The organism is Acinetobacter sp. CAU_H_60 (genome assembly GCF_058599385.1).
In genome coordinates, this window is sequence record NZ_CM178653.1 from 922,042 (window position 1) to 979,712 (window position 57,671).

Sequence of the window (57,671 nt, forward strand, 5' to 3'; positions counted from 1 at the left end):
AAACCTACCTAAAGATAATTCTTTAGGTAGGCTGTGCTCATTATCTAACGCGCTGTAATGTTACAGGACCTTCACCTTGTGGATGCAATATCAGAGTTTCAGCCGATACATTGATGTTTGCAATGGTCTTGCTGCCATCGGAACTGTCTTGTAATCCGCCACATTCATTGGTATCGAATAAAACTTCAGTGGTTGTGAGTGTATTACCTGAAAGAGTAAATTTGCCATATTCAATTCCAGGCCAGCCACAATCATCTCCGCCTTCAGTGTCCAGGAAGAAATAATAGTTTGTGTCAAAGAAGGCAAATAAATGGGTGTCACTAAATCTCCAAGCACCTACCAGACCATTAGCAGACTGTTTGACGCGGCTTAAACGGTATTCGGTATTGATCCCAGGTTCTGTCAGAATTAAGGTCGTTCCATCATAGTTTAAGGTATAAGGTTTGCCTTCTGCAGGATGTGAGAGTCCCCATTCACCATTACTGTCTTGAATAATGCGCGGTGAAATCACGCTTGTAGTTGCGTTCCAGTTTAACTCTCCAGTTTCAATGCCAGGTGTTCCATCACCGTCAGCAGCTTCTGCTTGACCTAAGGCATAACGGCCATCTTCTAAAATATGGATCAGTACAGCGCTGTTTGCATTACGGCCAATTTCCCAAGTACCGGCGATGTCTTTATAGAAAGTTGACTGGAAGTTCTCTGCAGCTTTTTCAGGTGTAATCAATTTTTCTGTGGTAACTACGCCTGTTGATACTATGTCTGTAGCAAAAGCTGTAGGGGCCTTAGAAAAATCTAAACTCTTATTAAGAAGGGCATTAGCAGTTTCGGTACTGATGCTAATCCCATTGTCATGATTACTATCTGTATCTAAAGACTGTAAAAGCACCATCAGGTTGGTACGTGCATATTCAGTTTGTGCTAAATCTAAAGGCGTAACACGTTCTTTAGCTTCAATTTCTTGACCCAGTTGTATGTCACCAATCAGGAATTTAACCTTTTCTCCATCATTAAATTTAAATTCGCCTTTTTCATTAGTAACCCCTTCAGCACCACTGCTGGTGATATATGTTACCCCTGAGATAATTCCATCTGTCAGTACACCAGTTTCGGTCCCGACCGGAGCGGTAGGTGGAACAGGTGATGAACCCTCTGTACGATCATTATCTGAACCGCCACATGCTGTAAGTAACCCCGCTAAGGCAAGACAAATTAAAGTCTTTTTCATGAAAATCTTCCTGGAATTTATTATGTCATCGAAGTATAGAAAGAAAGCTAAAATCGACATATCCTAAAATTAGGATGGAAAAATATATAAATCAGTAAAATAAATTGAACTCACTATTTGTTTAAAAGAGTGAGCTTGCAATAGGAAGTGAAAGAAGAAATATTCAAATAACAATAAATTGAAAATTCTTCCCAAAGTTTAAAAATACAAATATATATTAATTGGTGATTTATTGATCAGGATGCACTATCTATATTCTGCTGCATTGTTAGACTGTGGCGAAATTTTGACAATGATTGTGATGTAGCTGTGTTTGAAAATTTAGCTGAGAAAACTTTAAATTTAATGGGCTGGAAAACCGATGACCAATGGCCTGAAGACCTTGATCAATGTGTGATGATTGCAGCACCACATACCAGTAACTGGGACGCGCTATATGCACGTTTGGCCTTAAAGGCATTAAAAGTGAATGTGCGTCTGACCATTAAAGACAGCTATATGAAATTTCCATTTGGGCCTTTTGTACGTGCAATGGGTGGAATTGGTATTGACCGTCGTCCCAAACAACCGGGTGAGCCTCGTCCAAGCATGGTTCAGGTTATGACAGATCTATTTAAACAGCATCCTAAACTGGTGATGCTGGTTACACCAGAAGGTACACGCGCCCGTCAGGAACAATGGAAAACTGGTTTTTATCATGTGGCGATCAATGCGGGTGTGCCGATTGCGCTGGCTTATATGGATTATGCGAAAAAAGAAGCGGGTGTAGGTAAAATCATTTATCCAACAGGAAATTATGAACAGGATATGGCTGAGATCATGGCGTTCTATGCCAATATTGAACCTAAATTTCCTGAAAAATTCAGTATTGATCAACGCTATTTTTAATTTCAGGAAAAATAAAAGCAGAGGGATGGACTCTGCTTTTCTGTACGATATATAAATACCGAATTTAATTTTGATTCTCTTCAGATAAAATTCCCCCCAGATTCTGGCAGGCATCTTTATAAAGATTGTATTGCTGTTCTACCACTTCATATAAAGGCAGGTCAAAAAGCTCTTCACCTTGATGATATTGCTCAATATAAGACTCGACCTTGGTTTTGCTGCTGTACAGCATGTGTTGATAATAATCCGTCATACTACTGTGTGGCATTTGCGCTGTATCAATCTTGGCACAATTGAAGTTTTGCAGAAGCTGTTCTGACTTTTTAAGATCATTGGACATACAACCTGCCAGTAACATGCTACTGAGCAATGCCGTTAGGAGTTTCATAGAAAAAGATGAACTTTGATGGGGAGCGCACTATTGTAGAAGTAAATGCGCTATGCAAAAGTAGTTTTATTCAACAACTGGTCAAAAAATAGAAGAATGAAATTTAGAATCTCATTCTTCCTTTGCGATCTTTAACCTTTAACCAGTCCGCCATCGACAATCAGGTTTTGACCTGTCACTGCACGTGAATAAGGTGACAGGAACATTAAAATAGCGGATGCAAATTCTTCAGGCGTAATCACGCGGCGCAGAGGAGTGGATTGAGCAATCAGGTCAAAGACAAAGTCAGGTGTTGCTTTACTTGCATCTGTGGTTTGCAGTAATCCGCCTGAAAGCATGTTCACATTAATCCCATACTGACCCAGGTCTTGCGCAGTAGTTCGGGTAAAGGCCAATAGAGCCGCTTTCGCAGTCGTATAATCATGATAAGGAACGACGGGGTTTTGAACCAGGTTAGTCCCAATATTCACGATACGACCAAAATGTGCCTGTTTCATATCTTCTAATGCAGCTTGTGTTGTATTTAAACAGGCCTGAACTGCTCCACTAAACTGACGGGACATGCTTTCCCAGGTCAGATCTTCAACTTTAGGTCGCTCATCACCATTAAACTCAAATTGCACCAGCGCATTATTAATAACGGAATGGATGGCTTCTCCAAAATGGGCCTTGCTGGCAGCGAATAAAGCTTGTACCTGATCAGCTTGTGTTACATCTGCCTGATAGGCAAAGACCTGATCAGGATACTGATTTTGCAAAGCTTCAGCTTGGGTTTTGCTGCTATGGTAATTCACCACTACACGTGCACCTTCCTGAATCAGAAGCTGGGTAATGGCTAGTCCCAATCCACGGGCACCACCAGTCACAAGTACAATTTGATCACGAATTTGCATCGCTTATATCCGCCTAGAGAATCATCCGGGCTAACATAACAGCAATAGGGCTGAAAGCAAAGTGATGTAAGGCTCTAGAGCTGCTCTATCGCGCAAATGAGTCAATGCCTTCCTTGATCAGGAGAAAGCAGCCCGAGCTGAAGAGCAAGCCTAAGACAATCTGTTTAAAACGTAATTCTGAAATTCGATGAAACAGACGTGCGCCTAAAATAGCGGGAATACTTACAGCTAGAATGAGTACCGCCATATAGGGAAGGTGAGTCTGATTTAAGGTGCCTTGCAGTAAATAGGCGGCTAAGGTAAACACCTGTATGGCAAAATTAAAATGACGCAATATGTAGCGCTGCTGTTCTTTCGGCAGCTGTTTCAGCATTAACCAGGCAGAGGGTACAGAACCACAGAATCCCCCTAAACCTCCTAAAATGCCACCAGCCAAACCAATCCCTGCATCCGCAGTTTTACCTGAATGCTGAATCAATTTAATCTGTGGATTAAGCAACATCAGTGGACACCAGATCACGAGAAATATACCCAGCAAAATACGAAAAGTACCCGCTTCAACGATATTCAGTAACCAGGTGCCGAGTGGGACACCGATCAGACCAGCAATTAAATAAGGTAGATATAAGGTTCGGTGCAGATGAGGAAGTCTAGGTTCATTGGATAATGAAATGAGGTGACTCCACACCGAGGCAAAAACCACTAAGGGCGCAGCAAGTTGAGGGCTTAATCCCCATACCCAGAATGACATGGCAATTAATGCAAAAGCAAAACCGGTAAGTCCCTGTACAAATCCTGCGATAATTGCACCAAGAATAAAGAGTAGCCAGGTCATAAAAATCAGGGCATTGGAAAAGTCTGTAGTATTCAAAATATAGCCAGAAAAACCAAGCAAATCCTTAGCTGTATTTATGCGAATCTAAGTGTAAATATGCATAAATGGTTTTTTATTAAATCCGAGACAAATCCTTTAATTAAGTATGGAAAATGAACAAAATCATACAAGAGTGCAACAATGGCTCCGCGTACTCTTCATGAAATCACTTGATACTAATTGAGTGCGGTATAGAGGTGATGAACATGAAAAAAATGATATTACTGTCATCTGTATTGGCAGTAGCGCTAACAGGCTGTGTGGTTGATCCTTGGGATGAAGGTTATCGCGGTCATCATGATCGTAATGGACATTATGATCGGGATCGTGGTGATAAGGATTGGAAAAAACATAAAGATCATCGTGACTGGAAACGTGACAGAGGTGATCGGGACTGGCGTCGTAATCGTTAACTATTACCTTCCATTTATAAAAAAGGATTTCTTTAAGGAATCCTTTTTTATTTGAGTGTTTAATATAAGTAGGTTTTAAGCCGCTTTTTTCTGATACAGCCCTGCGCGTACTGTACCGGCTTTGGTATTTTTAACTAAACGCCATGAACTTGGCAGCTTCAATGTGCTGAGTTCACGATCGGCTTCTACATAGATAAAACCATCTTCTTTGATCAGTGGATCAGCCTGAGCAGCCAGAGTTTCCCATAGATCCAGAGTATAAGGCGGGTCTAGAAAGACCAGATCAAACTGCTGTTTCAGGCTGGTTAATGCTTGTTGTGCTGTCGCAATTTTAAGTTGCGCACGTGCTTTGGTGACTTTGAGTAATTCCAGATTTTGGGTGAGGAATTGCGCCTGAGTACGATCAGGTTCAATCATCACCACTGAAGCTGCACCACGTGATAATGCTTCAAAAGATAAAGCGCCCGAACCGGTACACAGATCCAAGACACAGGCATTCTGGACATCCCACATCAGCCAGTTAAATAAAGTTTCACGCACACGGTCAGGTGTGGGGCGTAATCCTTCGATACTGGCAAAAGCCAATTGACGGCGTTTCCAGTCACCACCAATAATTCTAAGTTGATTTTTCATGAATTATTCCTGATCGTCATTGGCTGAAGGGGTAGAGTGAGAAGTTGCAGGTTGTGGATTATTTGGCTGTGCGTGGGTCGCCTGACTGCCTTCTTGTGTTGGGGTCGCATTCGGATCAGCACTTAACAGATTCGGTCCACTTGGCAATTCACCCGGTTTAATACCTGCTGTCATGAGACCGCCACTAATTTGATGGCCGGCAGGGTGAATTGGATTTTTATCGCGAGACAGTAACCAGTAATCAAATAACGGTTTAGCCAGTTGTGCAGCAGAACCACCATGTCGACCATTTTCCCAGACAACGACTACTGCAATTTCAGGGGCTTCAGCAGGTGCAAAACCCACAAATAGACCATGATCCAGCTGGCGTTCAGTCAGCAGGGCTTCATTATAGCGCTTACCTTGGGCAATACTTTTCACCTGTGCCGTACCGGTTTTACCTGCGATTTGATACATCGGTGTGCGGATTCCACGACCTGTACCTGACTGAACCACATCAATCATGGCATCACGCATTTTGATCCAGTCATCTGGTTGACCATTAAAGTCGATTTTACCATTGGTGGCATTATGTACGGTGAAAGGTTTGGCACCTTTGCTTTCACGCAGTACGTGAGGCGTAACATGTGAGCCTTGATTTGCTGTAATAGCAGTTGCCATGGCGAGCTGTAATGGTGTGGCGGTAAATGCACCCTGACCAATACTCACCGAAATGGTTTCACCACGTGACCATTTGGATTTACGGGTACGCATTTTCCATTCAGGACTTGGGTAAAGACCTGAACTTTCACTTGGTAAATCCACACCGGTTTTTTCGCCAAAGCCGAACTGGCGCATCCAGCTATTCATTCTTTCAATGCCCATCCGATAGGACATGACATAGAAATAGGTGTCGCAGGACACCACTTGAGCTTTATGCAGATTCACAGCACCATGACCAGTTTTCTTATGGTCACGGAAGCGGTGGCTATCGCCCGGTAAGGTAAAGTACCCCGGGTCAGAAATCGCTGTACTCCAGTCGACCAGTCCATAATGCAGACCGCCCATACCAAACATCGGTTTGATCGTTGAACCTGGAGGATAAGCCCCTTGAACAGCACGGTTATAAAGTGGTTGATCTAAACTGTCACGAAGGCCTGAATAGTCTTTACTGCTAATCCCGGTCACAAATAAATTAGGGTTAAAACTTGGACTGGAAACCAGTGCCAAAATTTCACCTGTACGTGGGTCAATCGCGACAATGGCACCACGGCGACCCGCCAGTTGCTCTGTGGCAATGGTTTGTAGACCATAATCCAATGACAAATACAGATCATTACCACGTACCGGCTCTTTACGGCCTAAGTGGCGCAGGACATTACCGAAAGCATCAGCTTCTACCGACTCATTACCCGGCACACCATGTAAGAGATCTTCATAGTATTTTTCTACCCCGATTTTCCCGATCAGGTTAGACCCGGCATAGAGATCCTTATCAATTTCTTTGAGTTCTTTGTCATTAATACGGCCGACATAACCAATCACATGTGCGAAGAGTTCACCATGCGGATAGTAACGCGTCATCTGAGTTTCAATATTGACGCCCGGAAATAGATATTTTACTTCACTAAAACGGGCAATATCATTTTCATTCAGATTCAGCTTGATCGATACCCGTTCAGTTTTACGTGCTGTCTTGATTCGGGCCTGAAAACGTTCAATATCTTCTTCGGTTAATTCTAAAATCGGCGCAAGACGCTTCAGCGTATCATCAATATCTTGAACATCGGCGCGGCTTAAGGTAGCTGTAAAAACCGGGTAATTATCGGCAAGTAAAATACCGTTACGATCATAAATATAGCCGCGTGCGGGCGCTAAGGGCTGCAGGCGAATACGGTTCTGGTCAGAAGCCGTAGAGAAGGTTTCAAAATTAAAAATTTGCAAATAGGCATAGCGGCTGACCAGCAGCAGCATAAAGAAAATCACAATACCGACAGAGATCCAGACCCGACTGCTATAGATGCGCTTTTCTTGTTGTGCATTTTTTAAAGGAAAGTGCTGCTTCATACGCGATCGACTTAAGACCAGAGGGAAAGGAATCAAAGTGGAGTATTCTAGCGCAACTGTACGGGATTTGATAATGAAAAACTGGCTGTAGCAATTCCTGTGTTTAAACTTTGACTTTGCAGACATGAAAATTGTAAAGTGCTGTATACAAGAGTTTTAATAATTCTGATAAAGTCAAAATTAAATAAAAATAGGACTCTACCAAAAACTATAATTAAGGAAGATGGTGAAGGAATGAACAAAGTTTACCCTTTGTTGGCATTTGCATTCTTTGCAAATGGGGTATATGCACATGATCAAGTGAATAATACGGCAAACAGAACTGAGGATCGTGAGCCTAAAGCTTTTAATGTTGGGGTCGGATTTACCCAGAAACTTATCCATCTAAACACTGAATGGGTGAATCCTTATGGGATTGCTTATGTGAAAGGTGGTGCTTTTCTCAACGATGATCGTACAGTTGGAGCACAAGTCGGCTTTCGTTATCCAGCTCACCTCACCGGCAAGGACAAAAATGGTTATTATGTAGGGGCTTATGCCGGTCATATCGATAGCAAACAGGTGGATGGCAAATACGAAAGCCGTTTAGGTGGGGGTATTGATCTGGCGTATGTTTTGCTTAGTTCAGAACGGATCAGCAGTTTTAGTATCGGTATTGGGGCGGGGGAGAAATTACAGGACAGTAATGGTCGCGTTGTAGCCGAAACTGAACCCAGACTACAATTCTCCTATACTTTAAGTATCGGTTTATAGACAAAATATTCAACTTTATTAATACCTGTATTCTGTGAACAAAAAATTAAATATGGAATTTATGCATGCTTGAGTACGTCAATGAATTGTGGCAAGCCTTCTTGAATCGCCCAGATTTTTGGGCAGTGCTCAGCATTATCCCGGTGACCGCATTCGTAACATGGGCTCACGTGTGGATGGCGCTAAAAATGGTGTTTTATCCAATTAATTTTTGGGGTTTTCATGTCGGGCCTGTTCCTGTTGGCTGGCAAGGTATTGTGCCGCGTAAAGCTGGAAGAATCTCTGGAATTATCACGGATAATACCTTGTCTAAACTCGGGTCTATCCAAGAGTTCTTGCAGGCAATGGACCCGGATGATATGGCACGTATTATCGGGGAACAGGTCGGTTTTGAACTAGAACATCTGATTGATGAAGTCATGATGGACCGAAATGCAGTTCTGTGGGAAAACTTGCCTTATTCAATCAAGCGCCGTATTTATGCACAAGCCCATAAACAGCTGCCACAGGTATTAAAAGAATTAGTGACTGAACTGACCATGAACGTCGAGTCACTGGTCGATATGCGCGACATGGTGGTCAGTCAAATGGAAGGTGATCGCCGTTTAATGGTGCGCATGTTCTTGAAAGTCGGGCAGAAAGAAATCAACTTTATCTGGCATATCAGTGCCCTGATCGGGATGTTCTTTGGCCTGTTCCAGATGGTGGTCTGGTTTGTGGTGCCATGGCACTGGACCGTACCGTTCTGGGCGGCTATCTGGGGCTTCCTGACTAACTGGATTGCGATCTGGATGGTGTTTAATCCGGTAGAACCGCACTATATCAAATACCCGCAATTCTTTAAGCGTACAGTCGATCATAGATTCCCTTGGATCAGGCCGGTGATTCCTCGAATTGGCACCTATAACATACAAGGCGCATTTATGAAACGTCAGGAGGAAGTCTCTGACGTATTTGCCAGTGTAGTCACAGAAGATCTGATTACGCTAAAATCGATCATGACAGAAATGATGTATGGTGGTAAAAAAGATAAAACCCGCCGTATTGTCAAACGTCATATTAACGAAATTATGGAAACACCGCTGGTTCGGACCTCTTTACAGTTGTCTTTAGGACCAAAAGAGTATGCAAAACTCAAGACAGACTTGATCGATCGCTCGATTGAAATTACGATGGTGCCTGTAAGCGACCCTGCGTTTAATGCGAGCCGTGCACAGAAGATCTACCAAATGTTTAGAGACCGCATACGTGATTTGACGCCTAACGAGTTTCAGAATCTATTACGTCCTGCTTTTCAGGAAGATGAATGGATTTTGATTGTCCTGGGGGGAGTTACCGGTTTTGTTGCGGGTTTAATCCATTTGTTTGTGGCTTTCTTATAATTAGATGCCAAAGAGCAGCACACGTTTTGGTCGTGTGAAGCTGGGTATCTTATACATAGTTAAAAAATGAGGATGTTTATATATGCGCATTATCTTACTCGGACCACCTGGAGCAGGTAAAGGTACACAAGCTCAGTTGATCTGTAAGCGCTACAATATCCCACAAATTTCAACCGGTGATATGCTCCGTGCTGCAATTCGTGAAGGAACTGAATTAGGTCTACAAGCTAAAAGCGTCATGGACAATGGCGGTTTGGTTTCTGATGAATTGATCATTGGTCTGGTCAAAGAGCGTATTGCACAACCTGACTGTGCAAATGGCTGCATCTTTGATGGTTTCCCACGTACGATTCCTCAAGCTGAAGCGCTGGAAAAAGAAGGCATTGCAATTGATCATGTAATTGAAATTGATGTGCCGGATGAAGAAATCGTTCAACGTCTATCTGGTCGTCGTCAACACCCGGCGTCTGGTCGCGTTTATCACATCGTTTACAACCCGCCAAAAGTGGAAGGTAAAGATGATGAAACTGGTGAAGATCTGGTACAACGTCCAGATGACCAGGAAGAAACTATTCGTCGCCGTTTAGGTTCATACCACACTGAAACTGAACAGCTGGTTGGCTTCTATCAAGGCCGTGCAGCTTCAGGCGAAAATGCACCGACTTATGACAAGTTAAACGGTCTACGTCCAATCGAAGAAGTTCAAAAAGATCTTTTCGCGATTCTGGATCAAGCAAAATAATCGGTTTCCGATCATTTTGACTTTCAAAGAGCCCTAAGTCATATTAGGGCTCTTTTTATTGTATTGTTCAAAAGGATCTGCTGTGAAATTTGCTGTATTAGGATTGATGATTGTATTTCTAGCAGTACTGTTTGCACTGTTCTATGTCAGCTTCAAGATGCTGAAAAAAGTACGTCAGGAAGAACGTGCTGAAAATGCGGGTAAGGTGCCTGTGCGTCAGCTGCATCCTAAATTACAGGCAGAGCTTGAGCAAAAGCGCAAGCAAGAACAGGCTGGGCAAAATAAAAAATAAAAACTTTTTGAGTACTTAAATTAAAAAGCTGAACCTAGCGTTCAGCTTCAATATTTTTCACCGGAATTGCGCGACCTGCGCCAAATTCAAAACGGTCGGGCCAGTTACAGACATCGGCGACCACACATTCATGACACTTTGGTTTACGTGCGATGCAGCAATAGCGGCCATGTAAAATCAGCCAGTGATGTGAATCAATAATAAATTCTTTTGGAATCACTTTGACCAGACGATGCTCGACCTCAAGCACGTTTTTACCTACTGCCAAACCGGTACGATTACCGACACGGAAAATATGCGTATCCACAGCCATGGTTGGCTGGCCAAAGGCAGTATTCAGCACCACATTCGCTGTTTTGCGTCCTACACCGGGTAAGGCTTCCAGATCTGCACGATTGTCCGGTACCACGCTGTTATGCTTCTTGATGAGCATTTCACAGGCTTTAATGACGTTTACAGCTTTGGAATTATACAGGCCAATCGTTTTAATATATTCCTTCAGCCCATCCACACCAAGTGCATAAATCGCTTCCGGTGTATTGGCGACCGGAAACAGTTTATCGGTGGCTTTATTCACGCTTACATCCGTAGCTTGGGCAGACAGGGTCACTGCAACCAGTAATTCAAATGGGCTGGAATAGTTCAGTTCAGTTTTCGGATTCGGACGCTGTTCACGCAGGCGCTCAAAGAAAGTCTGAATCTGTTTTTTAGTCATGTTTTTTACAGGCTTAGCTGTTACTGTTGTCATGATCTTATCCCTGTAAAGCCTGTAATTGCTGCGTCAGTTCTTCAAGTTGCAGACGTTTGCGTGCATCCTCACGAACAGAAAGCTGTTTTTCTAACTTTTTGATTTGTGTGCGTAATTTGGCAAGCTCAATCGTGGTTTTGGCATCAAGTGTAACCACTTCATCGGTTGGTTTTTTCACGATTTCAATGACAGGAACCTGATCGACCTGAGCAGAGAACTGGGCAAATAGGGCAGTATTAATCTCGGCACGAACGACAGGTCCCTTACGGTCGATGCGACGTTTTTCTTCGCGTTGAATATGCGCATAGTAACGTTTACGCAAATCATCCTGTTCAGCAATACGCTGAGCTTCAGTTGGTAAAGGCTGAAGATCTTCAACCAGATCAATACAGTCTACCGGGCAAGGCGGAATGCAGAGTTCACAGCCGGTACACAGGTCAGTGAGCACAGTATGCATCAATTTGCCTGAGCCAATAATCGCATCGACCGGACAGGCACTGATGCATTTGGTACAACCAATACATTCATCTTCACGAATGATGGCTTTCATGCGCTGAGGACGACCATCCGTCTGAATGGGCCAGACACTTTCTTCAGCGGGCAGTTTAGAACGATTTAACAATGCTGCCAGAGCATCAGCGACGGGCTGTCCACCCGGTACACATTTATTGGCATCTTCGCCCTCAGCAATGGACTGAGCATAGGGCAAGCAGCCATCACGATGACCACATAAACCGCACTGGGTTTGGGGCAATAAAGCATCAATAGACTGGACTAGAGAGATTTGCGAATTCATGAATAACCTAGGCTGCTCGGGCTGAGCCTTAGAGTGAATGAAACAAAATATGTCAATTTAATGATTTTAACATGTTTTTAAGGAACTAAGTTATGCACGATTAAGGGTCACTTTGTGCATTATTATTAGGCATAAATTAACAATTAAGCATTGATTCAATTGGCATTTAAGTACACAGAAAAAATATTCATAATCAATATAAATAATTGTTATCAAATTAAATTTAAACTATTTTTCAAAAAAGTATTGTAGATTAGTTACAAAAGATATTTAATATTTTGCGCCAAAATTTAACATTGATTGTAAATTTGACCAATTTTGATCCATTTTCTGCTGAGGATTAAGCGTTGAAATACAACACACTTAATGAGTTCCTAGATTACGTAAAATCACGTGATGCACATCAACCCGAATTTCTTCAAGCTGTAGAAGAAGTGATGACCAGTTTGTGGCCATTCATTGAAAAGAATCCACAATACGCAGCACATGGTTTACTAGAACGTCTAGTTGAACCTGAGCGTGCGATCCAGTTCCGTGTTGCTTGGGTAGATGACCAAGGTCAAACACAGGTTAACCGTGCGTTCCGCGTACAGTACAACTCAGCGATTGGTCCATTCAAAGGTGGTATGCGTTTCCACCCGTCAGTGAACCTTTCTATTTTGAAATTCCTCGGTTTCGAGCAAACTTTCAAAAATGCCCTGACTACATTGCCTATGGGCGGTGGTAAAGGCGGTTCTGATTTTGATCCTAAAGGCAAATCAGAAGGCGAAATCATGCGTTTCTGCCAAGCGTTAATCATCGAGCTTTATCGTCATCTTGGTTCTAATACAGATATCCCAGCGGGTGATATCGGTGTGGGTGGCCGTGAAGTTGGTTACATGGCTGGTATGATGAAAAAACTCAGCAATGACACTTCATGTGTATTCACTGGTAAAGGCCTGACTTTCGGTGGTTCTCTGGCTCGTCCAGAAGCAACTGGTTACGGTACAGTGTATTTCGCTGAAGAGATGCTGAAAACTCGTGGCGAAAGCTTCAAAGATAAAGTGGTAACAATCTCTGGTTCTGGTAACGTTGCGCAGTACGCTGCTGAAAAAGCAATGTTCTTGGGTGCTAAAGTTGTTTCTCTATCTGACTCTGCGGGTACTGTTCACGTTAAAGACGGTTTCACTGAAGAGCTTCTTGCTGAAGTGATGGAACTGAAAAACATTAAACGTGGCCGTATCTCTGAATTTGCATCTAAACACGGTTTTGAATACCTTGAAGGTCAACGTCCTTGGGGTATCAAATGTGATATCGCGCTTCCATGTGCGACTCAAAACGAACTTGATGCGAATGATGCAGCAGCGCTTCTTGCAAACGGCGTAATTTGTGTTGCTGAAGGCGCGAACATGCCTTCTACACTGGATGCAGTTGAGAAATTCGTTGAAGCGAAAATCCTTTATGCTCCAGGTAAGGCATCTAACGCCGGTGGTGTAGCAACTTCTGGTCTTGAAATGTCTCAAAACGCATTGCGTTTAGGCTGGACTTTCGAAGAAGTTGACGAACGTCTGCATGCGATCATGAAAGAAATTCACCGCAACTGTGTGAAATATGGTACTAAAGAAGACGGTACTGTAAACTATGTAGACGGCGCAAACATCGCTGGCTTCGTAAAAGTTGCTGATGCAATGCTTTCTCAAGGCGTATTCTAAGTCTGACTTAGTTTAAGCTTGAAAAAAACCGAGGTGAATGCCTCGGTTTTTTTATGTACAGTATTTATCTTTAAAGAGTGCCTTTGACTGTTTCACGCTCTACAGCCATGTCGAATACATAGGCATATTTAGACTGGTCAGCTGCCGGATTTTTAATTTCATAACGTTTGACCCGAATAATCTGACGCTCATTCGGTGTATGCTGAAAACCTTCAATCTGATCGTAAAATAAAGTCCAGTCTTTATCGACTTGAGTCTTTAAGCCTTTTTCATCATATTTGATTTCTTTTACTTGCAAGCAGGTTTGTTGAGCTACACCCGTACAGGCTTTAGTCTGTGGTGAAACTTCTAGGAAAATAGTTTCTGCCTGACCTTGGTATTTGGTTTCCGGTGTCATTTTTCCGGTAAAGACATATTTTTGACCATCTGCTGCAGTAATACTCAGTTTTGGTTGATTGGCATCACTTGGATCCAGGCTAAACGGAATATCACGCTTTTGCAGAAGCTGGCTGATAAAACGTTCCTGTTCCATTAATGGTGCATCACACGCCATCATGGTACCCATCATGTCACCCGTACTCAGGGTATTATCTTTAACATCCCAGTTCGTACCAAGGCCATTACAGCCAGAAGCTACACTCAGTCTGCCTTGCTGGTCAAAGCTCAGAACAATCGGGCGTTGCAGCCCACGATCAAGTTCCCAGGTATAAGCGGGCAGAATTTGTGTAGGTGTTTTTAATGTGGTGGATAGAGTAGAAATAGCCGGATCTCCTGAAGTAGCAGGAAGATGAGAAGATTGACATGCAGTTAAAGCCAAAGGGAGCAGGGCAAGCGCAAAAATACTGAATTTCATTGGTTTATATTCTATGTGCTAAAGTTTCAACGTGATTATAATCAAGAGATTAACAAAAAATATGGATACAAATCGTAGCTTTTGCTAACAAAATGTATCCAAATTAAAAAGTCAGATTTTAAATAAGCGGAGCTATCGGTTAGTCAAAACGGTAGATATCCATTCCCAAAGCGCCCATCGTAAAACTGCTATGCACAATACTGAAACGGTTGCCGGTACCCATAGCAAAGAACAGTGGAGCAAAGTGTTCCAGCGTTGGGTGATTACGTTTTAACTGAGGAATAGACTGCCAGTCCAGAACGGCATCAAAATCGCTATGGGTTAATTTATTGGCTACATAGTTACGGAAGGTCGATGCCCATTCCGGAACTTCATCGCTATTTCCCTGCCAGGACAATTCACGCAAATTATGGGTAATACTCCCTGACCCGATCAGGAAAACCTGCTGCTCACGAAGGGGCGCCAACGTCTGGCCAATCTTGTAAATCTCTTCTGCACTCATCGACATTGGTAAAGAAATTTCAACCACCGGGATATCTGCTTCTGGATACATATGTAAGAGCGGCATCCAGACGCCATGATCACGCGGACGGGTGCTGTTGGCATGTGCAGAGAAACCGGCATTGACCAATAGACCCAAGACTTGCTCAGCCAGCTCTGGATTGCCGGGAGCAGGGTAGCGTAACTCATATAACTCGGGTGGAAAGCCACGGAAGTCATGCCAAGTTTCAGGACGAATACCTGTATTGACTTCCAGAGCTTCACTTTCCCAGTGTGCCGACATAACAATGATGGCAGTTGGACGTGGCAGATTCAGGCTTAAACGGTGCAATGCCGGGCCAACCTGCTCAGGATTGAGCGCGAGCATGGGAGAACCATGAGAAATAAATAAGCCGGGCAAAGTCTGTAAGTTCATAAGTCAAACCACATTAATTCAATGTTTTAATCATGCAATAAAAAGGGAAGCAAAGGCAGGGGTGATTGTTCAACAAAACGTTGCATAATCAGAACGCATCCACAGATCAGCCTGCACGGTGATAAGGATGATTATGGTTGATGCTCATGGCGCGATACAGTTGTTCAATCAGCATTACACGGACTAGCGGATGTGGCAAGGTGAGTTTAGACAGGGACCAATGCCAGGCTGCTGCTTTTCGGACTGCTTCAGAATGGCCATCTGGCCCACCAATCGCCAAGGCAATATCATGACCTTCCAGCATCCAGCCTTTCATGGTTTCAGCCAGTTTTTCCGTACTAAACTCACGGCCACCGACTTCTAGTGCAATCAGGAATTCATTCTGTTTTAAGGCATTTAAAATACTGTCACCTTCAATATTCCGGTATTTCAGAATATCGGCTTCAGAATCGTTTTTGCCCCGTTTCGCCATTGGTAATTCAACCACCTGAGTCTGTACAAAAGGCTGAATACGCTTGAAATAGTCTTCAAAGCCTGTCAGCACCCAAGCCGGCATTTTCTGGCCAATGGTTAAGATACGGATTTTCATAGAACTGGATCAATAATTAGATACTTCATTATAACGATCAAACAACACGAAGTTGAGCTAGGGAAACAAATTGAAATTGAAATCATGAATTTAATGTTGCTTTAATATCCATGATTCAAGTATCCGCTTGATAATAAAGGAATGGATAATAAGAAATGCGGACCAGTCTCATTATTAAAAGATATTGCACTTTTCTACTAATTATTCTCGGTTTAACCAGTTCAGTCATGAGCTTTGCTGCGCCTGCAAATTTTTCCTCCAAGCAGGCTCAGCCGGAACATCTGGAACTATTTATCAAACAGATTATCAGTGTGGACGAATACCGGAATTTTAAAAATATCAGTGAATTAAACCGGGTTTCAGCCTGGCTCAAAGAACAGATGCGTCTACTGGGTATTCCATGCCAGTTCCAAAACTATATTGTAAATAGCCTAAGCTATAGAAATGTGGTGTGTCAACTGAATGCCAAAGCCAAAACCAAACTGGTTATTGGCGCGCATTATGATGTCTTTAGTGATCTGTATGGAGCAGATAACAATGCTTCCGGTGTGGCAGGGGTACTAGAAACAGCCCGATTGTTGGCCTTACAGAAGTCAAAACTCAAACATAATATCGAGTTCGCTTTCTATACACTGGAGGAGCCACCATATTTCAAGACTGAACATATGGGAAGTTATTTGCATGCCAAAGCATTAAAGGCCCAGAAACAAAAAGTGAAAGGTGTCATTATTCTGGATTCTATTGGCTATTATGATGAAAATCTGGTGCAGACCTATCCGACAGGATTGAAATGGATCTATCCACGGCATGGTAACTTCATTGCTGCGATTGGATATTTGACATCAGCCGGTTTGACAGGAGATTACTGCACGTCCATGCAACGTTTCAAGCGGCTAGACTGTCAGCGTTTTATTAGTCCGGCATTTGCTCAGGACATGAATTTTTCTGGTTATCTGAATTATGCTAAGTTTAACTATTCAACCATGTTGATTACAGACACAGCGCATTATCGTAATCCTTACTACAATACTGAGCAGGATACCTTAGATAAACTGGATCTGACCAAGATGGCTCAGGTCGTGAATGGTTTGGTCGATATGGTGATTCGCTTTTAATTGTCTTCACCTGGATACAAAAACACCCTGCCAGAGCAGGGTGTTTTTCGAAGTCTTTAGGTCTTAATGACGTGCAGCTTTAGCTTCTTCGCTCGCTTTTACAATCGGTGGTTTTACCAGTGCTTTCGGCATATCGATCAAAGCCAAAGGTAAAATCTCATCAATCGATTTCACAGCTTTGATTTCTAGGCCTTCTTTTACATTCTCAGGAATTTCCGCAAGGTCGCGAACGTTTTCCTGTGGAATGAATACCAGTTTGATGCCACCACGGTGCGCAGCAAGCAGTTTCTCTTTCAGGCCACCAATACGCATTGCACGGCCACTCAAGCTGGTTTCACCTGTCATCGCAATATCTGGACGAATCGCAATACCGGTGAATGCAGACACTAGAGCAGTCGTTAGTGCCAAACCTGCAGATGGACCATCTTTCGGAGTCGCACCTTCTGGTAAATGCACGTGCACATCAGTTTCTTCAAAGCGAGACGCTTCGATACCTAACTCAGCCGCACGGGTACGAACGACAGTCATGGCAGCGGTAATCGATTCTTTCATTACATCACCAAGTGAACCAGTGGTAATGAATTTACCTTTACCAGGTACTGCTGCAACTTCAATAGTCAGTAACTCGCCACCCACTGAAGTCCAAGCCAAACCATTTACGCGGCCAATTTGAGCTTCTTCTTCCGCCATGCCGTAGTCGAATTTGTGTGGACCCAAGTAATCTGGGAGATTACCCGCATTCACTTCAACCTGAAGATTTTTTGCTTTCTTGCTAACTGCTTCTTTCACTACCTTACGTGCAATTTTAGATACTTCACGTTCAAGGTTACGAACACCGGCTTCACGAGTATAACGACGCACAATGTCACGAATCGCTTCTTCATGCACAGTCAACTCTTTAGCACGTAAACCATTGTTCTTAATTGCTTTAGGAACAAGGTAACGGTCAGCAATATTAACTTTCTCTTCTTCAGTATAACCAGGCAGACGAATCACTTCCATACGGTCCAAGAGGGCCTCAGGAATATTCATGCTGTTGGCAGTACAGATGAACATCACTTCTGACAGGTCAAGATCCAGATCAAGATAGTGATCGTTGAACTTGTTGTTCTGTGATGGATCAAGTACTTCAAGCATCGCAGAAGCTGGATCACCACGGTAATCTTGAGCCATCTTGTCGATCTCATCGAGCAAGAACAGCGGGTTTTTCACGCCAACTTTGGTCAATGATTGCACGATCTTACCTGGCATCGCACCAATGTAGGTACGACGGTGACCACGAATTTCAGCTTCATCACGTACACCACCCAGGGCCATACGTACAAACTCACGACCAGTCGCTTTGGCAATCGATTCACCTAGTGAAGTTTTACCTACACCCGGAGGACCGACCAAACAAAGGATTGGACCGCGTAATTTTTTCACGCGAGACTGAACCGCTAGGTATTCCACAATACGGTCTTTGACGTCGTCCAGACCATAGTGATCGGCATCCAGTATTTCCTGAGCTTTGTTCAGGTTAATGCTAACTTTGCTGGCTTTGTTCCAAGGGGTATCTAGAATCACTTCCAGATAGTTACGAACTACTGCAGCTTCGCTAGATGCCGGTTGCATTGCTTTGAGCTTACGGAACTCAGATTCTGCTTTCTTACGCACATGCTCAGGCAGATCAGCTTCAGCCAGACGTTTTTCGATTTCCGCAACGTCATCTTCCGCACCGCCATTCATATCGGAAAGCTCGCGCTGAATGACTTTCATTTTTTCATTCAGGAAGTATTCGCGCTGATTCTTTTCCATCTGGCGTTTAACAGAATCATGCAAAGTCTGTTCAATCTGCTGTTCTTCAGACTGTTGCAATAAATACGTCATCAACTCAGTTAAATGTGCATCGAACTCGTCGTATTCCAGGAATTTCTGTTTCACTTCGATATTCAAAGGAACACGGGTCGCTACGAAGAATAACAGTTGCAGCAAGTCTTCGATTTTATTCGCAGCTGCAATCAGCTCACGAGCATTACGAAGTTTTGCTTCAGCATACTGAGCGAACAGGGCACGCAGCTCCTGCAAGCGCGTAGCTTGAGTTGTTTCATCGACTGATACAGTCATTGGGCTAAGTTCATGCTCAGCAGTCAAATACTCATTTTCATCAATGATGGTTTTGAGCTTGGCACGATACAGTCCTTCAATCAGGACTTTAATACAGTTTTCATCATTTTCGTGATTCACAACTTGCACAATCTTCGCGACAGTACCGTATTGATATAAGTTGTCGTGATCAATTTCTTCTGTAAGCGAATCTTTTTGCGCAACTACAAATACTAGATTGTCACTGTTACGAGCCACATCAACTGCATTGATCGATTTTTCACGACCGACAAATAGCGCAATTTGCATGTGTGGGTACACCACCACATCACGTAGCGCCAAAAGTGGTAATACACTTGGAACCTGAGGCTCTAAGGTTTCTTGATTCATAATAATTTCAGACATGGGCACTCCTAATGAGTGACAACGGTGTTGCCATGTTTTTAATAGTGATGGGTAATTTAAAAATTACAAGGGCTATAGCGACTAAATTGTATAAAAAATGACTAATTATGTGATTTTAAAGTACTTATGTATTTGGAAATACATCATTTAACGCTTAAAGCGTTGTAAAAGTGTAGGCGTAAGCAGGGCATCTAAAGGTTGATCCCATGTTTCTCGGACTAAAGGTTGTGGCACACGCTGAAAGTCATGCGCCAGTCCAAGGCGAAAAGGACGACGCGCTGCAGTTGCCAGCGTACGATCATAGTAGCCACCGCCCATACCAATCCGGGTACCATATTGATCACAGGCTAATAATGGCATTACCAATAGATCCAGTTTTGAGACATGCAAGCCACGAGTTGCCATGGGTTCACGCATTCCCAAGCGATGATGAGCAAAACGTTGGGAACGATATTGATTCTGACTAATTTCTACCCATGTGAGCTGCTGGTTCATATTGCAAATATTGGGGAGATAAACCCGTTTATGATGCTTAAAGCAGTATTCAATCAGCGCCTGAGTCCGAACCTCACCGAAAGCATCCAGATAAACCCCCACAGATTTGCTTGCATGAAATTCTGGCAAAGTCCGAATCATATTCAGGATACGTTGTTGAGTTTGTTTCTGAGTAAATCGAGAGAGTTGACGGCGCTGTTTACGTAGCTGTTTGCGAAGTTCGGAAAGATTCATCGTCGTCATAAATATGGTCTTCAGGATTATAGGGTATTAGAATTAATAAATTAGATTAATAAAATGCCATAACTTAAATAGAGGGTAGCAACATAGCGAGTATTATAGGCATCTGTATGAATTTTTGATTAAATTTTAAAAATAATAAAACATTAATGGTGAATTGCTTGATTTGTAATTAGATTTAGTCAACTTTTTAAAAGACGAAAAGGGTACGGGTATAGGACGCTAAACCAGGAAAAATGCAATAAATTTGAGATTTAGAAAAGAAGAAAAATAATGAAATATTTTGAGAAAAATAGAAGCACTCCGAGGATGCCGCTGCATGTCATTACCCTTGAACCCTAAAGTTCAAGGTGGACGAGACGCATACTTGCTGGGTTTCCCATACCGGATGGGCATACACTCTAAATATGCAGAACTCAATCCTAAGATTTAAATATCGGCTCAGGGGAATCTGACCCGCTGGCGAACATCTCAGAGTTAGACTAAGTATAAACGATAATGCTGATGTGGCAACTCTATGCTGTTCGTGAACTGTAAACAGTTTAGTCGAACGACCGAAGTTTAAACAAAAAACTCGATTATTCAGTTAGTTCTTCAACTTCTTCCAAAATAGTTTGTAACAAACGTTCGCAGTGCGCATATTGTTGCAGGGATTTATTCATCGTCAATACTTCCTGCATCAGTTCCAGTGCCACCATAATGATCAGTTTACTTGGTTCCATACGAGGTGCTTTACGGCGAAATTCATCGTATTTTTCATTGAGTAATTGCGCTGCACGCTGTAGTTCATCCTGCTGATCCGCAGTGGAGGCCAGACGGAAACTGTGACCCAATACCTTTAAGTCGATTGCGATTTGTTCACTCATGATGAAGCTTCCTCAGTCACTTCAGTAGGATGGGCCAATTGCTGAATTTCCTGTGCATTTTGATCCTGGGCTGTTCCCAAAATTGCCAGACGTTGAATAATGGCTTCAACTTTAGCTTTGGCATTTTCATTTTTCTGGGTAAGACGTTCTGATTCCTGATTCAGGCGCTGAATTTCCTGCTGGGCATGACGCTGTTCCAGCAATAACTTTTCTTTCAGCACACGTAATTCATTGCGTTCAGCCAGAATTTCCTGAAAACGGTTCTTTAGATCAGTACAACTTTTTTCCAGACGGCTATAACGATCTGCCAGTGCTGTAGCATCCTGGTTTAAATGCTGAAACTGGTTACGTGATTCTGTCAGTTGCTGATTGAGGTTCTGGATTTCTTGTTGTTTTTGCGCAATAAAGCTATTTTTTTGTTCAATTTGAGTTTCATGTTGCACGCTCGAAGCCTCTTGCTTCTCACGTAAACTGGTATTCTCACTTTCAAGTTGTGCAAGTCGCGTTTTTAAAACGCCAATATGCACTTGTAGACGCTGTAATTCTTCTAACATATCGAGGTCGCACAGTGTTGCAAACAAAGGTAATATATAAAGCAGTATAGAGATTGGATAAACGAATGCAAGACGATATTTCAGGTTGGTCAGAATGGTACCGCAATTTTTCTTCAATTGAAGAAATTTCTAGCCCAAGCGAACTGCATGGTTTGCTTACCGGAATTGTCTGTGTCACTCAGGCACCTTCAAGTGATGAATGGATACAGATTTTAGAAACGCTAGATGTCCCTGAACTGGATCCTGAAGCATTAGAATTGTTAACGGGTGAGGCAGAAGACATATTTCATGCGCTGTCTGAAGATGAGCTGGATTATCTGCCATTACTACCAGATGATGAGCATAGCTTGGCTGAACGCGTTCAGGCATTGGCTGACTGGTGTGCAGGCGTAGTGCTTGGTTTTGGCTTGGCCTCAGGTCATATCCGTAATGATGAAATGGAACTGATTGAACATTTACAAGATGTTGCAGCAGTTGAGTTTGAAGATTCTGATAACGATGCCGAAGGCGAAGAAAGCTATCAGGAGCTGTATGAGTTTGTTCGTCTGATTCCGGTAAGCCTGTCCGTTGGCCGCAAGAAAGTAGAGGTTGAAGAAACACCTTTATTGCAGAAATTCACGCAAAAAGCACCAGCTCCAGCTTCTGCAACTGAAGCGCAATCTGTAGTTGAAATTTTCTCGCCGAAACGTCCGAGTTAAGTTCAAGCGGTTCTAGACACAAATTAAAAACGGTTCTGAAACCGGCATATTTTTTGCTGAGTCTTCTCATGAAGATGATAGTAAATTGATCTGACCCGTTTTCAGAACCAAATTTTAAATAACAGTAGCAATTGATAAGAAGTAAGGTGTAATGAAGAAACTGACTCAAGCCGATTTTCAGGAACGTCGTGACATCCTCGCAGGGGAAATGGGATTACGTAGTATCGCGATTATTGCCACCAGCCCGGTTGCCCTGCGTAACCGTGATGCAGATTATAAATACCGCGCGGACAGTAGTTTCTTTTACCTGACCGGATTTGCTGAGCCTGAAGCAGTTGCAGTCATTGAAACGTTTGATACTGAAGAAGAAGGCTATACCTATAGTCTGTTCTGTCGTGAACGTGATCGTGAAATGGAAATCTGGAACGGCTACCGTGCCGGAGTAGATGGCGCCATTGATGATTATGAAGCGGACGAAGCCTATGCGATTGATCTGCTAGATGAAGAAATCCTCACCAAGCTTCAGAACAAAGATAAACTTTTCTACAGGATTGGTCAAAATGCCGAATTTGATGCACGTGTAGCTAAATGGATTGCAACAGCCAGTGGTGAAAGCCGCCGTGGTAATTCTGCACCGGCACAGATCATGCAGCTGGATCGTATCGTTGATGAAATGCGTCTGCATAAAGATGAAAATGAAATTGAACTGATGCAGCTTGCATCAGATATTTCTGCAGAAGCGCATACACTGGCTATGCAGAAAGTTCGTCCAGGCATGATGGAATATGCTTTAGAAGCTGAACTGAATTATGTCTTTGGTAAAAATGGCTGTGTACCATCCTACAACAGTATTGTTGGTGGCGGTGAAAATGCCTGTATTCTGCATTATGTGGAAAATGACAAAGAACTGAAAGATGGTGATCTGGTTCTGATTGATGCTGCCTGTGAATATCAGTTTTATGCTTCGGACATTACCCGTACGTTCCCGGTGAATGGTAAATTCAGCCCGGAACAAAAAGCTTTATATAATGTCGTATTGGATGCACAGATTGCTGCGATCAATGCAGTTCAAATCGGGAATTCTTATAAAGAGCCGCATAATGTGGCAGTTCGCATTCTGGTTCAAGGTTTACTTGATCTTGGGATTATGCAGGGGGAGATTGACGAAATTATCCAGACTGAAAGTTTCCGCCAGTTCTATATGCACGGTACTGGGCATTGGCTCGGTATGGATGTACATGATGTAGGTACATATAAAGCTAACGGTGAATGGCGTGCATATGAAGAAGGTATGGTCGTGACCGTTGAGCCGGGTCTTTATATTGCGCCAGATGATGAAACTGTAGATGTTAAATGGCGTGGTATCGGAATCCGGATTGAAGATGATGTGGTTGCTACCAAAAATGGCCCACTAGTGCTAACTGCAAAAGTTGTGAAAACCGTGGAAGATATTGAAGCCTTAATGGCCAAAGCCCATGCTGCTTAAATGAAAGATATAAAAAAGCCGGTGATCTCACCGGCTTTTTTATATAGTAGAAAGTTAAAAATGTATTCGTGAATGATAGTAATTTTTTAATTTATTGATATTAAAATGAATATTTATAAAATTTTAAAAAAAATGGATTAATTTCTTAGGCAATAAGTTATCCAATAGCTAGATAGAACAAAGATACTGTCGAGAAACATGCAAGACTTTTACTTACGTTAATCGCAACTTATTCAAATAAAATTAACTTTGTTAAAATTGAGAATTATAAGATGACAGGAATTCAACACAGCAATTGAGTTTTTAGCATCAAAGCAACATATTAATTCCGATTTCGTTCTCATACTTGACCTGTTCCTTAAATAAACTCAAAGAAGAGCAGGAGAAAAATGATGAGACTAAATACGCTTGACTGGATTGCTTATGCTTTAGCGATTATTGGTGGCATCAACTGGGGGCTAGTTGGTGCATTTAACTTTGATTTAGTCGCTGCCATCTTTGGTGAAATGAGTGCACTATCTCGAATTATTTATGTATTGGTTGGTTTGTCTGCCTTGTATCTGATTTATACTGGTACAAAATTGGGTCGACGCGATGTACATCATGAGTCTCAAGCTCGAGTAGTACGTTAACTGACTGAAAGTTAATTGAAGTCATTGATATTTTTTTAATTAACTGATTCCTATAATTGATTAGTTAATCTAAAAGATATAAAGGACATTTAACAGAAACGGAGCTTAGGCTCCGTTTTTAGTATTTAAATTTTTGATAATGTCTAAAGAGATCAAAAAATATCTATAAGTTTTTTCTATCGACCGGATAAAAATACCTAAAGAAGTTAAATGGTTCTTTGCCTAATTTAATTAACCTTTTTTCTAAAACTAGATACGTAATAGAGCCTGCCAAGATCGAAGAGGTAATAAGTATAGAGCTAAATAGGTAAGGGTTTAATATATTGAGTTTGTTTAAAACCATAGCAACTGGGCTTAAAGTAAAAGGATGAATCAAATATAAAGAGTAAGATGAATCTCCAAGATGATTAAAGAATCTTAAAATTAGTGATTTAGTTTCTGTGATTAAGTCTTCTAAAGCTACGCATCCAACAAAAATGAAAAACATTGGGATCCCGATTTTTAATGATCTCAAGGTGATGAAATCAGGTAGTTTATAAAAGTTTTGATAGGCTAATAGGGAAGCACCGACAAGAATCATAAATGTAGACATTAATTGGGAAAGACTAGTATTTTTTATAATGATAAATGCCAGCACGCCTAAAGCGAATTCAAGCAAAAGATTATGGGTTAAAAACATCAGAAATTCAGATTTTGGTTGGAGTATTAAACCTATAGCCACAACAACTGAAAAATATAGAATGATAAAAAGATATTTATATAAGTCTTTTAATAAAAAGATTAGGAAAAAAGAAAATATAAAATAATAATAAAATTCGTAGCTTAAAGTCCATCCATTATTAATTAAAAATTTACTGCCATTCGGAATTAAAAAGAAGGATTCGAAAATTCCTGTTTCACCACCGGATGAATTTATAAGATTTGGAGAAATGAGAAATACAATTAAAGCAAAAAAACTGAGAACCCAATAAAGAGGAATGATTCGGATGAATCGGTTTCTCATGAAATTTAGAAAATTAACTTTTTTATTATATGTTGTATAACACATAATAAAGCCAGAGATTATGAAAAATAAATCAACACCAGAACCGCCTATGTGATACCACTGAAGCGTATCAACATTGTATTGTTGTCCTTTAAAGGAGGTATGGCTTATAACTACCATTAAGGCAGCAATCCCCCTAAGAAATTGCACTGAATAAAGCATAGTTATTATTTTATTAAAGTATTTAATTTAAACTATCATACTCAATGTTTGTCTAACAAATATACCTAGTGAAAGACCGTGAATATTACTGATTATTTAATCTAAAATTATTACGGTTATTTTTATATAAAAGTAGCCTATTTTACAGGAACTCAAATATTCACTAGAGTTTTAGAAACTGGTAAAAAATGAACTTTTTATTAATTATTATTATTTATTAACCCGCTTAAAATATGTTTCAAAATTTTAATAAAAAGTAAAAGTACTCAGCTTAATAAAAGAAATTCTAGAAACCATTGATGAATCAATTCAAAGATCACCTATATATTATCTACTTCATACCAAAACTTGGGAATTTTCTATACATAAATGAAAGATATATTTAGCAGTAATTGCTAAGATTTCTGTTTAGAAATCTTGGTACTATATTCAAATTTTTAATCATTAAATAATAAAAAACCCCGGCATCCTGCCGGGGTTTTTCGTATTGGTTAGCTTGGTATAACTCCTGTCGTACCTTACTGTCCTTGTGCTTATCTATTGTTATTCTTATATGGAACTCCCTGTTCCTGATGTAATCATCATATGAAAATTCATTTAACTAAAATAGGGGTAAAGAACTTGAATAGCTGTAAGTCAAAGAGTACAAAATTGATTACTAAATAGGCATGTTTTTTTGTATTATTTAGAAATTAAAAACAATTACCCTTATAAAAACATTATGAGAAGAGCGGTGGAAGAATATACATACTCTTAATAAGTTGCTGGAGCTCGACTTAGACTGTCGTTTCTAAATTGAACAGCGCGACTCATTTAATCCTTTCCTTCATCTTTGCTGGCGGTGCTGCTGTTCTGGCAAAGATATCTAGTGCTCAAATTACATGAGCATTTAGAAAGTAAAAAAGCTGGTACTTGATAGCAGATTTCAAATAGCAAAATTTTGAAGATTTTTAATATAGAAATATTTGGAAAATGCATATTAAAAGCAAGTGACTGAATTTATATAAAAATTCATTTTATTTTTCAAGTTATTTTACTATTCGATAAATTATTTTGTATCTGATCATAGAAATTTTTATAAAATCAGTTATATATATTAAACAGAAAAATATTGAGTAATGTACATAATCTAAAATATTGAGGTAGACAATGAGCGACGCAAGACTTTTATATGTTAGTAAGTTGTATGATTGCGAAGATCCAATGAATGATCTATTCAATATTCTGACAGAAGCGTTGAATTTCAATTCACGTAATGCGATTTTTGGGGCTCTGTATTATGGAAATGGTTACTTTGTTCAATGTCTGGAAGGAGATAGGAACAAGATTGAAGATCTGTTCTATAAAAAAATCTTGAAAGATCCTCGACATAAAAATTGTGAAGTTCTGTATTTTGAAGATGTAAATGATCGACTCTTCTCAGACTGGCATATGAAATATGCCAATATCCATCAGGATATTCTTGGATTCTTTGCCGAACATAATCTGGATGAATTCAATCCTTATACCTTGAATGCCGAGACCATTCCTCAATTTATTCAGTTATTGGCAAGTTTGAATGACCATGCCTATACATTGAAAGCAAGTTAATCCTTACATCATCATGCGATATAAGCTTTAGCCCTGTATCGTATGATTTTTTAAAATGAGTATTTACTTTAAATAAGTTAAATAAAAAATATTTTATAAATTCAAAAACATAAATATTGTTAATTCAAAAAAATATATCCAGATCGCATCCTTATCATTTCATACCAAGCCAAGCTTTTAAACCTAACAATCAGTGCAAAATTCTTCTACTTTTCATCAGGTAGCCGACACTTCGGTATTTTGAAAATTTAAGTAGGACGTTCAGTTGAGCTATAAATTAACCACAAGCAGGCTTCGCTTCGAAACCGCTACCTAATTTATTATAAAAAAGAAATTTTTTAGGCTAATATAAAATTCATCATGATTATAAGTATCTATGTATATAGGTACGCCATTGAAAGGATTACAGCATGCAACAAGAAGTCATCATTGTCGGTGGTGGTATGGTCGGCTTGAGTCTCGCACTAATGTTGGCGAAAACCAATATTGCAGTCAAACTTTTGGAAGCGATCAAATATCCAGATTATGATGATGTAAATCTTGCACCTTACCATTCTAGTTTTGATGCACGTAACAGTGCCTTGTCACGCCGTAGTGTACAGATTTATCAGGAACTTGGGCTTTGGGATGCCTTGCAGGAACATGCAACGCCGATTCTTGAAGTGAATATTACTGAGCAGGGCAGTTTTGGTAAAGCGCGCTTAATTGCAGAACAGGAAAAAGTCGAAAGTTTTGGTCAGGTCATTGAAAATGCCTGGCTAGGTCGTGTACTGCTAACTCAAGTCAAAAAAGAACCTTTAATTGAACTGATTGATGGGGTTCAGGTAAGTTCTCTGACTCAAGATGCTGAGTTTGCTTATCTTGAAGCACAACGTGGCGATGCTTTATTGAAACTTCAATCTAAAGTGGTGATTGCTGCTGATGGGCGTGATTCTTTCTGTCGTAAAGCGCTCGGTATTGGGGCTTCAGAGCATGACTATGATCAGGTCGCCATTGTCACTACCGTTCAAACTTCTAAACCACATAATCATGTTGGCTTTGAACGCTTTAGCCATCTAGGACCATTAGCCTTATTACCACTTCCAGGTGAATATCGTCGTTCTGTGGTCTGGCCTGTGAAAAAAGGAACGGAAGGAGAATGGTTAGGTGAAGAAAATGACCAGCATTTCCTGAATGCCTTACAAGAAACCTATGGCGATCGTGCCGGTAAATTCCAGAAAACAGGTAAGCGCTTCAGTTTTCCATTGTCCCAAGTATTAGCAGAGAAACAGGCTGTGGGCCGCGTGGTCTTGATGGGAAATGCTGCACATACCATTCATCCAGTAGCGGGTCAGGGTTTTAACCTATGTATGCGAGATGCGCATGTATTGGTGCGCTATCTGAAAGAGCAGCAGTCACAAGGCGCAGACTTAGGTGATGCAGCGGTATTACAGGACTATGAGAAATCCCGTTTGAATGACCAGCAAAGAGTGATCAAGTTCTGTGATTCAGTCGTACGTGGTTTTAGTAACCAGAATCCATTCTTGAAACTGATCCGTAATACCGGACTGATTGCTTTTGATACTATTCCTGGTATCAAGCCACTGGTCGCTAACTATGCCATGGGGTTAAAAGCATGAGTCTGAATCCAAGTTCTGATGTATTAGATGTCGTGATTGTTGGTGGCGGTCTGGTAGGCGGTCTAACGGCTTTATTACTCGCTCAAGGTGGTGTGCAAGCAACTGTGCTGGATGCTGCGTCTATTCTGGATGCAGACAAAACTTTAAGCGTAGCCAATCCGCGGGTTTTGGCTCTAAGTCAGGCGACTATTCATTTATTAAAAACTGTGGGTGTGTGGGACAAACTTGCACGCCAGCAGCCATATACTGGAATGCAGGTCTGGAATAAAAATGGCTACGGTGAAATTAACTTTGGTCATTCTTCAGAAAGAACACCTTCTGTAGAGCAGGCGCTAGGCTCGATGGTGGAACCGAGTATCCTAAATCTGGGTATTCAGCAAAAGATGCTTGAAGATGTACAAGATTACCGCACACAGGTCAAAGTTAGCCGGGTTGAACGTGGAGTAGATGTCTGGATTATTCATCTGGCAGATGGTACCCAACTCAAAACCAAGCTGGTTATTGGTGCAGATGGCGCGAACTCCTTTGTGCGTGAACAAGCCTTTATTGATATTGATGTGCTGGATTATAAACAGGCTGGAATCAGCTGTGCGGTTAAAACAGCCCAGCCACATCAGCATGTGGCCCGTCAGATTTTTCTGGAAACCGGTCCTTTGGCTTATCTACCAATGGCAAGTCTTAAAGAAGAAGAGCAAGGCCACTGGCAATCCATAGTCTGGACATTACCTGATGATTATGCCGATGAATATGCAGCATTATCAGATGCTGAATTCACTCAGCTATTGACCCGTGAAAGCTATCATATGCTGGGTGAAGTGCTGGAAGCGACACCGCGGGCTAAATTCCCACTCAAAGCTCGTGCTGCACAGCAGTATGTACGAGATGGCTTGGCACTAATTGGTGACGCTGCGCATGTGATTCATCCGCTCGCTGGACAAGGTGTCAATATCGGCTGTCTGGATGCTGCTGTACTCTGTGACGTGTTGCTGCATGACAAAGCGCGTGGGGTATGGGCTCATGTGCAGACCTTGAAACGTTATGAGCATCGCCGTAAAGGTCAAAATGATGCCATGATGCATAGCATGTCGGCGATTGGCTGGATGGAAACTACAGAGCTTTTCCCAGTGGTGTGGGCACGTAATTTCGGGCTGAAACAGGTCGAGCAACAGGCAGTCCTGAAAGATGCATTTATGGCTCAGGCGAATGGTTTAAGTTTACTCAAAGATACACGTTATTTAGCCTAGCGGCCGAATGTAAATTTTTTAAACAAACATCTATAAAGAGTAACTATTTTGTTTAAAAAAGATACGATTTTTTGAAAATTAGGGCTAGGCGAAGACCAAAGAGATTGCTAAATTTCAGTTAATTTAAAGCTTGGTTCAATAGATAAAAGCGAAGCCATTTGTGGGGAGAGCAAAATGACAGACGTAAATGATTATGATGATGTAGAAGATCCTGTAATTGACGACGATGAAGCAAAAGCAGCAGAAAAAGGTGCTGCAAGTAGCGAAGAAGTTGTGAATGATACAGACGTATTAGAAGCTGAAACCTTGACTGTAACTGCTAAGCAGAAAAAACGTCAGGCACTTGAAGATGAAATTGCGGCTTTTCTGGCAAGCGGTGGCCGTATTACTGAAGTCCCAGCTGATGAATCCGTTGCAAGAGAATAATTGCCCTCAATATTATTAGCGAATAAAAAACACCACATTAATTGTGGTGTTTTTTTATGGATAAAGAAAAATTAATCGTTGGCAGAAGTTAGTTCCAAAGCACGTTGATAGGCAATTTTTTTCTTGATCCCGGTCAAATCTGCAGCCAGTTGGGAAGCTGCTTTGACAGACAGGTCTTGTAATAAACGCAGTAACAATTTATCCAGTTTTTCCTGATCCAAATCTTTCTCTTCGATAGAACCACCAATCACCAGTACAATTTCACCTTTTTGCTGATTATGGTCATTGGCAACAAATTCGACCAGTTCACCCAGTGTCATTTTCTTGATGGTTTCAAAGGTCTTGGTAATTTCACGGGCAAAACCGACAGGACGCTCTGCACCGAATACCGCTGCCAGATCTTTAACACATTCCAGAATGCGGTGTGGCGCTTCATAGAAAATTAAGGTCTGGGTTTCATCTTTCAGTTTTTCCAAAGTCAAAAGTCGCTGACTTTGTTTAGACGGTAAAAAACCTTCAAAGCTGAAACGGTCACTCGGTAAACCTACTGCGCTTAATGCGGCAATTGCAGCACATGCACCCGGCACAGGAACCACACGAATATTATGTTCTTGCGCAGCACGGACAAACTTGAATCCTGGATCGCTAATCAGTGGTGTGCCTGCATCACTGATCAATGCCATATCTTCACCATTGAGCAGGCGTTGAATCAACTGATCAATCTTGTTGCTTTCATTATGTTCATGACAGGCTGTCAAAGGTGTTTGAATATTAAAGTGTTTAAGTAATTGTGCAGAAGTTCGTGTATCCTCAGCTGCAATAAGACTCACCGATTTCAATACATTAATTGCACGATAACTAATATCATCTAAGTGCCCGATTGGAGTCGCAACAACAAATAACTGAGCACTCATAGGTTTCTCCATGTGGAATAAATCGAATAATAAAAAATGGAAGATTCAAAATAAAATTTTGGGCTTGGGGTTACTGGCCTGCGTCAGCAGCGTACAAGCGGAAGTGCTGATTATTCTACCTGAAACCGGCCCCTTGGCGCGAGCCGCTTCGAGTATCAAGCAAGGATTTCTCAGTGCATATAAGGCGTCCGGACAGAAAGTACCATTGAAATGGATCAATTCAGATCAGAAAAAAATCTCTCAGCTACTCAAACAGCATGTCAGTAAAAAGACACAAATGGTGATTGGTCCTTTGGCACGTCAGGATGTAGAGCAACTGGTGCAGACTAAACCCAAGATTCGTACACTCAGTTTGAATGAAACTAGCCTCACGGCCCCAAATATCTGGCAATTTAGCCTGTCGAAAAAAGAAGATGCAGCTGCATTACAGAAGCAGATTGCGCTAGATGGGATTCAGCAACTGTTTGTGCTGCGTCAGCCGGGCAGTGAGTCAGAATATGAACTATTGCTAATGTCACTACTTAGCCGGAGTGAGCTGCAACTGGAAATGATCGAGAAGCCACCATTTTTTTTGAAGAGCAAGCAGGGGATATTATTGCTCGGTAATGCGGACTGGCTGGCATCCTTACATGGTTTGGGACATAAACGGATTTATACAGTCGCAAATGCAATTAATGAACAGCATGTTCCGCCACGAGGCATCAAGTTCTGCGATGTACCGGTACTTTATTTTGCTAACTGGCCTGATGTGATGCAGGCTTATCATCAAGCACCGGTAAATATGTCCTATCAGCGCTTGATTGCTTTTGGTGGAGATGCCTGGCAAATCACCCAGTATTATTTAAACAATAAAAAAATACGCAATATTGAGTTCCAGGGTCGTACTGGAATGATTCAGGTATCAGATCAGGGCATTCAACGTACGCCGTCCTGTTTTCAGCAGAGTGCCAAAGGTCTCAAGGCACTATAAGGGTCAGCGATGCAGAAACAATTAGGTGCATGGGCAGAACAGCAGGCTGCGCAACTGATGCAGCAACAAGACTTTCAGCTCATTGCCAGAAACTGGCATAGTCGCTATGGTGAACTTGATCTGGTCATGCAGCGTGAGCAGGAACTGGTCTTTGTCGAAGTAAAAGCACGAGCTAAAACGGGTTATGCATTGGCTTTTGAATCTGTTTCCTCTGCCAAGCAACGAAAAGTCCTACAAACGGCTGTATGTTTTATTCAAAAAAATCCACAGTTTGCACATTATTACTATCGTTTTGATGTGATTTGTTTTGATTTTAATCGGTATTTTGCAAAAACCATACAGCATGATTTTTCTCAATACCCTTATGATCTGCACTGGTTTGAAAATGCTTTTACTTTTGATCAAGAGTTTATTAATCTTTGAATAAAATAAGATCGGATGCGGCAGATAAAATTTGCAGCATCATGGGAAAGTTCAAGTATGATGAAGAATATCTGACCTTGAAAAAACAGATTATTATATTGAAATAAGACTGATTAAAATTAAGGAGTCTTGCTGAGTGGTTAAGCGTATTGCAATAACAATGCTGTGTGTCGCAAGTTTATCGGGTTGTGCCAGCTTTATTTCCAGCGGTACTGGTACGGCTCCTGTAGGTACCGAAAATGGAGCTCGGACGCTAGGACAGGTATTTATCGATTCTTCTATTGTACGTACTGCAAAAATTAATCTTTATAAACTGGATTCACGTTTTAAACAGTCAAGGGTCAATATTGAAAGCTTCCATGGCAATGTCCTGTTGACCGGGCAGGTGCCGGATGCGCATCTCAAGCAATTGGCAGAAGATAATGTCAAATCTATGAGTGACGTCAAAGCGGTGCATAACTTTATCACTGTGGGTAACCAGAGCAGCTACACTACGATCATGCAGGATACCGCCGTGACGGCGAATACCCGTGGCCTGATTATGAAAGCACCAGTAGTATCTGACAGCAAAGTGCATGTGCATACTGAAGATGGTGTACTGTATGTGATGGGACGTCTGAACAGTGCAGAAATCGATGACCTGAATCAGGTGCTGCAACAAGTGGGGAATATCACGAAAATTGTCACGCTCATCGACAACGTGGATCAGCGCTCTGGTTATAATACTAACCAGAATTTTGCAGCGCCTGCATCTTATGCACAGTCGGGTGTTGAACAGACTCCAGTCGCCATTGATCCTGATACAGTTGAACCGACTGATGTTCCATAAGGTAGGTCAATTTAAAACGCAGCTGTCAGATCGGATCCTTGAAGTCCAACAACGTTATAAAGATTTCCGGATCTATGATTTTGGCAGTTATGCGCTGAACCGTTTAACCCCAAAACAGGGTTATAGTGTTGAAACCCAGTTAGCCTATGGCTTAAAAGCCCGTCAACGTTTTGATCTGTTTTTAAGTCATCAGCCTTTAGCGCATCGCCCCCTGATTGTCTTTGTCCATGGTGGTGCCTGGCTGCACGGTGATAAAAAGGATTACCATTTCATTGGCGAGGCCTTTGCCAAAGAAGGCTATGATGTGGTGGTGATGAACTATCACCTAGCGCCTGAACACATTTTCCCGATCTATATTAATGACCTGCATCTGTTGCTAAATCATTTGCAGCAGCATGCAGGCCAGTTAAATGTTTCTACGGAAAATCTGGTCTTGATGGGACATTCAGCCGGAGCATTTAATGTCATGTCAGCGCTATACCATCCACAAAAGGCCATGATTGAGCGGGAACAAATCCGCGCCATTATTGGTCTGGCAGGACCTTATCATTTTAACTATAAAGATGATCCAATCTGTGCCGATGCTTTTGACCAGTCGATTCCGTATCAGCAGGTGATGCCATATTATTTTGTGGAAAATACCTCCACCAAACATTATCTGTTCATGGCAGAGCGGGACAATATTGTCGGTCATTTTAACAGTCAGGATCTGGATCGAGTATTAAAAGACCATGGCAATCATAGTGAGCTGATTACGATTCCGAAACTGGGCCATATTACAATGATTGGTTCATTGTCCAGTTTGTTTAGCCGGTTCTTTGAAACCAAGCCGCGTGTGATGTGGGCGCTAGAAGATGCTTTTAAGTGAAGATCTGTGATCGTGGTAATTCCCACAAAAAAGCCCGGTATAAAAACCGGGCTTTTTTAATTAAAAACTTAGAGCCATTCACAGGTATCATCTGCGACTGGCGTGCCTTGGGTCACATGCATGATCATGGCATGGGCAATACTGCCTTTAAACGGAATTTCAGGCAGCTGATCAAACTTGAAGAATTTCGCATCGCTAATTTCTTCTTCCTGCAATTGCAGCTCACCGCCAGCATATTCTGCTTTGAAGGCAATCATCAGGTTACTTGGGAAGGGCCACGGCTGACTGGCCAGATACTGGATATTTTTCAATCTCAAGCCGACTTCTTCCAGCGTCTCGCGACGTACCGCTTCTTCAAGTGTTTCCCCAACTTCGACAAATCCGGCAATCAGGCCATACATCTGGCTTTTGGTATTACGTGCATTTTTAGCCAGCAAAATTTCATCTTCACCACGGGTAATCACGGTAATCACACAAGGTTGCACTCGTGGATACTGACGATAATGGCAAGCTGGACAAACCATGGCATATTCAACAGCATGGGCTTCAGTCGGGGTACCACAGTGGCTACAGAACTTGTGATTCCGGCGCCATTCCAATAGTTGCACAGCACGACTGGCCTGTTCAAATTGCTGAACATTCCAAAACTGTAATAATTGACGGATTGGAACCAGCTGCAAGCTTTCAGGAATCGGCTCATCTGGAAGAAGATCACGGGCAATCACCTGATCACCCGGATTCAGCAGCAAATCACTTGCCAAAGCTTCAACTTGAGGCAGTTGAAAGTGTTGATCGACCAGCAACTGTTGCTGCTGGAAAATATAAGCAAGTGATAATTTTTTAGACATTAGGCAACGATTTTCAGTTTCTCACTACTGTCTAATGCTACCTTAAACATGGACTGTAATACAGGCTGTTTGTTCTTTAAGTTGTCGATCATCATGTCGGCACTAGCCAATGCATCCAGCGCATGATGAATTTCTGCTGGTGTTAATGCAAGCGACTGTTCAATACGGTTTTTGATAAACAGGGCAGTTGTATTGAATGCAGCTTTCACATGTTCAGCATTCAGGAACAGCATGGCACCGCCAATTTCACAGAACTGGGTGGGTACAGGTTCAAGTTTGGTCAGATCTTGATCCTGCAGATAATCAGTCAGAATCTGGCTAGACAATTCAATCAACGCCTTGGTTTCATTTAACAAAGCGTTGTGTGCTTCGTCCAGACGATCCAGCGAGATATTCATGTTATTCACACGTAGCTGCAAGCGGCTCGAAGTATGATGGCGCTCCAATACACCAATCGAGTTCATCGCGGATAGAATTACATTCATTAATTGTTGGGCAAAAGACTCATCTTTCAGAATATCTGCCTGGCTGAGTGAAGCTGCCTGACGGTTTAAGTCATGATAGGCTTCATTCAGATTCAGAACCTTGAAGATATTGGCCAAGCTATTCAGCTGAGTCTGAAGTTCCTGAGTTTTTTCAGGTGTCATGTGCTGATAGTTGTATTCGATATCATTGCGGATCTGGGTCATTTCAGCAGTTACCAGTTCGCTAATGGTATGCATGGTTTCAAAGTCCGGACCATATAGGTGACGGCTAAATACCTGAAGTTGCATATCTGTCAGTAGATCATCACCAATATTCAGCTGGCTACGGATTTGCTGTGCAGTTGCATCTTCCTGACTGATACATAAGCTTAATACATTTGCCAGATCAGACAGAGAGGCTTTGAAGCTGTCGGCTGAACTAAAGTACTGTGCCATGTTGCGTTCAATACTGATTAAAGTACGTAAACGTGGTTCATTGATGAGCAGGTGATCAATATTATCAAAAGCAACATGCACCAGATGCCAGTATTGCTTGCTTGGATGATTTGCTGAAAGACCTGCCAGATAAGTACCGACCAGTTTGATCGCTTGCAGGTCCATCTCGCTTTCTTCCTGTTTTAGCAGTTTGTTAAGAGACAGCTTATACAGGCGTTGCACATATTTGGATTTTTCCAGACCTGGTACTTGGGGTAACTGGAAGTCTGGAGTAATCAGGTCAAGCAAAGGTTCAATATGCTGACCTTCAGTGGTTAATGGTTTACCAAGCGCAAGTTCCAGACGGTTCAGGGTATCGAGCAGGAACTGAGGAATCTTCACTTCACGCAAGCAGATAAATTCGATATAGCGTTTCAGCATGGTGGTACCTTCACTCAATGCGATCACATCCTGAGTGTTGACCTGCGCCGGATTCCCCATAATCTTGCGCATTAGTTCTGCTGAATATTGTGCAATTTGTGCCAGATTCGGCATATCAATCAGTGCCAGTACCTGTGCACATTGTTCGAACTGATTTAATGCATCATCAATGCCAAAAGGTAAAGTTTGATCTTCTACCAAGGTGCTTACTGCTGATTCGACTAACTTGATCGAGTTATCAACCTCATTTTTTATTATCAGTAAAGCTGTTGGATCAAAATGTATAGAGGTTTGGTAAGACATGGATCTGCACCTTTCCTTGAGTATTATCTATATATGAGCCCCGCTTTATCGGACGGGGCCTCTTTGGAATTACTATAACTGAAGAACTGTATTTTAAAAGCGAAATTACTGCTTGAAATTTAGATTTTATTTGGCAAAAAGGCAAGGCGTTCCATGCTTTTCTTCAAATTGTTTGACCCATTTCTCATGTTCGGCAAGTTCTTCATCTGATGGAAGAATCACAGGCAATTCAATTTCGATTTTCACAGTGCCTGAACTGCCGCCTTGTTCTTCGGTATGTGACAGGGCATCCATATCAAAAGAGACTTGTCCACCAGTCATGGCCAGATAAACATCGGATAGAATTTCCGCATCGAGCAAGGCACCGTGGAAGGTACGGTCACGTTGTGGAATTTCATAACGACGGACGAGGGCGTCCAGAGAGTTTTTCTGTCCCGGATGCTTGGACTTGGCCATTGCCAGGGTATCGGTCACTTCACAAACTTCAGAAAGCGCGACAAAGCCTGCACGCTTGAACTCCATATCCAGGAAGTTCATATCAAAGGTCGCGTTATGCGCAATAATTTCGGCGCCTTGCAGATAGTCAAACAGTACCTGTGAGATTTCTTCAAACAGCGGCTTGTCTTGCAGGAACTCGTCGGTGATACCGTGGACATTCACCGAATCACCAACCGGTTTTTTCGGATTGATATAAATATGGATTGAGCTGCCGGTGAGTTTCCGATTAATCATCTCAATCGCACCCACCTCAATGATCCGATCATCATCCTGATAATAGAAACCTGTGGTTTCAGTATCCAGAATCAATTGACGAGGGCCATGCAGCTCTAAGGTCGGCGGTGTAATCACAATTTGCGGATGCAGCTCGGTTGGATCTGAAGCGGACTCATCGGTATTTTCAGCTGTTTCTAAATTTTCAGTCTGTTCCATTTCTTCTTCGGCCATTTCCATACTCTCTTCGATTTCTTCTTCGCTATCGACAAGATCCAGCCCGAAAGGGTCGTCTAGAAGCCAGTCAGGTTCAGATTTTTTTTTATTTTCAGTTATTGCAGTAACTGATTTGGATTTTTTTAAGGTTTCATCTGCACCCTGATTGGCCAGTTGATCGGCCATTTCATTGCCAGGATGTCCGGCATGGCCTTTTACCCAGTGCCATTCAATATCGCGGCCTTGGCAGGTGGCATCCAGCTTTTGCCATAGATCCGGATTTTTAACATCTTTCCAGTTTTTCTTTTTCCAGCCATGAATCCATTCGGTAATGCCTTGTTTGACATAATTGGAATCGGTATAAATGACCAGCTTGGCATCTTTTGGACAGTACTGAATGCCTTCGATCGCTGCGGTCAGCTCCATGCGATTATTGGTGGTATGATCTTCGCCACCGCAAATTTTGTGTTCCTGCTGTTCGGTAATTATGTACGCACCCCAACCGCCTAAACCCGGGTTGCCGCGACAGGCGCCATCAACATATAGCGTGATAGTGTGAGACATAAATTAAAATCCGATCAAAAAAGAACTTGCTGAAGCGGATATTGTATAACGCAAATACGCTTGATGCGTCTAGATGCACCAGTTTTTTTAATTTCTTGTAACATTTAACGTGAAATCGGGGTAAATTAATGCCTTGTGTCCACGACATGCTTCACTACAATGGCATATCTAAAAAATAAATTTATATACGAATTGTTTGGATTTCTTTATGTATAAACCAACCGCAATTTTGTGGCAGCCCGCATTACCAGCATTTTTAAAATTTTCTGTACTTGGAACGGCTCTCGCTTCCTTGGGACTGACGGGCTGTTCTTCTACACAAAGTGCGACCCAGAAAGCGTCAAGCAAGCAGGTTGGCTCACAATATCTAGATGCAAGCAGTTTGGATGGGCTGGAAGATTTACTTTCTGCAACGGATATGCGTGCGGTTGAAGGTGACCGCTTACTGATTTTGAAGCATGGTGATATCTGGAAACGGATGACCGTGGGTTTCAAGATGGATCTGAATACCTGGAATCCGCGTATTGATGCGCAGCGTGGCTGGTTTATTTCCCGTCAGCCTTATCTGGACCGCCTGAGTGCCCGTGCATCGCGCTATTTATATTACACGGTGAAAGAAGCTGAGCGCCGTGGCATGCCTACGGAACTGGCTTTATTACCGATTATTGAAAGTTCTTATGACCCGGCGGCAACCAGTAGTGCAGCAGCTGCAGGTTTATGGCAGTTCATTCCAAGTACCGGCCGTATTTATGGTCTGAAACAAACCTCACTTTACGATGGCCGTCGTGATGTCGTTGAGTCGACCCGTGCAGCCTATGAGTTTCTAGGCAGCTTATATAACCAGTTTGGTTCGTGGGAATTGGCTTTGGCTTCTTATAATGCCGGTCCGGGACGTATCCAGCAGGCGATTAACCGTAATAAGGCCGCAGGCTTGCCTACCGATTACTGGTCCTTGAAACTGCCTCAGGAAACCATGAACTATGTGCCGCGTTTCCTGGCAGTTGCGCAGATCGTGAAAAATCCGGGTACTTATGGCGTGAGTTTGCCACCGATTGCCAACCGTCCTCACTTTCGTGAAGTGACTGTCGGTGCAGCCAACCTAAATGAGATTGCAGCCATTACCGGTTTAAGTCGTGCTGAACTGTATCAGCTTAACCCGGGGCATCGTGGTGACCGTATTGATCCTGAAAGTCCGCGCCGTATCTTGATTCCGGCTGACTTAAGTCCATCGATTGATGAAAAACTGAAAAAACTGCAGTCTAGTTCAAGCGGCTTATGGGCAGGTACTGTCAGTAACTCGTCTAAAACGACCACTACAGTAACTTCAAAGCCAACTGTAGCACCAGCATCAATCAGTACCACCATCGTACCTGCCAAGCAGACTCCACCGGTGCTTGCCACTACGACTGCTAAGACTGCAACAGCAACTAAAGCTCCAACTGCAACCACATCACCAAAGCCAGCTATGACTGCACCAGCAGCAGTGTCAACCACCACAACACCTAATCTAACTGCACAAACCACCAAACGGGTCAGCACACCACGTGGTTCCGAAGCACTTGCTGAATTTGCGGCAAAAAGTGAATTGCCTATTCCAAGCGCGCCACGTATTCCGGTTGCTGTGACGCCAGTTGCTTCAGTGAAGCCTATCCAGGTCGAGCCACCAATTACCGCAGCTGAACGTCAGCAAATCCAGAAAGTGGTGTCAGCAGAAGAAATTAATAAAACCGTGGATGAGCTTTTACAACCTGTAGCGACTGCGGCTGAACAGGCACAGGTCATTGAAGAGCTGAAAGCACTGGCACCTGCAGGTACAGAAATTGTTGACCCTTATGATGGCAAGATTAAACTGACTGCAATTCAGACCAGTCAGTCTATTGCCGAGCAGCAGGGCAAGGAACTGACCAAAGGATTCTCATATCCGAAAGAAGTCGCTGTAAACACCAGTGCAGATTCAGTTGAAGCCCGACTTAATCAAGGCAAAAACTATGTAAAAACTGATTCAGAAGTCGTGGTTGTGGCACCGAAAGGTAAGCGCAGTACCTATAAGGTCTTACCGGGTGATAATCTAGCATTGATTGCTGCCAAAAATGGCGTGAACTGGCGTGATGTCGCGAAATGGAACCAGATTGATCCAAACTCTACCTTATATGTAGGCACCACAATTTATCTCTATGATGCCAAGCCGGTACAGGAAGCACCGAAAGCCAAAGAGAAACCAGAAAGCTATGTGGTTCAAGCCAATGATTCATTGACCAGTGTTGCCAGTCAGTTCGGCCTGAGCGTCAAACAGTTGGCCGATTATAATGATCTGAGTGCGACCAGTGGTTTATTTGTGGGGCAAAAGCTTTCCCTGAAAGAAAGTGCCAGCAAAGCGAAAGCTGAAGACAGTAAAAAAGCCGAAACTGCCAAAGTTCAGACCAAGTCCTATACTGTTAAACGTGGTGAATATCTGAAACTGATCGCGGACCGTTATGCATTGTCGAACGCCGAGCTTGCTGCACTAACTCCGGGTTTAACTGCGGGTAGCAGTTTGATGGTCGGACAGAAAATTAATGTTCCTCTTAATGAAGTTGAAGAACTGACTGCGAGCAGTAAGAAAACCGAAAAAGTAGAGCAGAAGTTTGAGAACGTTAAGGTTGATCATACTCCAACAGAAAGCTATCAGGTCAAACGTGGTGAAACCCTGTACAGCATTGCCAATCAAAGTAAATTGACGGTATCTGAACTGGCAGCATTAAATGGCCTGTCTGCAAACAGCGGCTTACGCATTGGTCAAACCATCAAAATTCCGGCCGGTAGTCAGGTTCCTGACAGTTATACGGTTCAATCGGGTGATACGCTGACTGGGATTGCAGCAAAATATAATCTGTCGATGGATCAGATTGCCAACCTGAACAATATTTCCCGTAGTGCCAATCTGCGTGTGGGTCAGCATCTGAAATTATCTGGCAGTCCTGAACCTGTGCAGGAAGTGGTCACCGAGACTCAGGAAAAGAATGTCAAATCAGATACTCACATTGTGAAATCTGGTGAAACCTTAAGCTCGATTGCCCGCCAATATCATCTACAATTACGTTATCTGGCAGACCTGAACGGCCTAAGCACCACTAGCAATGTACGGATTGGACAGCGTTTAAAAATTAATGAAGATATTCAGATCGCTAAAAAAGAGCCGGTAGTGAAAGTCGCAACAAAATCTGCATCTTCCAAGGCGACAGAATCCTATACGGTGAAATCTGGGGAGTCTTTGATTGCGATTGCCAATCGTGTAGGAGTACCCGTTACTGATCTGGCGAGCCTGAATAATCTTAGTCCACGTGCCGGTTTACGTGTAGGCCAAACGCTTCAGCTTCCGAAGCTGGTCACTGAATACAAGGTGAAGCGTGGCGATACCTTGATCGGTCTGGCATCCCGTTATGGTATGGCAACCAATGAGTTGGCAGAAATGAATGAACTGAAACCCAATACTCAATTGCGTATTGGTGATGTGATTAAGGTTCCAAACTAATTTCTGGATCGTGAAATTGTTTAATCCCATCCATGTCTTATGGATTCTTGCTGCCCCCTGGATCATCAGTTCCAGCGGGGCAGCAGTCATTACGACGCCTTATATTGCACTGCATAGTGTACCCAAATATGCACAGGCTAAATCTCTGCCTTATGCCAATCCGCAAGCGCCCAAAGGTGGTGTCCTGATTCAAGCAGCCGATGGCAGTTTTGATAATCTGAACAGTATGAATGGTAAGGGGAATGTCACTGAAGGGGTTAATTATATTTTTGACAGCCTCATGTCAAAATCCCTGGATGAACCCGGCGTCTATTATCCTTTGCTGGCGGAGAAAGTCAGTTTTGACCCAAAGCAGACCGCTTATATTATTTTCCATTTAAATCCTAAGGCCAGATTCAGTAATGGTCAGCCAGTGACGGCTAAGGATGTGAAATACAGTTTTGATCTGTACCAGACCCAGTCTAATTTCGGCTTGCAGATGTATCTGGCAGATATTAAAAAAACCGAAGTCCTGTCACCTTCAAAAGTTAAGATTAGTTTTAAATCTCGCCATAATCCGGAAATGGCGATGATTGTGACGCAAATGCCGATTTATTCCCAGCAGGAATGGCAAAAGCGTAATTTCAAGGATATTAACCTGAAACCGATCTTGGGTTCAGGGCCTTATGTGATTGAACGCATTGATGCAGGACGTAGTATTTCCTATAAACGTAATCCGCATTATTGGGGTAAAGACCTGCTAGTTAATCGCGGCCGTTATAATTTTGATCGCATACAGTATCGTTATTATCGTAGTCCGGAAATCAAGTTTGAGGCATTTAAATCGGGCCAGTTTACGCTACATGAAGAAAAACAGGTTAACCGCTGGGTAAGTGATTATCGCTTTCCTGCAGTACAGCAAGGCCAAATCAAAACCTATCGTTTTCACCATCACAATCCGATTCCTACACAAAGCTTGATTTTTAATACTCGGCGTCAGCCCTTTGCCGATATCCGCTTCCGGCAAGCTTTAACTCTGGCCTATGATTTTGAATGGCTAAATAAAGCCTTGTTTCATGGGGAATATCAGCGTCTGAACAGCTTTTTTAGTAATAGTGAACTGGCATCTACAGGCAAGCCGAGTGCTCAGGAGCTGAAAATATTACAGCCAAATTTATCCAAATTGCATCCGGTGCAACGTCAGGCGGTATTACAGGATTGGCATTATCCGCAATCAGATGCCTCAGGGTTTAACCGCAAAAATTTATTACAGGCACGACAAATTTTATTGAATGCCGGTTACCGTTATCAGCAGGGAAACCTGGTGACTGCTCAAGGTAAACCTGTACAGATCGAATTTCTGTTGCATCAGGCTGAACAGCAGCGTCATCTAATGTCTTATCTACGCCATTTGAAACGTTTAGGAATTCAGGCGCATATTCGGATGGTGGAAACGGCTCAGTACAATGAGCGACTAAGAAATTATCAGTTTGATATGATTGTGGATACCATGCCGCAATCACTGACACCGGGGCAGGAACAGAAACAGTTTTGGGGCAGTCAGGCGGCACGTCAGCCAGGCAATTATAATTATGCGGGTATTCAAAATCCGGTGATTGATCGGGTGATTGATCAGGTGGTTCAAGCACAAAGCCGGGATCAGCTGATTTATAGTACCCGAGCCTTAGATCGTTTATTGCGGGCCGGTTATTATCATATTCCGACCTATGGTACGGGTGAATACTGGTATGCTTACTGGAATATGTATCAACAGCCTAAAATCAAGCCCAAGCTTTCTGTGGGTATTGATTACTGGTGGGTGGATACCGCTAAAGCCAGAAAAGTGGCACCGTACTTAAAATATCGTTAGGTTTTCAGCTTCGGGGAGTGCCATGAGCACTTATATCGTCAAACGTTTGCTTCTTATGATTCCGACATTATTGATGGTTTTACTGATCAATTTTGTGGTGATTCAGCTTGCACCGGGTGGCCCTGTGGAACAGGCCATCTATCAGGCACAGCATGCGAATAATTTGGCGATCGGTGGTTTGCAGTATCAGGGGCAGCAAGGCCTGACACCCGAAATGCTGGAGCAGATCAAGATTCAGTATGGATTTGATCAGCCGGTTCATTTACGGTTCTGGGAAATGTTGAAAAGCTATGCCCAGTTTGATTTAGGCCAGAGCTTTTTTAAAGGTCAAGCTGTGACTGAACTGATCTGGGAGAAATTGCCAGTTTCACTGTCTCTAGGTTTCTGGAGTACCTTGCTCATTTATCTGGTCTCTATTCCTCTTGGCATCCAGAAAGCCAAAAAGCATGGCAGCCTGTTTGATCAAACGACGTCTTTGCTGCTGGCTGTGGGCTATGCCATTCCAGCCTTTATCTTTGCGATTTTGCTGATTGTATTTTTTGCAGGTGGTTCCTATCTGCAATGGTTTCCTTTACAAGGATTAAGCTCGGAAAATTTTGCTGAATTATCTATCTTTGGAAAAATTCGAGATTATTTCTGGCATATGGCTTTGCCATTGCTGGCCATGGTGCTCGGTGGTTTTGCACGGCTGACTTATCTGGTGAAATTTTCCTTTATGGAAGAACTCAGTAAACAATATGTGCTGGCAGCAAGAGCGAAGGGACTACAGGACAGGGCAGTGCTCTACCGGCATGTACTGCGCAATGCTGTGCTGGTGTTGATCGCTGGATTGCCAGAAGCTTTACTCGGTATTTTATTTGTCGGGAACCTGTTTATTGAAATCATCTTTAATCTGGATGGTTTGGGCATGCTGGGATTTGAAGCGATTCTGCAGCGGGATTATCCGGTCATTTTTGGAACCTTGTTTATTTTTACTTTATTGGGTTTAGTTTTGCGTTTGATCAGTGATGTGCTGTATCGGGTGATTGATCCCCGGATTCATTTTGATTCGCGAGGGTCAAAATAATGTCACCAATGCTACGCGCCAGTTTGCAACGTTTTAAAAATAATAAAACCGGATTTGCCTGCTGCATTGCCTTTATCATTATTTTTATCTTGTCACTTGGTGCTGAGCTGATCGCTAACGATAAGCCTTTACTGATCAAGTATGAGGATTCCTATTATCTGCCAGTAATAAAGTCATATCCTGAAACGACTTTTGGGGGTGTCTTTGAAACTGAAGCCGAGTATCAGGATCCTGCGGTACAGCAGCTGATTAATGCCAAAGGCTGGGCAATCTGGCCAGTGATCCGTTTTGCATATGACACACCCAATTTGACACTCGATATTCCAGTGCCTTCAGCACCAAGCCAACAAAATTGGCTGGGGACCGATGATCAAGGACGTGATGTGCTAGCACGGATTTTATATGGTCTGCGTATTTCCTTGCTGTTTGGCTTTGCACTGACTTTGCTGTCGGCAGGATTAGGTGTGCTGGTCGGTGCAGTTCAAGGCTATTATGGTGGCTGGATTGACCTGATCGGACAACGTGCACTTGAGGTCTGGAGCAGCCTGCCGATGCTGTTTATGGTGATGATTCTGGTCAGCGTATTTAGTCCAAATATTTACTGGCTATTTGTAATCATGCTATTTTTTGGCTGGACCACACTGGTGTCGATGGTGCGCGCCGAATTTTTACGGGCCAGAAATCTGGAATATGTCTGGGCAGCGAGAAGCATTGGAGCAGGGCACGGTCGAATCATGTTCAGGCATATTTTACCCAATGTGATGGGTTCCAGCCTGTCACAGCTGCCTTTTATGCTGACCGCCAATATCAGCGCACTGACTGCACTGGACTTTTTAGGTTATGGTTTGCCTCCTGAAACCGCTTCTTTGGGGGAATTATTACTGCAGGGTAAAAATAATCTCAATGCGCCGTGGTTGGCCTTATCCGGTTTTCTAACCTTGGCCATTGTCTTGTCTTTGCTCATCTATATCGGTGAAGCCATCCGGGATGCTTTCGATCCTAAAATTTAAAATGATTTTTTAAGACTGCCTTAATATCCACAAATAAAATTTGTATCCATTTGACAATATGAATTGTCAATTATGGCAAGTTGGGTTATAACACATATAAAATAAGATAAACATTTCAGGAAAGTACATGACACAATTGGCCGATTCTATCCAGATCCGTAATACCCAGTTTAAAAACCGTATCATCAAAGGTGCCATGAGTGAGGCATTGGCTAATGATGCAGGCCAACCCAATCAGGCCCATTTAAAGTTATATGAGGCGTGGGCCAAAGGCGGTTTAGGCTGTGCGATTACGGGTAATGTCATGGTGGATTTTCGTGCCAAGAATGAACCTGGTGTAGTGGTAGTAGAAACTGAACGTGATCTGGAAAAGTTAAAAGCTTGGGCGAATGTCGGCAAACGTCATGGCATGGTGCAACTGGTACAGTTGTCTCATCCTGGACGTCAGTGCCCGAAAGGCTTGAATAAAGAAACCGTAGCGCCTTCAGCTGTGCCTTTTAGTCCGGCACTGGCGATGAGTTTCGGTACGCCACGTGAACTGCGTGAAGATGAAATTTTAGATATTATCCAGCGCTTTGCGACTTCAGCTGCCATTTGTGAAAAGGCGGGATTTGAAGGCGTGCAGCTACATGGTGCACATGGTTATCTGATTAGCCAGTTTTTATCGCCGCTGACCAATAAACGTCAAGACCAGTGGGGTGGTAGTATTGAAAACCGCAGCCGATTCTTGCTAGAAGCCTATAAAGCGGTACGTGCAGCAACTTCTGAAAATTTTGTTATTTCAGTGAAATTAAATTCGGCAGACTTTCAGCGCGGTGGCATTAGTGAAGAAGACGTTATTTATGTCTTTAAGGCGATGGATGCAGCCGGGATCGATATTATTGAAGTTTCTGGCGGAACCTATGAAGCACCCGCAATGGCTGGGGTAAAAGCAGAGAAACGTAAAGCATCAACAGTTGCCCGCGAAGCCTATTTCCTCGACTTTGCCGAAAAGATCCGTCAGGAAGTTAATTGTCATTTGATGGTGACGGGTGGCTTCCGTACCGCAGTGGGTATGAATGCAGCTCTAGATAGCGGTGCATGTGATTTTGTCGGTATTGCACGTCCATTTGCGGTCGAGCCTGATCTGGGTAACCGTCTGGTTGCAGGACAGGATGTACGTTATGCAGTTGAGAAAATTAAAACTGGTATTCCAATGATCGATAAGATGGCGATTATGGAAATCATCTGGTATGCCGCGCAATTTAAAGAAATTGCCAAAGGTAATCGACCAAATCCAAAACTGTCACCTTTAAAGGTATTTTTAAATTACGTAAAAGGCAATGTGAAGGCTGTGATTAAAGGTCAGATCAATTCACGTAAATCGGCTTAATTTGCATAATGCATTGAAGCAAAAACAGGGCATATTTAATGCCCTGTTTTTTATGAATGATCTTTCTAAGAATAAGTCATGGCTTGAGTCTGAAAAGGGAAGAGTAACTGAGAAAGCTGACGTGTTGCCCACAAGCCTACTTCCTGATGATGCATATGCGGTGCTACATAAGGAATCAGCAGATCAATCTTCTGTTCGGCAGCAGCACAGCGATTCAGACGGCTTTTCAGCTGATGGATCTGTTGCTGGTCAATACGGTTCAGCACTGGTTCCATCTGGTTATGTACTTGAGATCTGCTACGTGATGACAGACGAGCGGCAAAAGTCTCACCTTGAATCCAGTCTTTAATAATCTGTTTTTCAGTGGCATTAAATACACCAAACATTTTACCATCTGGATCATCAATCATTTTCCAGAAACGGCTTTGTTCTACAGGTGCATCTTTTACAATCCAGCCTTTTTCAATCATGACTTTCAGGAAGCCCGCAATCTGTGCCGGATCGGATAACCACTCATTAATAGTCTTGCCACTAAACTGGCATTTCTGGTTATGGATATATTGTCCAATCAGCACTTTGTTCTGGAACACTTTCAAAGCCAGTTTTTCAGTATCCAGTTGCTTGATGATCTGGGTAGAACTTTTGCCAATGTCATTCAGCACATAACCTTTTTTAATCAGGTCAAGATACTGGGCAGGATCTTCAGCGAGTGCATACTGATCTAAATACGCTTGCAGAGATTTTTGCGCATGACCGTTGTGAGCATTATCAATGGTAATGTGTACATTGAAATAATGTGGATCAATACCGAGTTCAGACAGCTCATAATTGGTAATTAACAGATGTAATGGCAGCTGTTCATAACCCAGATTGAAACCAATTACTAACGGCAAATATTCGGGTGGTGCATAGGCCAGTGCGAGCTGTACGGCTGCCTGTTCATAATAGCTGGCATCCAGCTGCTCGGCATAGCTGTTCAGCTCATAATGATTCAGCAAGTCCTGATACATGGTGACATGATTGGCACGAGTATGACCCATGCCCAGTTCTTCCAGATAGATATAAATCAGGTCTTTGGTTTCCGGACGATTCCAGTTTTGCACAGTTGAATACAGCCATGAGCCGTCTACCAGTTTCACGGGTGCGACTTTGGCCAGGAACTCAAATGCATGTGACACAGTCGGGAAGTATTCACGTCCTTGCTGCTGTTTACGACGTTCTACATACGACTGGAAAATTGCGCAGGTTTGGTGGTGCTGTTCCAGAAAATGTTGCTCTACATGTCTGGGTTGATCCAGCCACTCTAATCCAGCCACATCAACTTGCTGGATTAAATCTCTTAAATAGTTCTCAGCCTGTTCGGTCTTTATTGCCGTCGAAATCTGTTGATCTTGAAAGAAGTTGACCCAATCTTTAAAGTTATTAAATTGATGATTATGATTTTTAATAGATGATTCAGGCGAACTTAACTTTGTACTGACGAACATAATCTGATCCTTGCAGATATATTATGCTTTCTAACTTAACGGCATGCTTATACCACCGGTGTTGATTTTTTGTTCGGATTTATAGTGCGATTGCTGTAAATGAATATGAATGGATAACGAGTTGAAGAGAAATGTAAAAGAATAAGATTTTTGAATGAATTAATTTATAAACAAATAAAATTGCAATCAAAGAAATTTGATCAAACGTTAAAAACAGGAATGAAGGAACAAGCAATAAAAAAGCCCAAGTCATCATGCTTGGGCTTTTTTATGAGAAGTTAATTAAATTAACCATCTCGAATATGGCGTCCCTACGGGGATTCGAACCCCGGTTACCGCCGTGAAAGGGCGATGTCCTAGGCCTCTAGACGATAGGGACAGTATAGAAGTGATATTTTAAACCAGAACTTTTGATCTAAAGTAATGGCGTCCCTACGGGGATTCGAACCCCGGTTACCGCCGTGAAAGGGCGATGTCCTAGGCCTCTAGACGATAGGGACTTAATAAAATATTACTTCTGAAATTGGCGTCCCTACGGGGATTCGAACCCCGGTTACCGCCGTGAAAGGGCGATGTCCTAGGCCTCTAGACGATAGGGACGTTTCAGAGGTGGGCGTATATTAGGGTGAAAACAGGGGGGTGTCAAACGCTTTTCCAGAGTTTTTTGGAATTTTTCTTTTGAGTGCGTAAATTTAAAACAAAATTAGTAGAATACTTGAAAAATGCAGGATTTAAGCCGGATTTTTAAGTAATTCCAGAATAGCTTCAACGACCTGCGGATGCAGTAAATAGCCAGTAATATCATGTGGACGGTGAATATGCGTACGAATGCCATGATTGATGATTTCAGGTTCAAACTTGAATGGCGGTTGAGTAAGCGGAATGGCGGTGAGATAATCATCCGTTGAATAGAAATTGATCCAGTCGCCTTTAATTGCCTTAGGTCGTACCACCGGCTGTGCCAGGCTGGATTGAATCACCTGGAAGGCTAATGGTGAACCTAAAGTAATAAAACGCTGTACATTCAGTTCAGGGTGCTGGATAAGATGATTATAGGCAATCACACTTCCTAAAGAATGAGCAATGACAATGCAGGGTTTGCGACCACTCAGTTGTCGGGCAATCCGTTCATGTACTTCCCTCATGAAATCAGGGTTATCGAGATAAAGATAAGTTTCAATCAGAAATCTCTGCAACAGATTGCGATGCAGAGTGGGAAAATAATTGAGCAATAAGGCAAAATCCCGAAGCGCCACATTCCTGCCGAGAGCGGTAAAATAATTGAATTTCTGTCTGAAATCCATGGTGTCACTTGAACCAGGCTGGGACAAATCGGTAATTGTGGGCCTACGCCAGCCAGGACGTGGAACAGGGGCAGGAAGCTGAGGTTGAGCCGGCTTGCGAAAAGGAAAGCTGGGCCATTCCTGTGGCATCAGGGTGCCGGCTTCTAGAATATTGCGGACGTTATAACGTGAAAGCAGATCGCCATAAAATGGAATACGAATGTGACGTTTTAAATAGCTAAATCTGGCATCTTGTTGGTGTTTGCGCATCCCTTTTTGAAGTATATGGAGCCAGCGCTGGCGGATGGAGGCAGCGCTATGATGTTGCTGATTCATTCCATGAATAAAAATAACTTTCATCGACACCCCACTGAGTTCGATAGAATTATATTTACAGTATAGAAAAAATTAACGTAGCAAAAGCAGCGCTTTTTGTGGTGTTAATGTGTAAATTATCTTTGATAAAACAATAATTAACAGACATATGTATATTTATAAAAGAGTCATAAATAAACCAGAAAATGAGTAGGTATGGATAAAGAATTTGACTCAGCAGAAAAATAGTACAAAGGAAATATTAAAATTAAATCTGTAAATTAAGATGTTTTTTAGAGTAATTCCAGCAGGGCTTTGATGACTTCCGGATGCTGGACATAGCCATCAATATCATGCGGATGATAAATTGAAGTACGAATCTCCCGATTGATAATTGCCGGCTGAAACTGAAAAGGCGGTTCTGATAATGGAAAGGCAGTTAAAAAGTCATCGCTGCAATAAAAATTAATCCAGTCACCTTTAATAGCTTCTGGTCGATGAACAGGCTGTGGCAAATGTTCCTGAATGACCCGGAAAGCCATTGGTGATCCCATGCTGATAAAACGCTGTACATTCAGTTCCGGGTGTATAAGTAGATAATGATAGGCAATCACACTTCCTAAAGAATGAGCCATCAGGATACAGGGTTTATCGCCATGCAGTTGCTGGCCAATTCGCTGATGTACCTGCTGCATAAATGTGGAATTGGCCAGATAAGAATAGGTTTCAATCAGAAATTTTTTGATCAGCGTATCATGCAGGCGAGGGAAATGATTCAGTAAGATCACAAAATCCCGTAACAGAGTATTCCGGCTTAATGTGCTAATAAACTTCAGCTTCTGGTTAAAGGTCATGGCATCCTCAACCTTTAACTCGGGAATTTCACATATTTCAGGTGAATATTGACTGAAATGAGGCGGTGGTGGCTGAGAGTTAACTGGAGACTGGAAAGGAAAGCGAGGCCAGACTTGCGGTATCAAGGTGCTGGCATTTAGCACATTATGTAAATGATGACGGGACAGCAAGTCGCCATAAAAAGGGATACGGATATGCCGTTTGAGGTAGGCAAAACGTGCTTGTTGATGTGACTGTTCCAGACCGCGTTTTAGCAGACTGAGCCAGCGTTGACGCAGGGAAGCAGAGCTGAATTTCTGCTTGTTCATGCCATGAATATAAATAATTTTCATCGACACACCACGCTGGATGCCTAGAACATTTTCAGTATAAATAAAAAAGAGCAGCCGAAGCTGCTCTTTTAGTCATTTTAATGTTTAAGCATTTTTGTGATAGAACTTGTAGTAGCTGGCATAGCACAGTGCAATAAATAGCAAACAGCCAAAGAAACTGATACGCATGCTCGGATCAAACACCATACTGATACAGGTAATCAGACAGAACAGAAAACCCAGAATCGGTACGATCGGGAATAATGGCGCAGCAAAATCAAGATCCTTCGCTGTTTTACCCTGTTTGTACCATTCACGGCGGAAGTTGAACATGCTGAGACAGATGCTCATCCAGACCACTACCATGGTAAATGCTGCGATACCTAGCAAGTTAGTGAAGATGGTTTCCGGTGCGAACTGTTCAGACAGCAAACCAGGCATACCGCCAATCATGGTGACAATGACTGCAATATAAGGTACACCACGCGCATTTAAGCGGGAAAATACCGCTGGTAACTGTTTGCTGTAAGACAGTGACCACATCATACGGGATGCAGCGAATAGACCTGAGTTAGCAGCAGATAGCAATGCTGTGATAATCACAAAGCGGATAATATCTTCAGCATAAGGAATACCGATATGCTGGAATACTGTCACGAATGGACTGCTACTGACACCTTCAGCTGCCAGACCTGCTTCCTGATGCGGAAGAAGGGAAGTTACCACAATAATCGTACCTACAAAGAAAATCAGTAAGCGGAAAATTGCAGTATTAATCGCTTTCGGTACATTTTTGGCTGGATCTTTAGTTTCACCTGCAGCCACACCAATCAGTTCTGTGCCAGAGAAAGCAAAGTTCACAATCAGCATGGTTGTGAAGATTGGAAATAAACCTTCAGGGAACCAGCCTTGAGCTGTCAGGTTGCTGAATAGAGGCGCAGTTTCCTGTCCTTGGTAACTTACTACACCAAAGATAGCGAGTAGGCCAAGCAGGATAAAGGTTACGACAGTAACGACTTTCACCAGTGCCAGCCAGAATTCGGATTCAGCAAACCAGCGAGTGGAAATCATATTCAGTGCGAATACGAAAGCACCAAAAATCAGTGTCCACATCCACATAGAGCTATTAGGGAACCATTCCTGCATTAATAAAGCTGCAGCGGTAAATTCAGTTCCCAAGGTCACTGACCAGGTCAGCCAGTATAGCCAGGTAATGGTGTAGCCAGTCCCTGGTCCAATATAGCGTTTGGCATAGGCGCCAAATGAACCCGATTCGGGCATATGAACGGCAAGTTCACCCAGACATAGCATAACCATGTAAGCGATGATCCCGCCAAGGAGATAAGCAAGAATGGCACCTACAGGCCCCGTTTGTGCAATGACTTCACCCGACCCTAAAAATAAGCCTGTTCCGATTGCGCCACCAAGCGAAATCATGACCAGATGTCGAGTACTCATAGCGCGTTTTAAAGGCGCAGAATTGCCCTGATGCGTAGCATCATTCGGAGATGAGTGCATAGGAGTCAAAAAAATAAGAGAATGAAGCGGGTTATTGTAGTGAAAAACTACAAATCTGCAACGTATTAATATGGATAATGTATAAGACTTGATCGTGTGCGATCAGATAATGGCGTCCCTACGGGGATTCGAACCCCGGTTACCGCCGTGAAAGGGCGATGTCCTAGGCCTCTAGACGATAGGGACGTTGCGAGGTGATGGCTATATTAAGGACTAAGCCGGACTTTGTCAAAAGAGTTTTTACTAAAATGTATTTAACAGTTTAAACATTAGGCAAAACAAAAACTTTATTTTATTAAGATGTTATTTTCTGAACGGATTTACCTGATATGAAAAAATAAACCCAATCGGAACTGGGTTTATTAAAGAAATTATTTCAGTTCAAAAGTTTAGAATTTAAGCTTTTTGATGATAAAGCCAGTAGTAACTTGCATAGCATGCTGCCATAAACAATAAACAGCCAATAAAACCAGAGAGCATTTCAGGGTCAGCTGCCATACTCAGACCGGTTGCAGTACAAGTTACAAAACCTAGAATGGGAACTAAAGGGAACCAAGGTGTACGGAATTTTAGTTCAGAGACACTATGACCAGACTTCAGCCATTGGCGACGGAAATTAAACTGGCTCCAGCAGATACTCATCCAGACAATCACCATGGTAAAAGCGGCCACGCCCATTAGGTTTTTAAAGATGACATCTGCACCAAATTGTTCAGAGAGCAGACCAGGCAAGCCGCCAATCATGGTGACCCAAACTGCTACATAAGGCACGCCGGATTTGCTGACTTTGGCAAACAGTCGCGGTAACTGGTTTTGTGAAGACAATGCCCACATCATACGTGAAGCGGCATAAAGGCCAGAGTTTGCAGTAGAGAGCAGCGCCGTAATAATCACAAAACGGATAAAGTCTTCCGCATATGGAATACCCATCTGGGTAAACACAGATACAAACGGACTGCTGCTTAAGCCCCCATGACCACCGACCTGTAAACCGGCATCAGTATAAGTTAGCAAGGAGCTGATGACGATGATGGTACCGACAAAGAAAATTATTAGACGCCATACCGCTGCATGAATTGCTTTCGGCACATTTTTCTCAGGATTTTCGGTTTCACCGGCAGCGATCCCGATCATCTCGGTGCCATTAAAGGCAAAGTTCACGATTAGTAATGTGGTGAATAACGGAATTAAACCATTTGGCAGCCAGCCATGTTCAGTCAGATTGCTGAACAGTGGCGCAGATTCATAACCTTGGAATGGAATAAAGCCAAAGATACAGGCAAAGCCCAGAATAATAAAAATCAGTACAGTCGCGACTTTCACCAGCGATAGCCAGAATTCTGATTCGGCAAAGGTTCGGGTTGAGCTTAGATTGGAGAGCAGTACACCTGCAGCAAAGATCAATGTCCATAACCAGATCGAAGTTTGCGGGAACCATTCCTGCATTAAAATCGCAGCGGCAGTAAATTCGGTACCCAAGGTGGCTGACCAGCCCAGCCAGTACATCCAGGACACCATATAGCCTGTACCCGGTCCAATATAATGGGTTGCAAAGGCACCAAAAGAACCAGACACGGGTAAATGTACGGCCAGTTCACCGAGGCAGAGCATGACCATATAGGCGATCAAGCCGCCAATAATATAGGCCAGTACCGCGCCTAAAGGCCCAGCTTGTGAAATAACTTCACCTGAACCCATAAACAGACCAGTACCGATCGCACCACCAAGGGAGAGCATGATCAGATGACGTGTGCCCATGGCACGTTTTAACGACGGAGTTTGACCCTCAACAGACGAATGCTGTGAAGGTGGAGAGGGAGATTGCATAGCTCAATTAAAAGGAGAGATTTAAAAAAAGTATTTTAGTTTTAATTATGTGAAATATCACATAAATTGGAATTTCCTCATAAAGTTCTTCTTTTAATTTAAAAAATAAATATTTGAGAATTCCCTTAGAAACTAGTGATCTGGAGTCTGGTATTGCTCAGTCGGTGTTTTTTCAGCAGGCGTAGTTTCTGCTTGGTTCTCAGCAGTTTTATCATCGCGACTGATCACATAAATATAAAGCGCTGAAGGTGCCAGAATAAGTAAAATAAGCAGGATTTTCTTTAGCATGGGAAAATTAATCAAAACCTAACATCAACTTGATTATAGCCTAAGCAGATGAGAAAGGGCACCAAACTCAGTCATACGGAATTTATAACAATAGTATTGAAAGCAATAATAAGAAAAAGAGTTTTCTTGGAAAAAATGAAAGAAGAGGGGAATAAATAAGATGGCGTCCCTACGGGGATTCGAACCCCGGTTACCGCCGTGAAAGGGCGATGTCCTAGGCCTCTAGACGATAGGGACGTTTAGAAGATGGCGGTATCTTATTGATCCGCCACCAAAGTGTCAAGCAGGTGAGGTGCGAGTTTGTTTAAAATATAGCAAAACAGTTCCGCAGTCTTTTGCGTATCGTATAACGCAGAGTGTGCTTCTTTGCCATCAAACTCAATCCCGGCCTGAATACAAGATTTAGCCAGTACCGTTTGACCGAACATCACCGCACTTAAAGTCACGGTATCAAACACAGAAAAACTGTGAAACGGATTCTGGTTTTTGGTTCCGGTACGGGCAATTGCAGCCTGTACAAAGCCCAAATCAAAATGCGCATTGTGACCAACCAAAACGGCATGCGTACAGTTTTGCTGACGACGCACTTCATTGACCGATTTAAAAATACGTTTTAACGCGGTTTTTTCATCTTCAGCCATCGCGATCCGCATTGGATTTGACGGGTCGATACCGATAAATTCCAAAGAGCGGCGATCCAGGTTGGCACCTTCGAAAGGATTGATATGTGCATGGTAAGCTTCACCGGGCACAAACTGGCCATCTTCATTATAAACAATTGGAATGGCCGCAATTTCTAACAAGGCATCAGTCTGTGCATTAAAGCCTGCTGTCTCAACATCGACAACAACAGGCAAAAATCCACGGAAACGCTGACCAATGACTGGAAGAGTTTCATTTGTCACATTTTTCTCCATTGAATGGTTTTTCCTGCATATAGCGGAACGATTTGTTCACCATCCAAGTAGTCTAGACTTTCAGGAATAACTTGATCTTCTTTGACCAGCGTAATGGTTGTGGTATTACGTGGGAGGCCGTAGAAATCTGCACCAAAGTGGCTGGCAAAACCTTCTAGACGGTCGATTTTACCTACTTGATCAAAGGCCTGAGCATATAACTCAATTGCAGTCGGAGCACTATAGCATCCTGCGCAGCCACACGCATTTTCTTTGGCATTTTTTGAGTGCGGTGCACTGTCGGTGCCTAAGAAAAATTTAGGATTACCGCTGGTCGCTACTTCAAGCAGCGTTTGCTGATGCGTCTGACGTTTTAAAATTGGCAGGCAATAGAAGTGCGGCTTGATTCCACCAACCAGCATATCATTACGGTTAAACAGTAAATGCTGTGGAGTAATGGTCGCAGCCACATTACGATCCTGTTCCAGTACGAAATTAGCTGCTTCGCTAGTAGTAATGTGTTCCAGAACCAGTTTCAGTTTCGGGAATTGTTTCAGTAATGGTGCTAAGACTTCATCAAGGAAACGTTTTTCACGGTCAAAAATATCGACATGATTATGCGTCACTTCACCGTGCAGCAATAAAGGCACCTGATGCTCTTCAAGCTGTTCAATGACTGAATATACTTTACGAATGTCGCTTACACCGCTATCCGAGTTGGTGGTTGCGCCAGCAGGGTAAAGTTTAATGGCATTGACATGCTCAGAATCTTTAATCTTTTTGACTTCACTTGGAGAGGTATTATCTGTGAAATACAGCACCATGCGTGGATCAAAATCGCTACCTTCAGGAACATGCGCCATAATACGTTCACGGTAGCTTAATGCTTCGTCCACAGTTTTAACCGGTGGAACAAGGTTCGGCATACAGATGGCGCGGGAAAACTGTTTAGCTAGATCAGGAACGGTGCGTTGCAGAGCGTGACCATCACGCAGGTGGGCATGCCAGTCGTCTGGCTGGAGAAGGGTAATCGTATTCAAGGCGAATTCAATCGGAGAAATAAAACAAATGATAATGCATCTATGCCTAAAATGGTAACGAGAAATATATACAAAATAAGGGATATCTATAAATTAATTTATAAAAGTATGATATTTTAAAATTAATAAAAAAATTACATAAATACTTGGCAATGGAATACAAGTACAATCTAGCAAAATTGCAAGATGAAAAAGAAAAAATAGAAGAATTAATCACACGGCAAAGTCAGCGTGTAGGCTCGGTTTTCCCTCAGAATCTGGAACAGGAGTTCT

Annotated in this window: 54 protein-coding genes, 5 tRNA genes and 1 other RNA gene (2 of these 60 only partly in view); 26 read left to right on the top strand and 34 right to left on the bottom strand. The window is 42.5% G+C overall.

Going from position 1 to position 57,671, the window contains the following annotated elements; all coding sequences use genetic code 11:
• Window positions 1-2: a 2-nt sliver of a helix-turn-helix transcriptional regulator gene (locus AC4MBN_RS04225; RefSeq protein WP_419363314.1), read on the top strand. Its footprint begins 1,153 nt before the window's first position; just 2 of its 1,155 coding nucleotides fall inside the window; the start codon falls outside the window, past its left edge; the stop codon is cut by the window's left edge — 2 of its three bases fall inside, at window positions 1-2.
• Between the two features lie 38 nt (window positions 3-40).
• On the opposite strand, the gene AC4MBN_RS04230 is transcribed toward AC4MBN_RS04225, so the two are convergent.
• The gene (locus tag AC4MBN_RS04230; protein ID WP_491880722.1) at window positions 41-1,225 is read right to left on the bottom strand and encodes a putative periplasmic lipoprotein; all 1,185 of its coding nucleotides are present in this window, start codon (window positions 1,223-1,225) and stop codon (window positions 41-43) included.
• Window positions 1,226-1,534: 309 nt separating this feature from the next.
• On the opposite strand from AC4MBN_RS04230, the gene AC4MBN_RS04235 reads away from it, so the two are divergent.
• Complete coding sequence (locus AC4MBN_RS04235) at window positions 1,535-2,113, top strand: 1-acyl-sn-glycerol-3-phosphate acyltransferase (protein WP_004782922.1); 579 nt, start codon at window positions 1,535-1,537, stop codon at window positions 2,111-2,113.
• 64 nt (window positions 2,114-2,177) lie between these two features.
• Here AC4MBN_RS04235 and AC4MBN_RS04240 read toward each other — a convergent pair whose 3' ends face one another.
• The 3 genes from AC4MBN_RS04240 to AC4MBN_RS04250 form a co-directional block, all read right to left on the bottom strand.
• Entirely contained in the window at window positions 2,178-2,501 is a 324-nt protein-coding gene (locus AC4MBN_RS04240) for a hypothetical protein (protein ID WP_034170495.1), read from the bottom strand.
• Between the two features lie 131 nt (window positions 2,502-2,632).
• Window positions 2,633-3,394, bottom strand: coding sequence for a 3-oxoacyl-ACP reductase (locus tag AC4MBN_RS04245; RefSeq protein ID WP_419363320.1), 762 nt, complete (start codon window positions 3,392-3,394; stop codon window positions 2,633-2,635).
• Window positions 3,395-3,479: 85 nt separating this feature from the next.
• Window positions 3,480-4,229 (bottom strand): sulfite exporter TauE/SafE family protein, encoded by a 750-nt coding sequence (locus AC4MBN_RS04250; protein ID WP_419374459.1) that lies wholly within the window; start codon window positions 4,227-4,229, stop codon window positions 3,480-3,482.
• Window positions 4,230-4,474: 245 nt separating this feature from the next.
• Between AC4MBN_RS04250 and AC4MBN_RS04255 the strand changes: the two genes are divergently transcribed.
• A complete protein-coding gene (locus AC4MBN_RS04255) occupies window positions 4,475-4,681 on the top strand; it encodes a hypothetical protein (protein WP_004782913.1) in 207 nt (68 codons plus the stop codon).
• 75 nt (window positions 4,682-4,756) lie between these two features.
• On the opposite strand, the gene rsmD is transcribed toward AC4MBN_RS04255, so the two are convergent.
• Together rsmD and mrdA are read right to left on the bottom strand one after the other, a co-directional pair.
• Window positions 4,757-5,314, bottom strand: coding sequence for a 16S rRNA (guanine(966)-N(2))-methyltransferase RsmD (gene rsmD / locus AC4MBN_RS04260; protein WP_491880723.1), 558 nt, complete (start codon window positions 5,312-5,314; stop codon window positions 4,757-4,759).
• A gap of 3 nt (window positions 5,315-5,317) precedes the next feature.
• Complete coding sequence (mrdA, locus tag AC4MBN_RS04265; RefSeq protein ID WP_491880724.1) at window positions 5,318-7,360, bottom strand: penicillin-binding protein 2; 2,043 nt, start codon at window positions 7,358-7,360, stop codon at window positions 5,318-5,320.
• A gap of 234 nt (window positions 7,361-7,594) precedes the next feature.
• On the opposite strand from mrdA, the gene AC4MBN_RS04270 reads away from it, so the two are divergent.
• The 4 genes from AC4MBN_RS04270 to AC4MBN_RS04285 all read left to right on the top strand — a co-directional run bounded on the left by AC4MBN_RS04270 (window position 7,595) and on the right by AC4MBN_RS04285 (window position 10,529).
• Window positions 7,595-8,113 (top strand): hypothetical protein, encoded by a 519-nt coding sequence (locus AC4MBN_RS04270; RefSeq protein ID WP_419363326.1) that lies wholly within the window; start codon window positions 7,595-7,597, stop codon window positions 8,111-8,113.
• Between the two features lie 65 nt (window positions 8,114-8,178).
• Window positions 8,179-9,495: a hypothetical protein gene (locus AC4MBN_RS04275; RefSeq protein WP_491880725.1), complete on the top strand. Its 1,317-nt coding sequence runs from the start codon at window positions 8,179-8,181 to the stop codon at window positions 9,493-9,495.
• Window positions 9,496-9,577: 82 nt separating this feature from the next.
• On the top strand, window positions 9,578-10,237 hold the full coding sequence (gene adk, locus AC4MBN_RS04280; RefSeq protein WP_004782907.1) for an adenylate kinase: 660 nt from the start codon (window positions 9,578-9,580) through the stop codon (window positions 10,235-10,237).
• Between the two features lie 82 nt (window positions 10,238-10,319).
• Window positions 10,320-10,529: a hypothetical protein gene (locus tag AC4MBN_RS04285; protein ID WP_491880726.1), complete on the top strand. Its 210-nt coding sequence runs from the start codon at window positions 10,320-10,322 to the stop codon at window positions 10,527-10,529.
• Window positions 10,530-10,563: 34 nt separating this feature from the next.
• Here the strand turns inward: AC4MBN_RS04285 and nth are convergent, their stop codons facing one another.
• Both nth and AC4MBN_RS04295 read right to left on the bottom strand, forming a co-directional pair.
• Window positions 10,564-11,277 (bottom strand): endonuclease III, encoded by a 714-nt coding sequence (nth, locus tag AC4MBN_RS04290; RefSeq protein WP_034703692.1) that lies wholly within the window; start codon window positions 11,275-11,277, stop codon window positions 10,564-10,566.
• 4 nt (window positions 11,278-11,281) lie between these two features.
• The gene (locus AC4MBN_RS04295; protein ID WP_419363334.1) at window positions 11,282-12,073 is read right to left on the bottom strand and encodes an RnfABCDGE type electron transport complex subunit B; all 792 of its coding nucleotides are present in this window, start codon (window positions 12,071-12,073) and stop codon (window positions 11,282-11,284) included.
• 347 nt (window positions 12,074-12,420) lie between these two features.
• Between AC4MBN_RS04295 and gdhA the strand changes: the two genes are divergently transcribed.
• Window positions 12,421-13,764, top strand: coding sequence for an NADP-specific glutamate dehydrogenase (gene gdhA / locus AC4MBN_RS04300; protein WP_419363336.1), 1,344 nt, complete (start codon window positions 12,421-12,423; stop codon window positions 13,762-13,764).
• 70 nt (window positions 13,765-13,834) lie between these two features.
• Here the strand turns inward: gdhA and AC4MBN_RS04305 are convergent, their stop codons facing one another.
• From AC4MBN_RS04305 to rlmH, 3 genes are all read right to left on the bottom strand, one after another.
• Complete coding sequence (locus tag AC4MBN_RS04305) at window positions 13,835-14,617, bottom strand: DUF4377 domain-containing protein (RefSeq protein ID WP_419374389.1); 783 nt, start codon at window positions 14,615-14,617, stop codon at window positions 13,835-13,837.
• A gap of 139 nt (window positions 14,618-14,756) precedes the next feature.
• The gene (locus tag AC4MBN_RS04310) at window positions 14,757-15,533 is read right to left on the bottom strand and encodes a dioxygenase family protein (protein WP_491880727.1); all 777 of its coding nucleotides are present in this window, start codon (window positions 15,531-15,533) and stop codon (window positions 14,757-14,759) included.
• Window positions 15,534-15,639: 106 nt separating this feature from the next.
• A complete protein-coding gene (gene rlmH, locus AC4MBN_RS04315) occupies window positions 15,640-16,122 on the bottom strand; it encodes a 23S rRNA (pseudouridine(1915)-N(3))-methyltransferase RlmH (RefSeq protein WP_419374391.1) in 483 nt (160 codons plus the stop codon).
• Window positions 16,123-16,277: 155 nt separating this feature from the next.
• Between rlmH and AC4MBN_RS04320 the strand changes: the two genes are divergently transcribed.
• Complete coding sequence (locus tag AC4MBN_RS04320) at window positions 16,278-17,237, top strand: M28 family peptidase (RefSeq protein WP_491880728.1); 960 nt, start codon at window positions 16,278-16,280, stop codon at window positions 17,235-17,237.
• 63 nt (window positions 17,238-17,300) lie between these two features.
• On the opposite strand, the gene lon is transcribed toward AC4MBN_RS04320, so the two are convergent.
• From lon to AC4MBN_RS04345, 5 genes are all read right to left on the bottom strand, one after another.
• Window positions 17,301-19,727 (bottom strand): endopeptidase La, encoded by a 2,427-nt coding sequence (gene lon, locus AC4MBN_RS04325; RefSeq protein ID WP_034703702.1) that lies wholly within the window; start codon window positions 19,725-19,727, stop codon window positions 17,301-17,303.
• A gap of 147 nt (window positions 19,728-19,874) precedes the next feature.
• Window positions 19,875-20,456, bottom strand: a complete 582-nt coding sequence (locus AC4MBN_RS04330) for a 5-formyltetrahydrofolate cyclo-ligase (protein ID WP_262737935.1) — start codon at window positions 20,454-20,456, stop codon at window positions 19,875-19,877.
• 302 nt (window positions 20,457-20,758) lie between these two features.
• A non-coding RNA gene (ssrS, locus tag AC4MBN_RS04335) (6S RNA) lies at window positions 20,759-20,943 on the bottom strand.
• A gap of 97 nt (window positions 20,944-21,040) precedes the next feature.
• A complete protein-coding gene (locus AC4MBN_RS04340) occupies window positions 21,041-21,328 on the bottom strand; it encodes a cell division protein ZapA (RefSeq protein ID WP_005234746.1) in 288 nt (95 codons plus the stop codon).
• Window positions 21,325-21,882, bottom strand: coding sequence for a hypothetical protein (locus tag AC4MBN_RS04345; RefSeq protein WP_004782884.1), 558 nt, complete (start codon window positions 21,880-21,882; stop codon window positions 21,325-21,327). The genes AC4MBN_RS04340 and AC4MBN_RS04345 overlap by 4 nt, the downstream gene beginning before the upstream one ends.
• A 65-nt stretch (window positions 21,883-21,947) precedes the next feature.
• Here AC4MBN_RS04345 and AC4MBN_RS04350 point away from each other — a divergent pair, with 65 nt between their 5' ends.
• The 3 genes from AC4MBN_RS04350 (at window position 21,948) to AC4MBN_RS04360 (ending at window position 24,698) form a co-directional block, all read left to right on the top strand.
• Window positions 21,948-22,580 (top strand): UPF0149 family protein, encoded by a 633-nt coding sequence (locus AC4MBN_RS04350; RefSeq protein ID WP_491880729.1) that lies wholly within the window; start codon window positions 21,948-21,950, stop codon window positions 22,578-22,580.
• 151 nt (window positions 22,581-22,731) lie between these two features.
• A complete protein-coding gene (gene pepP / locus AC4MBN_RS04355) occupies window positions 22,732-24,066 on the top strand; it encodes a Xaa-Pro aminopeptidase (RefSeq protein ID WP_491880730.1) in 1,335 nt (444 codons plus the stop codon).
• 392 nt (window positions 24,067-24,458) lie between these two features.
• Entirely contained in the window at window positions 24,459-24,698 is a 240-nt protein-coding gene (locus AC4MBN_RS04360; RefSeq protein ID WP_034703714.1) for a DUF378 domain-containing protein, read from the top strand.
• A 163-nt stretch (window positions 24,699-24,861) separates the two neighbouring features.
• Here AC4MBN_RS04360 and AC4MBN_RS04365 read toward each other — a convergent pair whose 3' ends face one another.
• Window positions 24,862-25,863 (bottom strand): acyltransferase family protein, encoded by a 1,002-nt coding sequence (locus AC4MBN_RS04365; RefSeq protein ID WP_491880731.1) that lies wholly within the window; start codon window positions 25,861-25,863, stop codon window positions 24,862-24,864.
• A gap of 1,191 nt (window positions 25,864-27,054) precedes the next feature.
• Here AC4MBN_RS04365 and AC4MBN_RS04370 point away from each other — a divergent pair.
• The 4 genes from AC4MBN_RS04370 (at window position 27,055) to AC4MBN_RS04385 (ending at window position 30,784) form a co-directional block, all read left to right on the top strand.
• Window positions 27,055-27,495 carry a BLUF domain-containing protein gene (locus AC4MBN_RS04370; protein WP_419363351.1) on the top strand — a complete coding sequence of 147 codons (441 nt, stop codon included), beginning with the start codon at window positions 27,055-27,057 and terminating at the stop codon, window positions 27,493-27,495.
• A gap of 410 nt (window positions 27,496-27,905) precedes the next feature.
• Entirely contained in the window at window positions 27,906-29,114 is a 1,209-nt protein-coding gene (gene ubiH / locus AC4MBN_RS04375) for a 2-octaprenyl-6-methoxyphenyl hydroxylase (RefSeq protein WP_034703738.1), read from the top strand.
• A complete protein-coding gene (locus AC4MBN_RS04380) occupies window positions 29,111-30,358 on the top strand; it encodes an FAD-dependent monooxygenase (RefSeq protein ID WP_491880732.1) in 1,248 nt (415 codons plus the stop codon). Before ubiH ends, AC4MBN_RS04380 begins: the two co-directional genes overlap by 4 nt.
• A 174-nt stretch (window positions 30,359-30,532) precedes the next feature.
• Entirely contained in the window at window positions 30,533-30,784 is a 252-nt protein-coding gene (locus AC4MBN_RS04385) for a hypothetical protein (protein ID WP_004782870.1), read from the top strand.
• 71 nt (window positions 30,785-30,855) lie between these two features.
• Here AC4MBN_RS04385 and rsmI read toward each other — a convergent pair whose 3' ends face one another.
• On the bottom strand, window positions 30,856-31,698 hold the full coding sequence (rsmI, locus tag AC4MBN_RS04390; protein ID WP_125278947.1) for a 16S rRNA (cytidine(1402)-2'-O)-methyltransferase: 843 nt from the start codon (window positions 31,696-31,698) through the stop codon (window positions 30,856-30,858).
• A 10-nt stretch (window positions 31,699-31,708) separates the two neighbouring features.
• Between rsmI and AC4MBN_RS04395 the strand changes: the two genes are divergently transcribed.
• From AC4MBN_RS04395 to AC4MBN_RS04410, 4 genes are all read left to right on the top strand, one after another.
• Window positions 31,709-32,668 (top strand): penicillin-binding protein activator, encoded by a 960-nt coding sequence (locus AC4MBN_RS04395; RefSeq protein WP_491880733.1) that lies wholly within the window; start codon window positions 31,709-31,711, stop codon window positions 32,666-32,668.
• 9 nt (window positions 32,669-32,677) lie between these two features.
• Window positions 32,678-33,091 (top strand): YraN family protein, encoded by a 414-nt coding sequence (locus tag AC4MBN_RS04400; protein ID WP_034703744.1) that lies wholly within the window; start codon window positions 32,678-32,680, stop codon window positions 33,089-33,091.
• A 136-nt stretch (window positions 33,092-33,227) separates the two neighbouring features.
• A complete protein-coding gene (locus tag AC4MBN_RS04405; RefSeq protein ID WP_004782863.1) occupies window positions 33,228-33,920 on the top strand; it encodes a BON domain-containing protein in 693 nt (230 codons plus the stop codon).
• A complete protein-coding gene (locus AC4MBN_RS04410) occupies window positions 33,910-34,788 on the top strand; it encodes an alpha/beta hydrolase (RefSeq protein WP_419374399.1) in 879 nt (292 codons plus the stop codon). Before AC4MBN_RS04405 ends, AC4MBN_RS04410 begins: the two co-directional genes overlap by 11 nt.
• A 68-nt stretch (window positions 34,789-34,856) precedes the next feature.
• Here AC4MBN_RS04410 and nudC read toward each other — a convergent pair whose 3' ends face one another.
• From nudC to dnaQ, 3 genes are all read right to left on the bottom strand, one after another.
• Entirely contained in the window at window positions 34,857-35,636 is a 780-nt protein-coding gene (nudC, locus tag AC4MBN_RS04415) for an NAD(+) diphosphatase (protein WP_491880734.1), read from the bottom strand.
• Window positions 35,636-37,279: a chemotaxis protein gene (locus tag AC4MBN_RS04420; protein ID WP_419363365.1), complete on the bottom strand. Its 1,644-nt coding sequence runs from the start codon at window positions 37,277-37,279 to the stop codon at window positions 35,636-35,638. Before AC4MBN_RS04420 ends, nudC begins: the two co-directional genes overlap by 1 nt.
• Window positions 37,280-37,405: 126 nt before the next feature.
• The gene (gene dnaQ, locus AC4MBN_RS04425) at window positions 37,406-38,770 is read right to left on the bottom strand and encodes a DNA polymerase III subunit epsilon (protein WP_419363367.1); all 1,365 of its coding nucleotides are present in this window, start codon (window positions 38,768-38,770) and stop codon (window positions 37,406-37,408) included.
• Between the two features lie 208 nt (window positions 38,771-38,978).
• Between dnaQ and AC4MBN_RS04430 the strand changes: the two genes are divergently transcribed.
• From AC4MBN_RS04430 to AC4MBN_RS04450, 5 genes are all read left to right on the top strand, one after another.
• On the top strand, window positions 38,979-42,281 hold the full coding sequence (locus AC4MBN_RS04430) for a lytic transglycosylase (protein ID WP_491880735.1): 3,303 nt from the start codon (window positions 38,979-38,981) through the stop codon (window positions 42,279-42,281).
• Between the two features lie 16 nt (window positions 42,282-42,297).
• Entirely contained in the window at window positions 42,298-44,130 is a 1,833-nt protein-coding gene (locus AC4MBN_RS04435) for an extracellular solute-binding protein (protein WP_491880736.1), read from the top strand.
• A gap of 22 nt (window positions 44,131-44,152) precedes the next feature.
• A complete protein-coding gene (locus AC4MBN_RS04440) occupies window positions 44,153-45,196 on the top strand; it encodes an ABC transporter permease subunit (RefSeq protein WP_491876008.1) in 1,044 nt (347 codons plus the stop codon).
• Window positions 45,196-46,206, top strand: a complete 1,011-nt coding sequence (locus AC4MBN_RS04445) for an ABC transporter permease (RefSeq protein WP_419363375.1) — start codon at window positions 45,196-45,198, stop codon at window positions 46,204-46,206. The genes AC4MBN_RS04440 and AC4MBN_RS04445 overlap by 1 nt, the downstream gene beginning before the upstream one ends.
• 127 nt (window positions 46,207-46,333) lie before the next feature.
• Complete coding sequence (locus AC4MBN_RS04450; protein ID WP_419374404.1) at window positions 46,334-47,578, top strand: NADH:flavin oxidoreductase/NADH oxidase family protein; 1,245 nt, start codon at window positions 46,334-46,336, stop codon at window positions 47,576-47,578.
• Between the two features lie 65 nt (window positions 47,579-47,643).
• Here AC4MBN_RS04450 and AC4MBN_RS04455 read toward each other — a convergent pair whose 3' ends face one another.
• The 13 genes from AC4MBN_RS04455 to pyrC all read right to left on the bottom strand — a co-directional run bounded on the left by AC4MBN_RS04455 (window position 47,644) and on the right by pyrC (window position 57,398).
• Window positions 47,644-49,065, bottom strand: coding sequence for an iron-containing redox enzyme family protein (locus tag AC4MBN_RS04455; RefSeq protein ID WP_491880737.1), 1,422 nt, complete (start codon window positions 49,063-49,065; stop codon window positions 47,644-47,646).
• Window positions 49,066-49,368: 303 nt separating this feature from the next.
• A tRNA-Glu gene (locus AC4MBN_RS04460) sits at window positions 49,369-49,444 on the bottom strand.
• Between the two features lie 45 nt (window positions 49,445-49,489).
• A tRNA-Glu gene (locus AC4MBN_RS04465) sits at window positions 49,490-49,565 on the bottom strand.
• A gap of 24 nt (window positions 49,566-49,589) precedes the next feature.
• Window positions 49,590-49,665 (bottom strand) — tRNA-Glu (locus AC4MBN_RS04470).
• A gap of 131 nt (window positions 49,666-49,796) precedes the next feature.
• Window positions 49,797-50,708 carry an alpha/beta hydrolase gene (locus tag AC4MBN_RS04475; RefSeq protein WP_491880738.1) on the bottom strand — a complete coding sequence of 304 codons (912 nt, stop codon included), beginning with the start codon at window positions 50,706-50,708 and terminating at the stop codon, window positions 49,797-49,799.
• A gap of 248 nt (window positions 50,709-50,956) precedes the next feature.
• Window positions 50,957-51,850, bottom strand: coding sequence for an alpha/beta fold hydrolase (locus AC4MBN_RS04480; RefSeq protein WP_491880739.1), 894 nt, complete (start codon window positions 51,848-51,850; stop codon window positions 50,957-50,959).
• A gap of 84 nt (window positions 51,851-51,934) precedes the next feature.
• Entirely contained in the window at window positions 51,935-53,347 is a 1,413-nt protein-coding gene (locus tag AC4MBN_RS04485) for an amino acid permease (RefSeq protein WP_125278932.1), read from the bottom strand.
• 110 nt (window positions 53,348-53,457) lie between these two features.
• Window positions 53,458-53,533: transfer RNA gene (locus AC4MBN_RS04490), tRNA-Glu, on the bottom strand.
• 210 nt (window positions 53,534-53,743) lie between these two features.
• The gene (locus tag AC4MBN_RS04495; RefSeq protein ID WP_491876003.1) at window positions 53,744-55,174 is read right to left on the bottom strand and encodes an amino acid permease; all 1,431 of its coding nucleotides are present in this window, start codon (window positions 55,172-55,174) and stop codon (window positions 53,744-53,746) included.
• A 132-nt stretch (window positions 55,175-55,306) separates the two neighbouring features.
• On the bottom strand, window positions 55,307-55,462 hold the full coding sequence (locus tag AC4MBN_RS04500) for a hypothetical protein (protein WP_419363387.1): 156 nt from the start codon (window positions 55,460-55,462) through the stop codon (window positions 55,307-55,309).
• Between the two features lie 161 nt (window positions 55,463-55,623).
• Window positions 55,624-55,699 (bottom strand) — tRNA-Glu (locus AC4MBN_RS04505).
• Window positions 55,700-55,719: 20 nt separating this feature from the next.
• Complete coding sequence (gene rnt, locus AC4MBN_RS04510; protein ID WP_034704922.1) at window positions 55,720-56,379, bottom strand: ribonuclease T; 660 nt, start codon at window positions 56,377-56,379, stop codon at window positions 55,720-55,722.
• Window positions 56,364-57,398 carry a dihydroorotase gene (gene pyrC, locus AC4MBN_RS04515; protein WP_419374409.1) on the bottom strand — a complete coding sequence of 345 codons (1,035 nt, stop codon included), beginning with the start codon at window positions 57,396-57,398 and terminating at the stop codon, window positions 56,364-56,366. Before pyrC ends, rnt begins: the two co-directional genes overlap by 16 nt.
• 152 nt (window positions 57,399-57,550) lie before the next feature.
• Between pyrC and AC4MBN_RS04520 the strand changes: the two genes are divergently transcribed.
• Window positions 57,551-57,671 carry the 5' end (the start) of a GGDEF domain-containing protein gene (locus AC4MBN_RS04520; RefSeq protein ID WP_419374410.1) on the top strand. The gene runs 1,151 nt beyond the window's last position, so 121 of the gene's 1,272 nt are visible here — the first part of the coding sequence; the start codon lies at window positions 57,551-57,553; its stop codon lies off the right edge, out of view.

Coding starts and splice junctions, on each gene's coding strand:
- AC4MBN_RS04430 (WP_491880735.1), top strand. CDS start 38,979: ATGTATAAACCAACCGCAATTTTGTGGCAGCCCGCATTACCAGCATTT.
- AC4MBN_RS04365 (WP_491880731.1), bottom strand. CDS start 25,863: ATGGTAGTTATAAGCCATACCTCCTTTAAAGGACAACAATACAATGTT.
- AC4MBN_RS04310 (WP_491880727.1), bottom strand. CDS start 15,533: ATGAACTTACAGACTTTGCCCGGCTTATTTATTTCTCATGGTTCTCCC.
- nudC (WP_491880734.1), bottom strand. CDS start 35,636: ATGTCTAAAAAATTATCACTTGCTTATATTTTCCAGCAGCAACAGTTG.
- rsmI (WP_125278947.1), bottom strand. CDS start 31,698: ATGAGTGCTCAGTTATTTGTTGTTGCGACTCCAATCGGGCACTTAGAT.
- rnt (WP_034704922.1), bottom strand. CDS start 56,379: ATGGAGAAAAATGTGACAAATGAAACTCTTCCAGTCATTGGTCAGCGT.
- AC4MBN_RS04440 (WP_491876008.1), top strand. CDS start 44,153: ATGAGCACTTATATCGTCAAACGTTTGCTTCTTATGATTCCGACATTA.
- ubiH (WP_034703738.1), top strand. CDS start 27,906: ATGCAACAAGAAGTCATCATTGTCGGTGGTGGTATGGTCGGCTTGAGT.
- rlmH (WP_419374391.1), bottom strand. CDS start 16,122: ATGAAAATCCGTATCTTAACCATTGGCCAGAAAATGCCGGCTTGGGTG.
- AC4MBN_RS04340 (WP_005234746.1), bottom strand. CDS start 21,328: ATGAGTGAACAAATCGCAATCGACTTAAAGGTATTGGGTCACAGTTTC.
- AC4MBN_RS04245 (WP_419363320.1), bottom strand. CDS start 3,394: ATGCAAATTCGTGATCAAATTGTACTTGTGACTGGTGGTGCCCGTGGA.
- AC4MBN_RS04250 (WP_419374459.1), bottom strand. CDS start 4,229: ATGACCTGGCTACTCTTTATTCTTGGTGCAATTATCGCAGGATTTGTA.
- AC4MBN_RS04255 (WP_004782913.1), top strand. CDS start 4,475: ATGAAAAAAATGATATTACTGTCATCTGTATTGGCAGTAGCGCTAACA.
- AC4MBN_RS04500 (WP_419363387.1), bottom strand. CDS start 55,462: ATGCTAAAGAAAATCCTGCTTATTTTACTTATTCTGGCACCTTCAGCG.
- AC4MBN_RS04360 (WP_034703714.1), top strand. CDS start 24,459: ATGAGACTAAATACGCTTGACTGGATTGCTTATGCTTTAGCGATTATT.
- AC4MBN_RS04420 (WP_419363365.1), bottom strand. CDS start 37,279: ATGTCTTACCAAACCTCTATACATTTTGATCCAACAGCTTTACTGATA.
- pepP (WP_491880730.1), top strand. CDS start 22,732: ATGAAGAAACTGACTCAAGCCGATTTTCAGGAACGTCGTGACATCCTC.
- AC4MBN_RS04475 (WP_491880738.1), bottom strand. CDS start 50,708: ATGAAAGTTATTTTTATTCATGGAATGAATCAGCAACATCATAGCGCT.
- AC4MBN_RS04320 (WP_491880728.1), top strand. CDS start 16,278: ATGCGGACCAGTCTCATTATTAAAAGATATTGCACTTTTCTACTAATT.
- AC4MBN_RS04240 (WP_034170495.1), bottom strand. CDS start 2,501: ATGAAACTCCTAACGGCATTGCTCAGTAGCATGTTACTGGCAGGTTGT.
- AC4MBN_RS04345 (WP_004782884.1), bottom strand. CDS start 21,882: ATGTTAGAAGAATTACAGCGTCTACAAGTGCATATTGGCGTTTTAAAA.
- AC4MBN_RS04295 (WP_419363334.1), bottom strand. CDS start 12,073: ATGAATTCGCAAATCTCTCTAGTCCAGTCTATTGATGCTTTATTGCCC.
- AC4MBN_RS04230 (WP_491880722.1), bottom strand. CDS start 1,225: ATGAAAAAGACTTTAATTTGTCTTGCCTTAGCGGGGTTACTTACAGCA.
- AC4MBN_RS04450 (WP_419374404.1), top strand. CDS start 46,334: ATGACACAATTGGCCGATTCTATCCAGATCCGTAATACCCAGTTTAAA.
- nth (WP_034703692.1), bottom strand. CDS start 11,277: ATGACAACAGTAACAGCTAAGCCTGTAAAAAACATGACTAAAAAACAG.
- AC4MBN_RS04445 (WP_419363375.1), top strand. CDS start 45,196: ATGTCACCAATGCTACGCGCCAGTTTGCAACGTTTTAAAAATAATAAA.
- mrdA (WP_491880724.1), bottom strand. CDS start 7,360: ATGAAGCAGCACTTTCCTTTAAAAAATGCACAACAAGAAAAGCGCATC.
- AC4MBN_RS04480 (WP_491880739.1), bottom strand. CDS start 51,850: ATGAAAATTATTTATATTCATGGCATGAACAAGCAGAAATTCAGCTCT.
- adk (WP_004782907.1), top strand. CDS start 9,578: ATGCGCATTATCTTACTCGGACCACCTGGAGCAGGTAAAGGTACACAA.
- AC4MBN_RS04455 (WP_491880737.1), bottom strand. CDS start 49,065: ATGTTCGTCAGTACAAAGTTAAGTTCGCCTGAATCATCTATTAAAAAT.
- AC4MBN_RS04495 (WP_491876003.1), bottom strand. CDS start 55,174: ATGCAATCTCCCTCTCCACCTTCACAGCATTCGTCTGTTGAGGGTCAA.
- lon (WP_034703702.1), bottom strand. CDS start 19,727: ATGTCTGAAATTATTATGAATCAAGAAACCTTAGAGCCTCAGGTTCCA.
- AC4MBN_RS04305 (WP_419374389.1), bottom strand. CDS start 14,617: ATGAAATTCAGTATTTTTGCGCTTGCCCTGCTCCCTTTGGCTTTAACT.
- AC4MBN_RS04370 (WP_419363351.1), top strand. CDS start 27,055: ATGAGCGACGCAAGACTTTTATATGTTAGTAAGTTGTATGATTGCGAA.
- AC4MBN_RS04385 (WP_004782870.1), top strand. CDS start 30,533: ATGACAGACGTAAATGATTATGATGATGTAGAAGATCCTGTAATTGAC.
- AC4MBN_RS04395 (WP_491880733.1), top strand. CDS start 31,709: ATGTGGAATAAATCGAATAATAAAAAATGGAAGATTCAAAATAAAATT.
- AC4MBN_RS04270 (WP_419363326.1), top strand. CDS start 7,595: ATGAACAAAGTTTACCCTTTGTTGGCATTTGCATTCTTTGCAAATGGG.
- AC4MBN_RS04330 (WP_262737935.1), bottom strand. CDS start 20,456: ATGAATCTTTCCGAACTTCGCAAACAGCTACGTAAACAGCGCCGTCAA.
- AC4MBN_RS04380 (WP_491880732.1), top strand. CDS start 29,111: ATGAGTCTGAATCCAAGTTCTGATGTATTAGATGTCGTGATTGTTGGT.
- AC4MBN_RS04350 (WP_491880729.1), top strand. CDS start 21,948: ATGCAAGACGATATTTCAGGTTGGTCAGAATGGTACCGCAATTTTTCT.
- dnaQ (WP_419363367.1), bottom strand. CDS start 38,770: ATGTCTCACACTATCACGCTATATGTTGATGGCGCCTGTCGCGGCAAC.
- AC4MBN_RS04400 (WP_034703744.1), top strand. CDS start 32,678: ATGCAGAAACAATTAGGTGCATGGGCAGAACAGCAGGCTGCGCAACTG.
- rsmD (WP_491880723.1), bottom strand. CDS start 5,314: ATGAAAAATCAACTTAGAATTATTGGTGGTGACTGGAAACGCCGTCAA.
- AC4MBN_RS04410 (WP_419374399.1), top strand. CDS start 33,910: ATGTTCCATAAGGTAGGTCAATTTAAAACGCAGCTGTCAGATCGGATC.
- AC4MBN_RS04275 (WP_491880725.1), top strand. CDS start 8,179: ATGCTTGAGTACGTCAATGAATTGTGGCAAGCCTTCTTGAATCGCCCA.
- AC4MBN_RS04485 (WP_125278932.1), bottom strand. CDS start 53,347: ATGCACTCATCTCCGAATGATGCTACGCATCAGGGCAATTCTGCGCCT.